Origin of the sequence: Flavobacterium sp. CG_9.1, assembly GCF_015751645.1 — a bacterium.
Classification (GTDB): Bacteria; Bacteroidota; Bacteroidia; order Flavobacteriales; family Flavobacteriaceae; genus Flavobacterium; species Flavobacterium xanthum.
Genome location: NZ_JADOVC010000002.1, coordinates 1 through 57,671 on the forward strand (window position 1 = coordinate 1; position 57,671 = coordinate 57,671).

The 57,671-nt window shown below is 35.2% G+C and carries 55 protein-coding genes and 2 tRNA genes (1 of these 57 running past the window's edge); 27 read left to right on the top strand and 30 right to left on the bottom strand.

Translation table 11 applies throughout. The features are described 5' to 3' along the window. Positions 1-209: 209 nt before the first annotated feature. Positions 210-500, bottom strand: a complete 291-nt coding sequence (locus IWX83_RS01175; protein ID WP_196827082.1) for a GIY-YIG nuclease family protein — start codon at positions 498-500, stop codon at positions 210-212. Positions 501-2,439: 1,939 nt separating this feature from the next. Between IWX83_RS01175 and IWX83_RS01180 the strand changes: the two genes are divergently transcribed. Next, complete coding sequence (locus IWX83_RS01180; protein ID WP_139259426.1) at positions 2,440-2,955, top strand: autotransporter outer membrane beta-barrel domain-containing protein; 516 nt, start codon at positions 2,440-2,442, stop codon at positions 2,953-2,955. Between the two features lie 76 nt (positions 2,956-3,031). Here IWX83_RS01180 and IWX83_RS01185 read toward each other — a convergent pair whose 3' ends face one another. The 7 genes from IWX83_RS01185 to IWX83_RS01215 all read right to left on the bottom strand — a co-directional run bounded on the left by IWX83_RS01185 (position 3,032) and on the right by IWX83_RS01215 (position 11,183). Then, a complete protein-coding gene (locus IWX83_RS01185) occupies positions 3,032-4,555 on the bottom strand; it encodes a DUF4394 domain-containing protein (RefSeq protein ID WP_196827084.1) in 1,524 nt (507 codons plus the stop codon). Between the two features lie 192 nt (positions 4,556-4,747). Next, positions 4,748-5,677, bottom strand: coding sequence for a glycerophosphodiester phosphodiesterase family protein (locus tag IWX83_RS01190; RefSeq protein ID WP_196827086.1), 930 nt, complete (start codon positions 5,675-5,677; stop codon positions 4,748-4,750). Between the two features lie 82 nt (positions 5,678-5,759). Continuing rightward, positions 5,760-6,719 carry a transporter gene (locus IWX83_RS01195; protein WP_196827088.1) on the bottom strand — a complete coding sequence of 320 codons (960 nt, stop codon included), beginning with the start codon at positions 6,717-6,719 and terminating at the stop codon, positions 5,760-5,762. A gap of 159 nt (positions 6,720-6,878) precedes the next feature. Further along, a complete protein-coding gene (locus IWX83_RS01200; RefSeq protein ID WP_196827090.1) occupies positions 6,879-7,919 on the bottom strand; it encodes a cytochrome-c peroxidase in 1,041 nt (346 codons plus the stop codon). Between the two features lie 59 nt (positions 7,920-7,978). Continuing rightward, positions 7,979-8,761 (bottom strand): MbnP family protein, encoded by a 783-nt coding sequence (locus IWX83_RS01205; protein ID WP_196827091.1) that lies wholly within the window; start codon positions 8,759-8,761, stop codon positions 7,979-7,981. Positions 8,762-8,897: 136 nt separating this feature from the next. After that, positions 8,898-9,272, bottom strand: coding sequence for a hypothetical protein (locus IWX83_RS01210; RefSeq protein ID WP_231379751.1), 375 nt, complete (start codon positions 9,270-9,272; stop codon positions 8,898-8,900). 96 nt (positions 9,273-9,368) lie between these two features. Further along, on the bottom strand, positions 9,369-11,183 hold the full coding sequence (locus tag IWX83_RS01215) for a hypothetical protein (RefSeq protein ID WP_073352671.1): 1,815 nt from the start codon (positions 11,181-11,183) through the stop codon (positions 9,369-9,371). Positions 11,184-11,451: 268 nt separating this feature from the next. On the opposite strand from IWX83_RS01215, the gene IWX83_RS01220 reads away from it, so the two are divergent. The 3 genes from IWX83_RS01220 (at position 11,452) to IWX83_RS01230 (ending at position 13,909) form a co-directional block, all read left to right on the top strand. Then, on the top strand, positions 11,452-12,045 hold the full coding sequence (locus tag IWX83_RS01220) for a Crp/Fnr family transcriptional regulator (RefSeq protein WP_196827093.1): 594 nt from the start codon (positions 11,452-11,454) through the stop codon (positions 12,043-12,045). Positions 12,046-12,051: 6 nt separating this feature from the next. After that, positions 12,052-13,284 (top strand): hypothetical protein, encoded by a 1,233-nt coding sequence (locus IWX83_RS01225; RefSeq protein ID WP_196827095.1) that lies wholly within the window; start codon positions 12,052-12,054, stop codon positions 13,282-13,284. 67 nt (positions 13,285-13,351) lie between these two features. After that, complete coding sequence (locus IWX83_RS01230) at positions 13,352-13,909, top strand: fasciclin domain-containing protein (protein WP_196827097.1); 558 nt, start codon at positions 13,352-13,354, stop codon at positions 13,907-13,909. Positions 13,910-13,978: 69 nt separating this feature from the next. On the opposite strand, the gene IWX83_RS01235 is transcribed toward IWX83_RS01230, so the two are convergent. The 8 genes from IWX83_RS01235 to IWX83_RS01270 all read right to left on the bottom strand — a co-directional run bounded on the left by IWX83_RS01235 (position 13,979) and on the right by IWX83_RS01270 (position 21,123). Next, positions 13,979-14,350 (bottom strand): group III truncated hemoglobin, encoded by a 372-nt coding sequence (locus IWX83_RS01235; protein WP_196827098.1) that lies wholly within the window; start codon positions 14,348-14,350, stop codon positions 13,979-13,981. 11 nt (positions 14,351-14,361) lie between these two features. Further along, the gene (locus IWX83_RS01240; protein WP_196827100.1) at positions 14,362-14,655 is read right to left on the bottom strand and encodes a hypothetical protein; all 294 of its coding nucleotides are present in this window, start codon (positions 14,653-14,655) and stop codon (positions 14,362-14,364) included. Continuing rightward, on the bottom strand, positions 14,655-15,422 hold the full coding sequence (locus IWX83_RS01245) for an ABC transporter permease subunit (RefSeq protein WP_196827102.1): 768 nt from the start codon (positions 15,420-15,422) through the stop codon (positions 14,655-14,657). Before IWX83_RS01245 ends, IWX83_RS01240 begins: the two co-directional genes overlap by 1 nt. Next, positions 15,406-16,128, bottom strand: coding sequence for an ABC transporter ATP-binding protein (locus IWX83_RS01250; RefSeq protein WP_196827104.1), 723 nt, complete (start codon positions 16,126-16,128; stop codon positions 15,406-15,408). The genes IWX83_RS01245 and IWX83_RS01250 overlap by 17 nt, the downstream gene beginning before the upstream one ends. Next, positions 16,125-17,354 (bottom strand): nitrous oxide reductase family maturation protein NosD, encoded by a 1,230-nt coding sequence (locus IWX83_RS01255; RefSeq protein ID WP_196827106.1) that lies wholly within the window; start codon positions 17,352-17,354, stop codon positions 16,125-16,127. Before IWX83_RS01255 ends, IWX83_RS01250 begins: the two co-directional genes overlap by 4 nt. Positions 17,355-17,554: 200 nt before the next feature. Further along, positions 17,555-18,571 carry a nitrous oxide reductase accessory protein NosL gene (locus IWX83_RS01260; protein ID WP_231379753.1) on the bottom strand — a complete coding sequence of 339 codons (1,017 nt, stop codon included), beginning with the start codon at positions 18,569-18,571 and terminating at the stop codon, positions 17,555-17,557. Positions 18,572-18,632: 61 nt separating this feature from the next. Continuing rightward, positions 18,633-20,606 (bottom strand): Sec-dependent nitrous-oxide reductase, encoded by a 1,974-nt coding sequence (gene nosZ, locus IWX83_RS01265; RefSeq protein WP_196827108.1) that lies wholly within the window; start codon positions 20,604-20,606, stop codon positions 18,633-18,635. A gap of 28 nt (positions 20,607-20,634) precedes the next feature. Beyond that, a complete protein-coding gene (locus IWX83_RS01270) occupies positions 20,635-21,123 on the bottom strand; it encodes a c-type cytochrome (protein WP_196827110.1) in 489 nt (162 codons plus the stop codon). 195 nt (positions 21,124-21,318) lie between these two features. Here IWX83_RS01270 and IWX83_RS01275 point away from each other — a divergent pair, with 195 nt between their 5' ends. Beyond that, positions 21,319-21,783, top strand: a complete 465-nt coding sequence (locus IWX83_RS01275) for a hypothetical protein (protein WP_196827112.1) — start codon at positions 21,319-21,321, stop codon at positions 21,781-21,783. 64 nt (positions 21,784-21,847) lie between these two features. On the opposite strand, the gene hemL is transcribed toward IWX83_RS01275, so the two are convergent. The 5 genes from hemL to IWX83_RS01300 all read right to left on the bottom strand — a co-directional run bounded on the left by hemL (position 21,848) and on the right by IWX83_RS01300 (position 27,663). Continuing rightward, entirely contained in the window at positions 21,848-23,134 is a 1,287-nt protein-coding gene (gene hemL, locus IWX83_RS01280) for a glutamate-1-semialdehyde 2,1-aminomutase (RefSeq protein WP_196827114.1), read from the bottom strand. Positions 23,135-23,164: 30 nt separating this feature from the next. Continuing rightward, the gene (locus IWX83_RS01285; protein WP_196827116.1) at positions 23,165-24,076 is read right to left on the bottom strand and encodes a glucosaminidase domain-containing protein; all 912 of its coding nucleotides are present in this window, start codon (positions 24,074-24,076) and stop codon (positions 23,165-23,167) included. Next, a complete protein-coding gene (locus IWX83_RS01290; RefSeq protein ID WP_196827118.1) occupies positions 24,069-24,965 on the bottom strand; it encodes a 1-aminocyclopropane-1-carboxylate deaminase/D-cysteine desulfhydrase in 897 nt (298 codons plus the stop codon). The genes IWX83_RS01285 and IWX83_RS01290 overlap by 8 nt, the downstream gene beginning before the upstream one ends. 87 nt (positions 24,966-25,052) lie before the next feature. Then, positions 25,053-26,885: a T9SS type A sorting domain-containing protein gene (locus IWX83_RS01295; RefSeq protein ID WP_196827120.1), complete on the bottom strand. Its 1,833-nt coding sequence runs from the start codon at positions 26,883-26,885 to the stop codon at positions 25,053-25,055. 436 nt (positions 26,886-27,321) lie between these two features. Continuing rightward, positions 27,322-27,663, bottom strand: coding sequence for a hypothetical protein (locus IWX83_RS01300; RefSeq protein WP_196827122.1), 342 nt, complete (start codon positions 27,661-27,663; stop codon positions 27,322-27,324). A 123-nt stretch (positions 27,664-27,786) separates the two neighbouring features. Between IWX83_RS01300 and IWX83_RS01305 the strand changes: the two genes are divergently transcribed. From IWX83_RS01305 to IWX83_RS01325, 5 genes are all read left to right on the top strand, one after another. Beyond that, positions 27,787-27,963 carry a DUF5522 domain-containing protein gene (locus tag IWX83_RS01305; RefSeq protein WP_175455457.1) on the top strand — a complete coding sequence of 59 codons (177 nt, stop codon included), beginning with the start codon at positions 27,787-27,789 and terminating at the stop codon, positions 27,961-27,963. A gap of 174 nt (positions 27,964-28,137) precedes the next feature. Next, the gene (locus tag IWX83_RS01310; RefSeq protein ID WP_196827123.1) at positions 28,138-30,120 is read left to right on the top strand and encodes a urocanate hydratase; all 1,983 of its coding nucleotides are present in this window, start codon (positions 28,138-28,140) and stop codon (positions 30,118-30,120) included. 49 nt (positions 30,121-30,169) lie between these two features. Further along, on the top strand, positions 30,170-30,706 hold the full coding sequence (locus tag IWX83_RS01315) for a DUF4136 domain-containing protein (protein WP_196827125.1): 537 nt from the start codon (positions 30,170-30,172) through the stop codon (positions 30,704-30,706). Between the two features lie 58 nt (positions 30,707-30,764). Then, positions 30,765-31,166 carry a group III truncated hemoglobin gene (locus IWX83_RS01320; RefSeq protein WP_196827127.1) on the top strand — a complete coding sequence of 134 codons (402 nt, stop codon included), beginning with the start codon at positions 30,765-30,767 and terminating at the stop codon, positions 31,164-31,166. 61 nt (positions 31,167-31,227) lie between these two features. Next, positions 31,228-32,361 (top strand): esterase-like activity of phytase family protein, encoded by a 1,134-nt coding sequence (locus IWX83_RS01325; protein WP_196827129.1) that lies wholly within the window; start codon positions 31,228-31,230, stop codon positions 32,359-32,361. A 34-nt stretch (positions 32,362-32,395) separates the two neighbouring features. Here IWX83_RS01325 and IWX83_RS01330 read toward each other — a convergent pair whose 3' ends face one another. Both IWX83_RS01330 and IWX83_RS01335 read right to left on the bottom strand, forming a co-directional pair. Then, the gene (locus IWX83_RS01330; protein WP_073352681.1) at positions 32,396-32,689 is read right to left on the bottom strand and encodes a type II toxin-antitoxin system RelE/ParE family toxin; all 294 of its coding nucleotides are present in this window, start codon (positions 32,687-32,689) and stop codon (positions 32,396-32,398) included. Beyond that, positions 32,686-32,934, bottom strand: coding sequence for a hypothetical protein (locus IWX83_RS01335; RefSeq protein ID WP_196827131.1), 249 nt, complete (start codon positions 32,932-32,934; stop codon positions 32,686-32,688). Before IWX83_RS01335 ends, IWX83_RS01330 begins: the two co-directional genes overlap by 4 nt. A gap of 350 nt (positions 32,935-33,284) precedes the next feature. On the opposite strand from IWX83_RS01335, the gene IWX83_RS01340 reads away from it, so the two are divergent. Further along, positions 33,285-35,042: an aromatic amino acid hydroxylase gene (locus IWX83_RS01340; protein WP_196827133.1), complete on the top strand. Its 1,758-nt coding sequence runs from the start codon at positions 33,285-33,287 to the stop codon at positions 35,040-35,042. A 237-nt stretch (positions 35,043-35,279) separates the two neighbouring features. Here IWX83_RS01340 and IWX83_RS01345 read toward each other — a convergent pair whose 3' ends face one another. The 4 genes from IWX83_RS01345 to alaS all read right to left on the bottom strand — a co-directional run bounded on the left by IWX83_RS01345 (position 35,280) and on the right by alaS (position 40,648). After that, the gene (locus tag IWX83_RS01345; protein WP_073352684.1) at positions 35,280-35,900 is read right to left on the bottom strand and encodes a DUF4230 domain-containing protein; all 621 of its coding nucleotides are present in this window, start codon (positions 35,898-35,900) and stop codon (positions 35,280-35,282) included. Between the two features lie 2 nt (positions 35,901-35,902). Further along, on the bottom strand, positions 35,903-36,853 hold the full coding sequence (locus IWX83_RS01350; RefSeq protein ID WP_196827135.1) for a GSCFA domain-containing protein: 951 nt from the start codon (positions 36,851-36,853) through the stop codon (positions 35,903-35,905). A 148-nt stretch (positions 36,854-37,001) separates the two neighbouring features. After that, entirely contained in the window at positions 37,002-37,781 is a 780-nt protein-coding gene (locus IWX83_RS01355) for a hypothetical protein (protein ID WP_196827137.1), read from the bottom strand. A gap of 233 nt (positions 37,782-38,014) precedes the next feature. After that, the gene (alaS, locus tag IWX83_RS01360) at positions 38,015-40,648 is read right to left on the bottom strand and encodes an alanine--tRNA ligase (protein ID WP_196827139.1); all 2,634 of its coding nucleotides are present in this window, start codon (positions 40,646-40,648) and stop codon (positions 38,015-38,017) included. Between the two features lie 369 nt (positions 40,649-41,017). Here alaS and IWX83_RS01365 point away from each other — a divergent pair, with 369 nt between their 5' ends. The 7 genes from IWX83_RS01365 to IWX83_RS01395 all read left to right on the top strand — a co-directional run bounded on the left by IWX83_RS01365 (position 41,018) and on the right by IWX83_RS01395 (position 45,586). Further along, entirely contained in the window at positions 41,018-41,995 is a 978-nt protein-coding gene (locus tag IWX83_RS01365; RefSeq protein WP_073352688.1) for a M23 family metallopeptidase, read from the top strand. Between the two features lie 99 nt (positions 41,996-42,094). Next, positions 42,095-42,427 (top strand): MerR family transcriptional regulator, encoded by a 333-nt coding sequence (locus tag IWX83_RS01370; RefSeq protein ID WP_196827141.1) that lies wholly within the window; start codon positions 42,095-42,097, stop codon positions 42,425-42,427. Positions 42,428-42,492: 65 nt separating this feature from the next. Beyond that, positions 42,493-43,080, top strand: coding sequence for a LemA family protein (locus tag IWX83_RS01375; RefSeq protein ID WP_073352690.1), 588 nt, complete (start codon positions 42,493-42,495; stop codon positions 43,078-43,080). 88 nt (positions 43,081-43,168) lie between these two features. Then, positions 43,169-43,606, top strand: a complete 438-nt coding sequence (locus tag IWX83_RS01380; protein WP_073352691.1) for a TPM domain-containing protein — start codon at positions 43,169-43,171, stop codon at positions 43,604-43,606. After that, positions 43,606-44,418, top strand: a complete 813-nt coding sequence (locus IWX83_RS01385; protein WP_073352692.1) for a YgcG family protein — start codon at positions 43,606-43,608, stop codon at positions 44,416-44,418. The genes IWX83_RS01380 and IWX83_RS01385 overlap by 1 nt, the downstream gene beginning before the upstream one ends. A 76-nt stretch (positions 44,419-44,494) precedes the next feature. After that, on the top strand, positions 44,495-45,238 hold the full coding sequence (locus IWX83_RS01390; protein ID WP_196827143.1) for a DUF2490 domain-containing protein: 744 nt from the start codon (positions 44,495-44,497) through the stop codon (positions 45,236-45,238). Between the two features lie 105 nt (positions 45,239-45,343). Further along, positions 45,344-45,586 (top strand): hypothetical protein, encoded by a 243-nt coding sequence (locus tag IWX83_RS01395; protein WP_073352694.1) that lies wholly within the window; start codon positions 45,344-45,346, stop codon positions 45,584-45,586. Between the two features lie 97 nt (positions 45,587-45,683). On the opposite strand, the gene IWX83_RS01400 is transcribed toward IWX83_RS01395, so the two are convergent. Together IWX83_RS01400 and der are read right to left on the bottom strand one after the other, a co-directional pair. Further along, positions 45,684-46,475, bottom strand: a complete 792-nt coding sequence (locus IWX83_RS01400) for an SDR family oxidoreductase (RefSeq protein WP_196827145.1) — start codon at positions 46,473-46,475, stop codon at positions 45,684-45,686. 80 nt (positions 46,476-46,555) lie between these two features. Next, positions 46,556-47,866 (bottom strand): ribosome biogenesis GTPase Der, encoded by a 1,311-nt coding sequence (der, locus tag IWX83_RS01405; RefSeq protein ID WP_132066830.1) that lies wholly within the window; start codon positions 47,864-47,866, stop codon positions 46,556-46,558. Positions 47,867-47,907: 41 nt separating this feature from the next. Here der and IWX83_RS01410 point away from each other — a divergent pair, with 41 nt between their 5' ends. Further along, positions 47,908-48,471 (top strand): hypothetical protein, encoded by a 564-nt coding sequence (locus IWX83_RS01410; RefSeq protein WP_196827147.1) that lies wholly within the window; start codon positions 47,908-47,910, stop codon positions 48,469-48,471. Between the two features lie 159 nt (positions 48,472-48,630). On the opposite strand, the gene era is transcribed toward IWX83_RS01410, so the two are convergent. Further along, entirely contained in the window at positions 48,631-49,512 is an 882-nt protein-coding gene (gene era / locus IWX83_RS01415) for a GTPase Era (protein ID WP_066079794.1), read from the bottom strand. A 117-nt stretch (positions 49,513-49,629) separates the two neighbouring features. On the opposite strand from era, the gene IWX83_RS01420 reads away from it, so the two are divergent. The 8 genes from IWX83_RS01420 to IWX83_RS01455 form a co-directional block, all read left to right on the top strand. Further along, positions 49,630-49,702: transfer RNA gene (locus IWX83_RS01420), tRNA-Met, on the top strand. A 35-nt stretch (positions 49,703-49,737) separates the two neighbouring features. Continuing rightward, positions 49,738-49,810, top strand: a tRNA-Met gene (locus IWX83_RS01425). A gap of 58 nt (positions 49,811-49,868) precedes the next feature. After that, on the top strand, positions 49,869-50,123 hold the full coding sequence (locus IWX83_RS01430; RefSeq protein WP_196827150.1) for a GIY-YIG nuclease family protein: 255 nt from the start codon (positions 49,869-49,871) through the stop codon (positions 50,121-50,123). 366 nt (positions 50,124-50,489) lie between these two features. Then, positions 50,490-51,092 (top strand): RNA polymerase sigma-70 factor, encoded by a 603-nt coding sequence (locus IWX83_RS01435; RefSeq protein WP_139259429.1) that lies wholly within the window; start codon positions 50,490-50,492, stop codon positions 51,090-51,092. Between the two features lie 162 nt (positions 51,093-51,254). After that, positions 51,255-52,367, top strand: a complete 1,113-nt coding sequence (locus tag IWX83_RS01440) for a FecR family protein (protein WP_196827152.1) — start codon at positions 51,255-51,257, stop codon at positions 52,365-52,367. Between the two features lie 42 nt (positions 52,368-52,409). Next, positions 52,410-55,760 (top strand): SusC/RagA family TonB-linked outer membrane protein, encoded by a 3,351-nt coding sequence (locus tag IWX83_RS01445; protein ID WP_196827154.1) that lies wholly within the window; start codon positions 52,410-52,412, stop codon positions 55,758-55,760. A 4-nt stretch (positions 55,761-55,764) separates the two neighbouring features. Beyond that, positions 55,765-57,243: a RagB/SusD family nutrient uptake outer membrane protein gene (locus tag IWX83_RS01450; RefSeq protein ID WP_073352700.1), complete on the top strand. Its 1,479-nt coding sequence runs from the start codon at positions 55,765-55,767 to the stop codon at positions 57,241-57,243. Next, positions 57,230-57,671, top strand: partial view of a hypothetical protein gene (locus IWX83_RS01455; protein WP_196827156.1) — the start only. 1,028 nt of this gene lie beyond the right edge of the window; only the first 442 of its 1,470 coding nucleotides appear in the window; the start codon lies at positions 57,230-57,232; its stop codon lies off the right edge, out of view. The genes IWX83_RS01450 and IWX83_RS01455 overlap by 14 nt, the downstream gene beginning before the upstream one ends.

Consider the following 57,671-nt stretch of genomic DNA (forward strand, 5'->3'; position numbering starts at 1 on the left):
AAACACTCGAAGAGACGTGTTTGGTGATGATGACGAAAATATCTTCGAGAACTCTATAACGAAAAAAACTTCTCGATACATTTTTGGCTTGACAGTTTTAGGTTAGTATAAAAAATCCATTACAATCCAAAAACACTTCCCGAAACAAGTTCGAGGTAAACGAGAGAGATGTGCAGAATGCCATGGCTAGCAGGAATTCCAAATATTCACTAATCAAACTTCTTTTTTGCCAAATTAACTAATGCATCATAATCTCCGTTTATTACTGCTTCCTTTTTAGCTCGTGACCACTTTTTTATTTGCTTTTCTTTATCTATTGCTAAATTAATATCTGTAAACTCACAATAAAAAACCAATTCTAATGGCCGTCTTAGAAAAGTATAACAATCGGGATAGAAACCCGAATTATGTTTGAACATTCTACTCTCTAAATTACTGGTCACGCCTGTATAATAAGAATTATCAGAACATTTTAAAATATAAACATAAGACTGCTTCATTGATTTACTTTTTAATTTTTAATCTGATTATTTACTCATTCTACCTCGCTATTTATACACGTCTTTTCGAGTGGTTTTTAAAGCTAAGCTAAACTTTATTTGTTAAATTGAATGAACTGCTTTAAAAATTGTATCGAGAACTTTATAACGTTAAGCGCTTCTCGATACATTTTTGGCTTGACGAGTTTTAGGTTAGTATGGAACATCCATTCCAAGCCAAAAACACTCGAAGAGACGTGTTTGGTGATGATGACGAAAATATCTTCGAGAACTCTATAACGAAAAAAACTTCTCGATAATTTTTTGGCTTTGCGGGTTTTAGGCTAGTATGAAAAACCCATTACAAGCCAAAAACACTTCCCGAAACAAGTTCGGGATAAACGGAAGAGACGTAGAGGAAAGGAAAAGTATACAATACTAAATACTATTTGTTAAACTAAAACGCCTTTTACGCACGTCTGTTCGAGTGGTTTTTAAAGCTAAAGTAGAGCTCGCTTTTTAAACTAAATGAACTGCTTTAAAAATTGTATCGAGAACTGATTACAAAAAGAACTTCTCGATACATTTTTGGCTTGATAGGTCTGAGGTTACTATGAAAAATCCATTACAAGCCAAAAACGCTCGAAGAGACGTTAAGGACAGGAATAGTACCTACTGAGGAGAACTTTATCACGTTAAGCGCTTCTCGATACTTTTTTGGCTTGACAGGTTTGAGATTACTATGAAAAATCCATTACAAGCCAAAAACACTTCCCGAAACAAGTTCGGGATAAACGGAAGAGACGTAGAGGAAAGGAAAAGTATACAATACTAAATACTATTTGTTAAACTAAAACGCCTGTTACGCACGTCTGTTCGAGTGGTTTTTAAAGCTAAAGTAGAGCTCGCTTTTTAAACTAAATGAACTGCTTTAAAAATTGTATCGAGAACTGATTACGAAAAGCGCTTCTCGATACATTTTTGGCTTGACAGGTCTGAGGTTAGTCCGCGAAATTCGATAAAAGCCAAAACACTTCCCGAAACAAGTTCGGGATAAACGGAAGAGACGTAGAGGAAAGGAAAAGTATACAATACTAAATACTATTTGTTAAACTAAAACGCCTGTTACGCACGTCTGTTCGAGTGGTTTTTAAAGCTAAAATCGAGCTTACTTTTTAAACTAAATGAACTGCTTTAAAAATTGTATCGAGAACTGATTACGAAAAGAACTTCTCGATACATTTTTGGCTTGACAGTTTTAGGTTAGTTTGGAAAATCCATTACAAGCCAAAAACACTCGAAGAGACGTCAAGGACAGGAATAGTTAGCACTGAGGAGAACTCTATAACGAAAAGAACTTCTCGATACATTTTTGGCTTGACAGTTTTAGGTTAGTTTGGAAAATCCATTACAAGCCAAAAACACTTCCCGAAACAAGTTCGGGATAAACGGAGGAGATGTATTAGACAAGAATAGCTATCAATACTAAGCTCGATTTGTTAAACTAAAACACCTTTTACGCACGTCTGTTCGAGTGGTTTTTAAAGCTAAAGTCGAGCTCGCTTTTTAAACTAAATGAACTGCTTTAAAAATTGTATCGAGAACTTTATAACATTAAGCGCTTCTCGATACATTTTTGGCTTGACAGTTTTAGGTTAGTTTGGAAAATCCATTACAAGCCAAAAACACTTCCCGAAACAAGTTCGGGATAAACGAGAGAGACGTGTTTGGTGATGATGATGACAAACATATGTTCGAGAACTCTATAATGCAAAGCGCTTCTCGATACATTTTTATTCCCGAACCTTCGAGAGAAAAATACTCGATCTGACTAAAAATTTCCTTTTCAGCTACAGAAAATCGTCTTCTTTTGTACTACTTTACTTCTGTTAAATAAGTCATAAAATTCTTAGGTAATTGGATTTAACTGTTACTTTTGATGAACAAAAAACAATTCAACATGAAAAAAATTACTGTATCGATTCTAGCCTTATTTGCTTTTGGCTTTGCCAATGGTCAAGCCAAAGAAGGTCAAGTATCAAAAGGCAAATGGCTTATTGAAGCCAATACTGGCTTTGGAAGAAACGTAGGGACTACCGCCATGTATTTTAGTTCTTCGGACGGAATCACTTCCTACAACATTGGAGCTGAAGGAGGTTATTTTATCAAAGATAATCTGGCACTTAAATTAGGATTAGGCTATGGAGAAATAGATGGGGTCGGCGAACCGATTGCTTATAAAATTGGAGCCAAATACTATTTAAAAACGATGATTCCTATTGAGCTTTCTTATAATGGAGTCGGTTTTGGTGACGCAGATGCTAATCCTACCTACATAGGTGCGCAAGTTGGTTATGCGGTATTTTTAGGTAAAAATGTAAGTATCGAACCCGGAATTCGTTATAATATGGCAACTCACAAACAATATTATGACAATAGTTTACAGTTTAATCTTGGTTTTGCTTTGCATTTTTAAAATAGTCAGTGTGTAAAAACAAAAAAAGTTGGCTCTTTGATTAGAGCCAACTTTTTATTTCAAGAATGTTTTAGTTTTAAAATCCTAAACCAACCGCCATCGCTGTAGCTTGAATATTTAGTTCAGCAACTTTGGTTGCTGCACCAGTTGTCAAGTTGATACTAAAAACTGAAGCACTATTATTTACCTTTAATAAGGCGAAAGCAGTAGCACTATTTCCACCGATATCAAATCCGCTATCTTCATCAATATTAACTCCTAAATTTCCAATAGCAACTAATGTTCCGTTATTTGGTGGATCTTGACGGTATAGCATATCCGTTTGTGAATCCATCACAAATAAAGTGGTTGTACCTGCACCAGCCACATTATTGGTATATGCGGCACCCGTAACAAATGGGGTTCCAGGATTTAAATTACCATCTACAAATACTACTGTTCCTAAATCTGGGTGTAAACGCAAGTTTTGACCTGTATTACTTACTAACCTGATTCTATCTACTGTTGGATTGAAATCAAAACCAAAAGAAGTACCTGACAATACCGTTAACAATGGAGACCCTACTGCTGTTAACGCACCACTAGCTGTATTCACAGAAAATAATCTGCTTTGATTAGAGATCGCATATAATGCTCCATTAGCTGGTCTAAAATCTAAACCTACAATACTTTCATTTGTAGCCAACCCAGTTAATGAAACAGAAGTATTACTTCCGTTTGTAGGATTAAAACGAACCAACATATTGCCCGAAGTTGTAGCATAAGCAACTGGATTCGTCTTGAACGCAATACTAATTACCGGAGCAGTGAATTTTCCAACAGCAACGGCTTTCCCCGTTGCTAAATCAATGGTATATAATGTAGATCCATTTGTATTATTAGTTACAGCCAAGGCAGTAGAATTATCTGCTGAAATATCCATATCCCCTGCACCTTGAAAGTCAACTCCTAAATCACCTACAAGCTGAAGTCCACCATCATTAGGTGGCGATTGAATATATAACTTATCTTGTTCGAAATCAATATCATACAACATTGTAGTTGTTGCACCAGCCATACTATTCGTATACGCTACTGCACCAATTTTAGGATTTGTACCGCCATTAATAACACCATCCGTTGCTACAACAGTTCCTAATTCTGGGTGTAATCTTAAATTTTGGCCTGATTCTGTTACCAAACGAATTCTATCTACGGTTGGATTAAAATCCAATGAAGCATTAACTCCAGCAACAACAGGAGAAAAAGATCCAGCACCCAATGCAGTTGCAACTCCACTTTTCTCATTAATAAAATAAAGACGACTAGACGAACCTACAGCATATAACTGTCCGGTTGCAGGTCTGTAATCAATACTTACGATGTTTTCTGATGTAGGTAAACCAACAATTGGTGTAGTCGAAGTTGGAGTTCCTAAATTTCGTGCATTAAAAGTTAGAATTGTATTATTACTGGCTAATGCCGTAAAATTTACATCAGGTGCCGATACTGGCATCATCATTTCATTGCTATCCTCATCATTACAAGAAATTGCAATACTAGATAAAAGGGCTAGACCAATAATGGAAGCAAAACCTATTTTTTGTTGTTTGTTTTTCATCGTTTATTTATTTAGTTATCCCTTCATGTACGAAGTGTAGTTCACTATGGTTTTAAAATTTTAAAAAACTTTAAAAAACAACTAAATTGAAACGTTTGCCGAAATAAAAAACTCCTTCAATTGGTTCACTAGAAAGGGTTGCCAACCAATTTTAGAAAATAATAGAGAATTTAAAATAATGCTTTTTTATTATTATCGCTTTATAATTTTAATATGCCTTGATTTCAGCTTTTTGTCGTTAGTGAATTTCGTTGCTTGTTTTCCTGCTTGAACAGGTCGATCAGACGAAAGAATAGTTGCGCCATTTTCAATTAATTTATAATACAAAGCATCCCCATTTGCGGCAGCACTTTTATCGATATTGCCCATGGTACCCAAAATACAAGCTATACCTCGGCCGTTTAAATACTGATACACTTCGGCCTTTGGCTCTGCTGTACCCACAAAAGCGATCATTTTATCCACTTTGACACCCAGATTTTCCATACGCTCTACATCTTCTTTTCCTCTCGCCGAAACCGAAATCATTAAATCTGGAGCCAGTTGAGCTACTTCGGCGGCTTGAGTTGCATTGTAGGTTATAATAACAGAATAAGCTTCGGCTTTGTTCCTGCGTACTGCATCGACAATCATTTTCATAGGAACTCCTTTTTTTACATCAAGGTTATAAATTACTTTGCCTTTCCCCCATTGCAGAACCTGATCTAAAGTTTCTATTTTATAAGGGGTTTGGTTGCCTTCATTATCTTTTAAAAAGAATTGCTGTAATTCTTTATAGGTGTAGTTTTCAATCTTACCCGTACCCGTAGTTGTTCTATCCAGCTTATTATCGTGCATCATAACCAAAACAGAATCTTTACTCAGCGCAATATCCGTTTCTACAATTGTAGGATTGTATCGAATAGCATTTGCAAATGTAGCGGTACTATTTTCTGGAAATCCGGTTGTTGGACCACCTCTATGCGCACTGATCAAGGGGATACTTTTGTTCGAATATTTTAAAAAACGATGCAATTGTGATGGTGTTTTAAATTGCAAAACATATTCATTTACCTGTGCAAAACCGAGAGTGCTAATTATTAAGAAGCAAAACGAAAAACAAAAATTCTTATTTTGAAACATATTCTTTTTTTTAATTGGACTGTAAAAGTAAGGAATTGAAGTGGCATCAAATGACAACTCCAACATAAAAGAGACTCGACAATTACAAACTATAATTAAGGTTTACACTCCATCTGTAATTTGCTTCTACATTGCCGCCGGTAAGATTTTGATTGATGGGTAACATGGCATTCGCTCCAAAAGAAAGTCTGTCTTTACCAACCTCAAAACCAACTTTCCCGAAAAGAATATCGCCACTTGTATTCCGTAATTTTTGATTGTATTGGCAATTACTTTCATAAACTTCACCAGCAAAACCCAGTTGTGGAACAATAGAAAAACTATTTTTCTCATACAAATAGAAAAAAGTCCCTGCATAATTTAACTGATTTCCAAAACGATAACTCTTTTGGTTTTCTGTTTTTATAACATAATTCAGCATCGCGTTTAAGCCAAATTGCTTTCTTTTTACGATATATTCGGTAGCCAAAAGATAATCCCAACTTCCTGTTCCGACTTGAAAACTTGGATTGATACTTCCAGAATTCGCTTCATTAAATTTTCCGGTTGGCGCTTTTATTCCGCCTCCCAATTGCAACGTATGAACCAAAAAAGTGCTGTCTTTATGCGTTTGATACAACCGATACATTGCCAAAACCGTGATATCGCCAATCCCACTGATGCTTTTATCGCCTGTCGCGGTTTCTCTTTCATGAAAATGATACGGTAGTAATGCCGAAACCTGCACTTTTTCGCTTACTGGGATTCGGCCCCAAACCTGAACGGTATTGAAATTTTCTTTGTACCAAGGTGAATTGCTGTACAAACCATCCATGGATTTGTATTGTTGATTGAAATACCGAATCCCGACGAAATTAGAATTCAACATCGAGGCGAATCCCATGCTTCCGCCGCTGGCTGAGCAGCCACAGGCATCACAAAAATCCTCTTCTTCTAGGAATGAATGGTATTTTGTAAATGGATTTATGGTATTTAAACTATCTTTTTCGGTGGCGTTTGCCAATTGAAATAGAAGTACTAAAAGTAATGCGTATTTTTTCATGTTTGTTGTTTTTAGCCCTGATGGAAACGGAAAGCCCGGAGCGAAAAAGCTTGTTTTTCTTGTCCTGAAAAAGCGACCAGCGGAAGCTCTTTTCAGGACATAGAAAAACAGCTTTTGTAGTCAGGACTTGCAGTGTACAGCAGGAAATAGCTTCTTAAATTAATATTCAGAAAAACGTTTGTCTGTTAGGTATTGCGTGTCCGTCAATGTTTTTAGGAAAGCAATAATTTTTGTTTTTTCGGTTGTTGTTAATGGAATTCCGAGTGATCCGTTTTTGTTCAAAATGGGGTCTAAAGTAGCTGAATTGACTACACCAGAATTGTAATGTTCCATAACAGCTTCCAGCGTAAATAAGCGGCCATCGTGCATGTAAGGAGCCGTTTTCTCTATGTTTCTAAGGCTTGGCACTTTGAATTTATACTTATCCTGAGGCAACTCCGTCACGCGAAAACGACCAATATCATTGTATGCGGGATCTACAGGCAAACCATTATTCCTAAAAGAATTGTCCGTAAATAAATCTGTGGCGTGACAACTGGAACATTTTTGATTGAAAATGGCATAACCATCCTGCTCCACTTGCGTGAGTGTTCCACCCGATTCGCTGCGGCGGTACTTGTCAAAACGAGAATTTGAGGACGTGACCATTACCATAAATTGTCCCAAGGCTTTGAGCATGTTTTCGGAATTGATTTGTCCATCGGCAAAAGCAATTTTGAATAGCTTTTGGTACTCAGCAACTCCTTTCATCATAGCAACCGCTTTTGCAAAATCACCATTCATTTCGATAGGACTGGTGAACGGAATTATGGGTTGCAGGTCTAAATGTGTCGTTGCACCATCGTACATAAATGTGGTTTGATAGGCCAAATTTTGGATTGGCGGCGTGTTTCGGGTTCCTATGGCGTCATCAACACCATGACTCAAAGTGTGGCCGTGATGCGTAAATGCATCTTCCTGAATATGACAAAAACCGCAGGAAACAATGCCATCCGAAGCCAATCGCCCGTCGTAGAAAAGTTTTTTCCCGAGTTCAAATCCTTTTTCTGTTGGTGGATTATTCGCTAAATTATAAGCCAAAGGTGGGAAATTAGCGGGAACCTGAAAATCCAAAGGAATATTTTGATACGCCTCGTTGTCATCAGTAGAACAATTCCAAAACAACGGCAAAATGAGCAATATGATATATTTTGCTTTCATTTTATTTTTTTTTTAAAAGCGGTCGGAGATTTAATTCCCAACCGCTATTAGATTTAAATTTAGTCGTTATGTACGTGATCTATTGTAAACATCGAAGAAATATTAGCGGTTACTAATGCTAATTTAGCACCGCCCATGACGGTTGCTGATTCTGAAAAATTGATTTTATTGGTTCCGTCAATTACTTGGGACAAATCAGCCATAATGTGAACTTGAGGCGTAATTGTAGTTCGTACCAATGCTTTTTCAGGAAAACCCAAAGTAACTTCGGCATAGTTATAATCGGTTCCAGTTTGTCCAGTGTGTACTTTAAATTCTTTGGCTACTGACACTGTGGGTGCTGTAAAAGAACCTTCGAAAGCCACAAACTTATAACCGGCGCTCCAAGACCACATCATTCCAGCAGTTTGTGCTGTTGCCAAAAAGTCCCCTTGACCCGTTGCTCCAGCTTCCCATTGGGTTTTATCAACTCCAATTCCATAGGTAACTTTAGTATAATTTCCGGCAGGAATATTAGTAAGATTCAATACTAATGTTGCAGGCGTAGCTTCATCTACAATAAAATAGCTTTGACTTTTTGGATACGTAAATGTAGTTCCGTCTTCTTTTGTCAATACAATATTACTCACAATGTACATGGCTTTAGAAACTGCAACCACCTCAGCATTCAAATTAGTGTAGTTCGTATTAAAAGCAAAATTAGCCGATTTGTATACGTTATCGAATTCTAATTTTAGATTTCCGTTTCCGGTAATCGCTTCATTATCATTGTCATTAGAGCAAGAAAATAAGGTAACTGCGATAGCCATTACAGCTAGTATATTTTTTAATTGAAATTTCATTTCTTAAGATTTTATTTTAAATATTAGGTATTGATTTGCATGCCGTTTTTGGATGATTTATTTCCAAAAAAAGCAAACAGAATCTCATCCGTTGTTAAAAAACGAATTAATAAAAGCACACTACGTGCCTAAAAATTTAAGAAATGAAAGCGGGCGGGTGAAACACAGAAGCACTATTCAAGTGAAAGTATAAATTAGAATAGTAGGCGTTTGTTTTTTCTTTGGTTCCAAAACAAAGCGGTATAATATCAAAAGATTTTATTTCCTCAAAAATGAGTACGTCAAGGATTGAAGTCGTTCCTTTTTTATCTGTAGAAAGAGGCTTTTCAGCATCAGAAGCTTTAGCCAATTCTTTCATCAAATGACACTTTCCGTTACATTGCATTTTAGGTTTGTCCTTATTGATACAAAGCACTTTTGAAATGTATTCATAATTGATAACATACTCTAAAACCGGAAGGACTGGCTTTACAAGTAGGATTAATACAATTATGAATATGATTTTTTTCACGGTGCAAATTTACAACATCATGGAGTATAAAAAAATGTTTTTAAATAGAATAATCCTGTAAAAATCATTCTATTTAAAAACAACTTTCTGGAGGCTTTACGCCAATTTCAATTCGGGGATTTCAATCTCAAATAATTCTAATTTATAGGAATTAAATTGACTAAGAATCTCTTTTTTAGTACTTTCGAAAAAAGGAGTTATTGAAAATAAATCTTCATAATATTCAATTCCTTGTAGCAAATTATTTTTAAACGAATTCCATTTTTTAATTTGTCCCAAAGTGATTTCTTCCGTAACTGCTGATATTTCATTTTTCAGATAATCCAAATACATTTTTAACTCTTTCACAAATAGATTTGGTCGATTGGTAACCGTCAATACTGATGCGTTTCCATAAATATGCTGCACCATTTTAGACAGTGAAACTTCTTGATCAAAATAAGCCATATTGGGTCCTGGACAAATAATGACGCCTTGCGCCTGACCTTTTATTTTAATGTCATTTTCCAAATACGAAGCATTAGCTAACCCCACACAAAGACAGGCTTTCTCCGTAATACTGTTTTTCTTTTTTTCGAAAACTTCAGCAGTTAAAACATCTTTTTGAAGCAGCAATTCTTCCAGTTTCAAGTCTTGGTATTTCTTAGATGACGTACAAATTCCCGTGGCATCGTATTCTTTGCTTAACGCCAAAAAGCGTTTGGGGCAGGAACTTCCCGCTTTATTGTCATTAATTCGTTTTTGTTTTAGCGTTTCATTGGTAGTTCCTCGCAACGTGTTAAAAGGAATTCCCAACGGCGAAATATGACTTAAATACAAATCATCTTCTTTGGCTACAGCCAATAAATCTCTGGTGTGTTTATCTACCGAAGTGGCTTCAGGAACCAATAAAAACGGCGAACCCCAACCCACAGAATCCACATTATAATTTTCCAATAGAAAATCATGCTCTTCAGCAGTTCCTACGCCGCCTTGAACCGTGATTTTTAAATCCAAAGGTTGTTCTGGAACATGTATTTCTTTTTGTGCCAATGCTTTCACCATTAACTCATGCGCAGATTGAATCAGTTGTTCTTTTTTCTGTTTAAATTCTTCCAGAATTGGTCCTAATAAATAGCCTTCGGTGGCAAAAGCGTGTCCGCCACAATTCAGTCCGGATTCGATTCGGTATTCCGAAACCCAAAGTCCTTTTTTAGCTAAAAAATTCCCTTGAATCATCGCCGAGCGAAAGTCACTCACTTTCAGCGTGATTTTCTTCTTCAGTGCATTATTCGCATCCGGAAAGAAAGCCGAAAAACTTTCGAAATAGCTGTATAATCTTGGATTCATCCCTGCCGATAAAACAACCGAAGATGCTAATGTACTGTTTACAAACCCACGCAGCGCAGCATGTGCATCATTAAAAGTAATGGGTAATTGTTCCTCTTTGATGAAATTATCCTTATCCAATTTGGTCATAATATTAACATCAATATCGCCCGGATAAAGATTTTTCTCCAGATAATTTTTGATATTATCTTTGAAAGCAAAACCGTCTTCCATCAAATTTTGCAAGCCTGCTTTAATGGCTGATTTGTTGGGCAACATGGCAATGTAATTTTCCAAAGCTGATTTGCTTTCCGATAATTCCGTTTTGAAATTTTCGAATTTTTCCTTCACGATTTTGTCTACCAAATTCAGATACGAAGTAATGCGTTCTGCGCGGTAATCGTGAATTTTTTGTGTAATTTCCTGATAGGGTAAATCGAATTTCTTGCTGTAAAAAGCATTCATTTTTTCGATAAGCTCATCATCCATAATTGAAATAACGGACGATATTCCATATTTAGCTACACGTATCGGACTATCAATAGTATAGGCAAGTCCCATCACGGGAATATGGAACGTATGAAGGGGATTATTTTCTGTCATGTTAAAAATGATTTAATAAATAAACCTCAAAATTCGGGAAACTAAACCGTATAAAAACTGATAAATATCATACGCTATGCTACTTTAATAAAATACTTTAGCCATTTTCGATATTGTTTTAAGGCACTATGAAAAGCATTACATTTTACACTTCGATAGTATGATTACAATCATAATATTGTTAAATTTAGAGAAATTATATTTGTAGCAATTACAACCATGAGTCCTACAAGTTTACAAACAATACATTCCTAAATTCAATTTAAATATGCAAATAGACATTGATTTACTTTTTTCCTGGGGCGCTGTTGCAAAAAAATACAAAAAAAACGAAGTCGTTTTCAATGAAGATGAAGTGGCTCATTTTTATTACCAAATTATTGATGGAACCGTGAGAATGTTTAACTCCAATGACGAAGGAAAAGAGTACACACAAGGGCTTTTTTGCAAAGGAGAAAGTTTTGGTGAGCCTCCCTTATTTATTGAAAAACTATATCCGGCAAAAGCCGTTTGCATTCAAGATTGCACGATCATGAAATTATCAAAAGATAAATTTTTAAAAATTCTTGATGAATATCCTTTAATTCAAAAATCATTTTTGGTTTTACTTGCCAATAAAATTCATTCAAAATCCAATACCTCAAAAGAGATTATCAACCAGAAACCAGAATTTCGAATTCTTGCTTTTTTGAACACACACAAAAGAAAATCAGAGTGCAATGGCCAAAAAGTATTAATTCCTTATACACGACAGGAAATTGCAAATTTTACCGGTTTGAGAGTCGAAACGGTGATTCGGGTTTTTTCGAAAATGAATGATTGCAACAAAGTTGACATTATCAATCACAAAATATTTTATTAAAAAAAAATGAAATTAAACATACAATTTTGGCTTAAATTTTCCTTGTTAAACCTTTGTATCGTTGCTGCTCTAGGCGTTTTAATGCGTTATAAAATAGGTTTTGAATTCCCCTATTTTAATCAAAAGAACATCTTACATTCCCATTCTCACTTTGCTTTTTCAGGATGGATCACCCATACTTTGATGATATTGATGGTGTATTTTATTCAGAATAAAACTGCCAACTTTCAAGTACATAAATACCGAAAAATAATTATAGCCAATCTCATTTGTTCTTACGGAATGCTTATTTTCTTTATTATTCAGGGATACGGCATGATTTCCATATTTTTCTCAACGGCATCGATTCTGGTTTCCTATGCTTTTTGTTATTATTACATCAAAGATTTAAGAAAACTGGACCCTGATTTTGCTGCAATAAACTGGTTTAAGGCCGCTTTAATTTTTAATATTATTTCTTCTTTCGGAACTTTTTACTTGGCTTACATGATGGCTAGTAAAAATGTCATTCAGGATTTGTATTTATCCTCCATTTATTATTTTCTTCATTTTCAGTATAACGGTTGGTTTTTCTTTGGTTGCATCGGTTTGTTTTTTGGCTTTTTAAACCTAAAAAAATCAGAACATTCCTTTTACGAAACCTCCTTTAAGCTATTTGCTGTCTCTTGTATTCCTGCCTATTTTTTGTCTACACTTTGGTTGAATTTACCCATTTGGCTTTATTCGATTTCTGTCTTTGCAGCACTAATACAAGTTTTTGCCTGGTTTAAACTTCTTATAATTTTAGTACCAAAACAAAAAAAGTATTTGAAAAATTTTGCTCCATTGTTACGCTATATAGTACTCTTTTCCTGTTTGGCATTAAGTATAAAATTCATCTTGCAATTGGGTTCGACAATCCCATCTTTAAGCCAGCTTGCCTTTGGTTTCAGACCAATTGTAATTGCCTATTTACACTTGGTTTTATTGGCGGTAATCACGTTGTTCCTATTGTTTTACATTTATGCCAGTCATTTGATTAGTATCAATAAAAAGATAAAAATTGGACTAATACTATTTTCCGTTGGCGTTTTCATGAACGAGTTGGTTCTCGCCATTCAAGGTGTTGCATCGTTCAGTTATACCATAATTCCGTATGTAAATGAACTTCTATTCGTCATAGCCTTACTCTTGCTTTTAGGAATCGGATTTACCACTTATTTTTCCATCAAAAAAGTTAAAAATAATCTCCCTTTATGATTGAACGCATAGCATAAAAAATTGATAATTAAGTACTTTGTTACACAAAACCAAAGTAACCTTAATTATGAAAAAATCAATTCAATTAGTAGTAGCCGTTTGTGTGTTTACCATTTTTGGTTGCAAACAAAACAGTGCAGTTTCCCCTGAAACCACCACAGAAAACACAGCAACTCAAGGCGCAGGACAGTCTGCTGTTGTCGATGAAGCTTCTAGTCCCAATATTGTTCAGACTGCCTCCGGAAGCAAAGATCACTCCACTCTTGTTGCGGCAGTAAAAGCGGCAGGATTAGTAGATGTATTGAGCAATGCTGGACCGTTTACCGTTTTTGCACCAACAAACGCTGCCTTTGACAAACTCCCAAAAGGAACCGTTGAAGGATTATTAGAACCTGGAAAAAAAGATGATTTAAAAAACATTTTGGAGTACCACACGTACGTTGGAAATCTAAAAACGGAATACATGCAAGATGGGCAGGAATATGAACAAGTGAATGCCGGAAAAATAAAAATCACTAAAGAAGGTGACAAGGTGTTTGTAAATGGTTCAGAAATAGTGGCCTCGATAGCAACATCAAACGGAATTATACACGTAATAAATGACGTTTTACTTCCAAAAAAATAATAATATTAATTCATTTTGCCCAATTGAAAAAAGCGTAAACCAAAATAGTTTACGCTTTTTTTATACTTTTCATCCTATTGTTTTATACATCAATACTCCCGAAATATTCATCGCTCTTTGTTTAATTTCTTCTGCTTTTTCTCCTGTGAATAATTCATCCACCGTTACGTTAAACAAGGCATTCCAATGCTGAAAATGAGCTTGTTTCATTTCACTTTTTTGATGCAACTCTTTGTGCTTAGTCATCGGATTTCCGGTATAATTTCCTTTTGAAAACATGATGTTTTCCCAGAAATCATACATTTTAGGCAAATGCTCTTCCCAATTTACCTTCGCTACATCTGTAAAAAAATAACCGATTTTAGTATCTGTTTTTATTTTACCGTAAAAAGCATTTATCAGCTTCTCAATGTCGTTTCTGTTTTTTATATCTGTTTTCATTTCTAGATTTTTTAACCTTTAAACAATAAACACAAACTGTCTTCCAATGCTTCAACGGAATGTAAAACTGCTACCGGAATTTCCCGTTCTTCATAAAGAAAGAGTTCATTTTGTTGGTTTTCCTCTTTATAAATCACGCTACCTTTTATCACTACTAATTTAGCAGGAACATCCGTTTTATGTTCCTTAAGGATCATTCCTTTTTTGAAAGCAATCACCATTACTTTACTGCAAGAAGTATTTTGAACCACCTGTGCCACTGGATTAGCAGCATTTTCTAATTTTTGAAGTATATCTTTAAACATTATAAATCTTTGTTTTTAAATTTGATTAATGAAATGAAAAATGGGATAATAATCCACAAACACAGCAACGAGAAAGAAAGTAAAAGTCCCAATGAAGTACCGAAAAAATCTTTGAAAATTGCTCCTGTATATCCCATCATCGCCGAAACATCCAAATGCAACAAGATTTGAATTCGGGCTAAATCTATTGGGCTAAAGGCTGTAACAACTATCATTGCTTTCTCAATTGGATAATCCGAAAATTGAAACAACAAATACAAAACTATTCCATCAAAAAGCAGTGCAAAATACAACCATACCATAATGGCAATTCCTATCCCTTTGGCCTTGTCTCTGGACAGTATCGAACTTAAAAATGCCAAAGCCACGAAGACAAACGTAATCAGACAACCTATTACAATCATCATAATGCCTACGCTATCTGGCGCATTGATTAACAGTGGAATACCAGCTCCAATAGAAAAGGCCAAAACCATTGCTAAAGAAAGTCCGACAAATAGACTCAGCCAAATTTTATTGCGCTTAACGGGTTGGCTTAATAAAAGCTCAATAAACTCCGTACTATTGTACAAATAAATCGTGGCAAAAAGAATGGAAACCAACGGAACCGTGAATAAAATTATGTTCAAAATGGTAAGTAATCCTTTGGCAGAATTATCTTCAAGACCAAATGAACTCCAGGAAAGAATAGCTAAAATAAGGGTATACGCCAGTATAATCTTGTTCTTTAAAATATCCAGAAAAATGATTTTAATGATTCGGTTCATTACTTTTGTTTTTTAAGATTTTAGCAATTGCTTTCGATATTTTTTGTTCGTTTGCTGCTTCTAATAAATCAGCGATGGTTTGATGAAAATGTACTATTCCGTCTTGCATATAAATAATTTGGGTAATCAAATCATCTAATTCACTCAAAAGATGAGAAGTAATCAAAATAAGTTTTCCCTTTTCTTTTTCATTTATAATTTTCTCCTTCAATATTTCCGAAGCCAAAGGATCCAACCCCGCTGTAGGCTCGTCTAAAATCAGCACCTCAGGATTAAACAAAAAGGCCAGCGTAGCACTTACTTTTTGCGTGGTTCCACCCGAAAGTGTCCGCATTTGTTTGTCAACTATTTTTTCGAGTTCGAATGCTGTTATAAGATCCTCATCTAAAACCTCATTAGAATTTCGAATTTTTTTTATCATTTCGATGATTTGCCCTACCGTCATATAATCAGGATAACGACCTATTTGCGGCATATATCCTATTTGTTCCCGATATTTAAATTCCTTTAAAATTGATTTATCATTGATTAGAATATCTCCTTTAGAAGGTATGACCATTCCCAAAATACATTTTATCAATGTCGTTTTTCCACAGCCATTTGGACCAATTAAAGCAATGCATTCTCCTTTTTTAAAAGAAAGATTGATATCCTTTAAAACCTCTAATTTTCCAAACTTTTTATCTATATTTTTGATCTCAATCATAATGGTAATGAATGCATTAATGGTGAATTATCAATGAAATTATCTGGGGTGATACTAGGCAACACTTTTTCGGATTTATCCAAAAGTGTAATCATGAAACTACGGAACAACAACATCGCCGCGGGATTGTTTTCAACTAAAACCGCAAATAAACTTAACGGATGATACGGCACATCGCCAACTCCATTTTTATCCAAATCATATCCTTCGTATTTATCCCAATAATTAGTATCGAACGTATTTAAAACTAAACTTCCGTTAGTTCCCATGTCGAAAGTATTCCCAATAAAATTATTATTCACGATTTCATTGTCTACGCAGCTGGCCTGAATTTTCATCGCCCAACCGTTGGCTTCGAATATATTTTTTTCAATTCGAATTCGATTGGTGCCTTCCATGTGAATTCCAGATGTATTTCTAGAAAATTTATTTCCAATGATATGACTATCGGTAATCTCTTTAAGAAATAATCCATAGGCGCTATCTCCCCAATTATCCTCGAAATAGTTATTGAACATCTTGACATTTTTTGTAAACATTACTGCAACTCCGGCACCATTATTCTTGAAAACATTAGTAATATAAGCATCGTTATTTGAGAACATAAAATGCAAACCATACCTAATATTACTCGTCGAAATATTTCTCCAGATTACCGAATTAGTTACAAATTCGAAATAAATTCCATCGCGATGACCGGAAATGCTGTTTCCAATTATTTGGAGATTTTCACTTTTCCAGCAATGAATACCGTTACCTATTTCTTGCTCTTCACTACCATAGGCTACAATTTTATTATTTTTGATCAAGCAGTTTTCTCCATTCTGTATATAAATTCCAAAAAAATTATCATCTAAAATATTATTTTGAATAATGACATTTTTTTTATTGTATACTTTAATAGCACATGGATCTTCGAGTGTTGCATAACCCGATTTTATTACTTTAAAACCTTGTACAACCACACTATCCGCTTTAATAGAAAGTACTTCATACTTTTTTTGTCCATCTAAAACTGGATATCCTTTACCCAGAAAAAAAATTCTTTTATCGATTTCAATATTGCCTTCTCGATAAACACCTTTATGAACTAAAACCGTGTCGCCTATTTTAGCCAGACTAATGGCTTTCTTAATTGATTTTATTGCTTTATTCGGCCCTACTTCTATCACATTAGCAAAAAGGATTGATGAGCACAGTAGGAATATAAATGATACGTTTTTCATTGTTTTTTTTAATTAGAAGATGCGCACGTAAATCAATAAAACAAAAAGGTTTTCTGCAGTAGAATTTGGAATTTAACACCGACTTAGAACTGTCTAGTAATTTCAACACTAAAAATTGTTGAAAAAACACCCTCGTTATCCTAGATCTAAACAATAAAGTCACGCAAAGATTATTTCTTTCTACTATTAAATAGCAGCTTTTATTTTAGGAGTATATTGTTCCATTGAACGCCTTCCGCCTTTAATTTTTTTTGAAACACTTTAGCATCAGCGACAGTAGAAAAAGCTATGATTCCGCCACGCATTGGACTATTGATTTCAGTTCCTTTAATAAAATGAGCGCTTTCAGAAGGAATTAGAACATTATTTTGATTGTAATCACTAACATAATAAGACGCAATTTTAGTTTTGACATTTTCTTTACTATGCTTTACCATGCACATGATATCATCAAATTTATAAACTCTTCCCTTTTCAGTTATCGCTTCGGATGCATATTTACCATCAGCAATGGTCATTTTACAATAATCGCAAGCATCCAGATTCAGTGCAATAGGGACCATCTCACTCTTTATACAAGATGTAAAAATCAATGAAATAAAGAGAAGAACAACTGCTATCGATTGCTGTTTTCTATATCGCTGCAATGCATTAGTTTCTTTAATAACAAGAATAAACAGAAGCAATCCAGAAGCAATTAACATCCAACCACCAATATCTGGAATGGAATAAGCACCAAAATTAAGTAATTGCTTGTACCCCAACATAGGAGGCTGATAAGACATTCCCGGTACCCTAATGGCTGCATTAGGATCTAAATTGTGTCCATATTCATAATTCCATCGATAGAAATCTACAGCGGCTAGAATTCCAAAAATAATCAAGGAGATAAACAGCGCATACAATCCTTTTTTCTTTGCAACAACGGCTACGGCTAATGCGCTAAGTGCAAAGAGGCCAAAAATATAAGGCAACACTGTAAATTCTATAAAATCCTCTTTGTGCAAGGTTTTCATACCAATATAATGGTTAAGACCATTGATGATATCTACATTTCCAGCAATTTTATTTTCGTGTAATTTTAAAACTAACCCTTCTGGATATTGAGGTGCGCTTAGCTCAATTCGCCACATAGGAACAAAAATAGAAGACACTAGTAGCACCATCACGATCAAAAGCACGGCTCTTGAAAGTGTTGAAATTTTTGAGTTATTCATGATTTTTATTATTAAAAAGGGAACAAACTAGTAATTTGTTCCCCTTTAATGTGAAGTTATTTTATTTAGCTGGCATGTTTGTACCCAAACTAAAAGTTAATGGAACTGTACTTCCAGCAGGAGAAACTCTAACATATCCCGACATTTCCTGATGCAGAGCACTACAAAAATCAGTACAATAGAATGGAAACATACCCGCTTTTTTAGGAACCCATTTTAAAGTAGATGTTTCGCCTGGCATGATTAGCAGCTCGGCATTATCAGCACCTTTAATTGCAAATCCGTGAGGAACATCCCAATCTTGCTCTAAATTAGTAACATGGAAATAGACTTCATCACCTACTTTTATTCCTTCAATATTATCAGAGGCAAAGTGCGAACGAATCGAAGTCATGTATACATCAATTCTATTTCCTTTTCTAATCACTTTGGCTTCCTTCTCTCCTTTAGCAACAAATGGATGATTGTTCTCTTCAATTTTATAAAATTTTAGCTGACCATTATTTCGAATTAAATCAGCTGGCGCAGCTTGAGCGTAGTGCGGTTCTCCTATAGTAGGATAATCGAGTAACAATTTCATTTTATCGCCACTAATATCAAATAATTGCGCACTTTGTGCTAATTCAGGACCAGTTGGCAAATATCTATCTTTTGTGATTTTATTGTAAACCACCATGTATTTACCAAACGGTTTTCCACTGTCTCCACCAGGAATCATTAAGTGTCCAGGAGAATAATAAGTGGGTGCACGATCTAAGATTTTTAATGTTTTGATATCCCATTTTACAACTTCTGAAGAAACAAAGAAAGTGGTATATGCATTTCCTCTTCCGTCAAATTCAGTATGTAAAGGCCCTAAACCTGGTTTTTTAACTTCTCCATGTAATGCCGCTTCATATTTTATAACAGGAATACCTTCATAATCACCATCAAATTGCTTTTTGGCGATTGCATTTTTCATTTTATCAAAACTAAATACAGGAATTAAGGCTGCTAACTTTCCACTACCTACAATGAATTCACCTGTAGGATCTACATCGCAACCATGTGGTGATTTTGGACAAGGAATAAGATAGCAAATATCTTTTAAAGCCTTTGAATCTAGCACTAAAACGTCATTTCTCATCTCTGATTTCGCCGTATGGGTTTTTTCATCCCACGTATTGTGCACATATTTTGCAGGAACTCTTTTTCCTTTACCCGCTTTTATATATTCCTCTGCTTTTTTCCAATTCACAGCCATGATAAAATCTTTATCTTTTTGTGAAGCGTTCACTTCTAATAAGGTATTGGCTTGCTCCGTGTTGTAACAAGAAAAGAAAAACCAACCGTGAGATTTACCTTTTCCGGCATGGCTCAAATCCCAATTGACACCGGGTGTTTCAATTTGGAACGCAATATCCATTTCACCTTCCTTACCTACTTTAACAAAACTTAAGTAACCTTTAAAATTTTGTTTATAGGTATTAATAGGTACATCGCCATTGTCGTTATCAGGTGGCACACTGAAACGGGTTCCAGCAACCACATATTCCGTATTTTCAGTTATGAAGGGTGAAGAGTGATTTCCAGCGCTATTGGGTAATTCAAGAATCTCAACTGTTTTAAACGTTTTTAAGTCAACACGAGCTATTCTTGGCGTATTATTTGCATTGGCAAAGATCCAGCGACCATCTACTTCCCCATTAGTTTGGGACATGTTTAAATGATGTTGATCGTCCCATGGTACAAAACCATGAGAAGTGTTTAACATGGGCTTCGTTTCTTCACTGTATCCATAACCACTTTGCGGATCGACAGAAAAAATAGGAACGACTCTTAATAAACGGGCACTTGGCAAACCGTAAACGCTCATTTGTCCACTAAATCCTCCTGAAACAAAATTATAGAACTCATCATACTTTCCTGGAGCAACATAGACTTTTTGCGCTGCGTCACCACTCACCGCATCCGCAGTATCTTTAGGCCTACAAGAGCCAAAAAATACACTTGATAATACGACAGCAAGAGATGTTTTTATAAAAATATTTTTCATAATTTTTTATTTTATTTTTCTTATCAAACTATTTTACGCCATCATTTTGACGCATAAATTCTAATAAATTTCGTGCATCTACATCAGTCAATGCCTGATTAGGCATTCTCACTAAACAAAGTTCAAGTTGCGCTTGAAGTTTAGGATCTTTGTCAATCATAGGATCTGGATTAGTAATAAAGTTCATAATCCATTCTGGTTTTTGACGAGAAGTAACGCCTTTCCATCCTGGACCAACTAATTTTTCATCAGTCAATTTATGGCAAGACGAACATTTTACAGATTGGATTTTTGCTCCTTCGGCAGCCATCACCTCATCCAATTTAGCACCTAAATCTACTGATGTGTGTTTTCCAATTCCTCTGTTTGGATCATACGCAACTGCATCGGTTGGGTTGGTTGCAGATTCCTCAGAAGGCGCAGCTGTATCATTTGAAAAATCATCGTTAGTTTTGGTTTTATCACCACATGAAGTTAACATTACCAATGCTACTACAAAAAAAGTTAATTTGTACATAAAAATTGTTTTTAGAATTGTTTAACAAATTTGCGATTAGATTACTGCAATAATTATGACCACAATCATACTTAATAAAGTATTTTCCCTGATTTCTCTACTTCTAATTAGAAAGCCAAACGATAAACTTTTGTTAACGATTAAACTTTTTAGGTACATTCCTATCTTATAACTATAAAACTTAAAACAATACAAATGAAAAAATTATTTATCGTTGCATTAGTAGTTGTCGGAATGACAAGCTTTGCACAAGAAAGAAAAGCAAGACCAGAAAGAGCCAAAATGGAGCAAATGACTCCAGAGCAAAGAAACCAATTGCACTTGAAAAAGATGACTTTGGAATTAGAATTGAATGCTTCTCAACAAAAAGAAATGAGTAAAGTCATTGCTGAACAAACTAATAAAAGAGAAGCCCGAATGGCACAATGGAAAGCAAATAAAGATTCAGCTAAAAAACAAGGTACAGCTGACGAACGTTTTGCTAAAAAAAGCCAAATGTTAGACGAACAGATTGTGATGAAAGAGAGAATGAAAAAAATTCTTTCAGCAGACCAATATAAAAAATGGGATGACATGAAAGGGAAAAAGCACAACCGAATGAATCAAAGAATGGCGCATCATAACGGCAGAAAAGCAGCAAAAATGGGTGATAAAAAATAATCCATTTACTTAAACTATTTCATCTTAGTTCATAAAAAAGCCCCGAATTGGGGCTTTTTTAGGTTTAAAATGTTTTAGAAATTTTGTCTATTGCCTGAATAGTGAAATCTAAATCCTCATACGTTAATGCATCGGTAATAAACCACGTTTCGTATGCCGAAGGCGCAATGTAGATTCCCTCCTGCAATAAACCGTGAAAGAATTTCTTAAACGTTTCATTATCGCCCTTTGCAGCAGTTTGAAAATCTATCACTGGCGTTGCATCAAAATGAACTGAAATCATGGAGCCAATGGTATTGATCGTAAACGTAACATTATTTGCTTTCAGTACTTTATCAATTCCTGCAGCCAAATAGGCTGTTTTCTCTGCTAATCTTTGAAAAATAGCACGATCATTATCTAAAGCTTGTAACATGGCTAATCCTGCGGCCATAGCCAAAGGATTTCCTGACAATGTTCCTGCCTGATAAACAGGACCTAGCGGAGCCAGATAATTCATGATTTCGGCACGAGCGGCAAAAGCGCCTACTGGCAAACCTCCTCCAATTACTTTTCCGAAACAAACGATATCAGCATTTACATTTAGTAATTCTTGAACTCCACCTGCAGCTAACCTGAATCCGGTCATAACCTCATCAAAGATTAATAGAATATCATTGTCAGTACACATTTGGCGTAAGCCCTCCAAAAAGCCTTTGTTTGGCGGAATGCAACCCATATTCCCTGCAACTGGTTCAACTATTATCGCTGCAATTTCATTTTTATTCGCTTCAATTAAAGCCGCTACATTTTCTAAATCGTTGTATGTTGCCAGCAAAGTATCTTTGGCCGTTCCCGCAGTAACTCCCGGACTGTTTGGCGAACCAAAAGTGATTGCTCCACTTCCCGCTTGGATTAAAAAAGAATCAGAATGACCGTGATAACAACCTGCAAACTTGATTATTTTATCTTTTTTAGCAAATCCACGAGCAAGCCTAACTGCGCTCATACAGGCTTCGGTACCGGAATTTACAAATCTAATTTTATCGATATTTGGAACCATCGAAACGGCTAAAGCTGCAATTTGTGTTTCCAATTCTGTTGGCATTCCAAACGAAGTTCCTAATTTCGCTTTTTCAATTACGGCTTGAACCACTGGTTCGTAAGCATGTCCTAAAATCATAGGTCCCCAAGAATTGATATAGTCTATCAAACGGTTTCCGTCTTCATCGTACAAATAGGCTCCTTTGGCACTTTTGACAAAAATTGGAGTTCCACCCACCGCTTTAAAAGCTCGTACTGGCGAATTGACACCTCCTGGAATTACTTTTTCTGCTTCAGCAAAAAGCTGACTACTTCTTTTGTATACCATTTATGAATTATAAGTTATCATTATTTTAAATTATTTTACGACCAGCTTCTGCCCAATAGAAAGTGTATTGTCAGAGAGATTGTTTTTTTGTTTTAAATCTTCTACGCGTACTTCAAATTTTTTAGAAAGCGAATAGAGCGTATCTCCTTTTTGAACTATGTAGGAAGCCAAACTAGTATTGACAGGTTTTCTGGCTTCGATGGTGAGTTCCTCTACCAGCTGTTTTTCATTGGAAACATAATTAACATCCAAAACCTGATTGTCATATTGATATAAATTGTACCGCTCAATATAAGAGATTAATTTATCTGGATATTTGGGGTCTGTTGCGTATCCCGCGGTTCGAAGTCCTCTGGCCCATGATTTATAATCGCCTTTTGAAAATCCAAAAAGTTTTGCATACCTGCTTCTTCCCGTTAAAAACACAGCATGATCCTTAAACGATTCCGATGGATTATCATATTTCCTAAAACACTCTTGTGCTGTATCATCATCATGTTTGACACTATCTCCGGTCCAACCTACATGACACTTTATACCAAAATGATTATTGGCATTCATCGCTAGATCGCCTCTTCCTGCACCCGATTCTAAAATTCCTTGTGCCAATATAATACTTGCTGGGATTCCGTAATTTCGCATATTTCCCATTGCCACATCTTTATATTGAGAAATATAAACGCGAACAACATCGTTTGTGACTACGGTTCTTGAAGTAGAAACAATTGTTTCCGTATCATTCCTTTTGGATTCCGCCTTGATTGGAATTGACGCGCTGCTTTTTGTTCTATTTGGGGTAATTGTGTTTGTCTTTCTGACCGTCCTGACGACCTCCTTTTTTGATTTTAAAGGTGCTTTTTTTGTGGTTACAATAACTGGCTTGGTGGCGGTACAGCCTATTAAAGTAAGTAGGGTAAAAAGGAGTAGGATTTTTTTAAACATAGGTATCTATTGTTGGTAACTGTTTGTTTTTTAATTTAATATTCATTCCTTGAATTCCCTGAATTCCTCCAGTGTGGATCATTAAAATTTTTGATTCTGCAGGGAAATAATTTTTTTGTATCAAATCTATAACGCCAAAAACCATCTTTCCAGTATAAATAGGATCCAAAGGAATATGGTTTTCAGCATTAAAGTGATTTATAAATAGCACTAGTTCTGCATTTATTTTTCCATATCCACCAAAATGATAGTCCGATATTAGCTCCCAATTCTCATTTTGAGCAAAATTACGAATTTCCTCTTTTAAAAAATCCCCTTTTAATGCAGGAAAACCTAAAACTTTTTGATGAGGCAAAGCACTATTAATTAATCCTGAAATGGTTCCGCCAGTCCCTGTGGAACAACAAATATAATCAAAATCAATATCTTCGTGCGTAATTATTTCCTCGCAGCCTTTGATCGCTAGCGCATTTGTTCCGCCTTCTGGAATTAGATAAAAATTGCCGAATTTTTGTTTCAAATTTTCGATAAAAGACACTTCACTTTTCAATCGGTATTCTTCCCGAGAAATAAATTCCAGTTGCATACCACAATTTTGGGCAAATAACAAAGTGGGATTTTCATTGACTTTCTGCGCTAATTCATCTCCCCTAATGATTCCAATAGTTTTGAATCCTCGTTCTTTACCTGCAAAAGCTACTGCAGCAATATGATTGGAAAAAGCACCTCCAAAAGTAAGCAAGGTTTGTTGATTCTCTGCCTTGGCTTGAAGTAAATTGTATTTGAGCTTTCTAAACTTATTTCCAGAAACAAAGGGATGAATCAAATCTTCTCTTTTGATTTGTACTGAAATAGAGTTCGAAAATGATGTTATCAACTTTTGATTCAAAGGAATTGCTTTTGGTACAAAGGTAAAGTTTAAATATAAAAAAATGCAACCAGTTCAGATTGCATTTTTGAATTATTTTAATCCGTTTTAGTTTTTAATGATCACTTTTTTGCCAACCACTCTTTTATCTTTGGAAGCCAACTTAGCAATGTAAATTCCATCTGCTAATCCAGAAGTAGAAAATTGATACGAGGCATTCACTCCTAAATCTTTTTTGACAAAAATCAATTTACCCGCTACGTCATAAAGACCAAAAGTATCAAGATCCATAAGTAAAGGGTTACCAATCATTACATTTTTAGTTGGATTATTTTGAAAAATTACAAAATTTTCTTTTGCTGCATCATCAATACCCAAAGTACCGTTGTTTTTAAATGATATTTCAAACTGTGAGTTATTTTCGCCCGCTGGCAAATCTAATTCATGAAAATCATTTACAATATCAAAGTAGGTATTTTTCACTTTGTCGTGCAAATAAACCGCATTTGCGCCACTAAAGTTGACCATTTCTTTTACTGTAATTTTGTAATTGGCTGGTTTGTCATTTCTAAAACCAATTGCAATTTTTTTATCCATATCAAAATTTACAGCATTAATAATAAACTCTGAGCCTTCAATGACAAAGTAAACATCTGACTGGATATTATCTCCAGAGGACATCGCATCCATGGCACGGTCGACCCCATCAGTTGCTTCAGGAATTAATGCCAAAGCCAATTGACGCACACCTTGATTATTCATCAAAGTATTGAATCTTATTTGTGGTGTTGGAGCCATACTTACCGTCGCATAATCAAATCCGGACACTGCTTGTATTGCAGTCATAAAACCCGTAGCACTTTTTGTTTTTACAGTACTCATCATTTTACTTGGAGACTCAACAGGTGGCGTTTCTCTTACAAACGCTCTGTAAACATTTTTCATCTGTACCACTCCATTTGCAGCACCATCAATTAAAAACCCTTGCCCTATTGGCGAAAAACGTCTTTCATAATTAGCCCCATTTACACCTGCCGTTCCTTCATTTCCAGAACCATCATAAGAATAAAATGTCGCTGGAACATAAATTCCAGTAGTTCCTAAATCTCCCGGAGCGAACGTCCCATAACCCCCTTTATAGTCTGCAATAAAGTGCGAATTCACAGTAGGATCTTGCTCCCAAAAATAAGCAATACCAGTACAATTTGTTTCAGCCGATAGAAAAGCAGATAAATCAATTGCAGAAGGATACGGATTACCAGTCAAAGTAAATTGCGCAATTGCAACAGGTATGGAAATAGTACCATCGTTTGGCTTCCCCCTAAAATCGTAACGCTGTTGGCTTCCCGGGTTATTTTGAACTCCATTGACCGTAAACCCATTAGTTCCTGACGTTCCTTTCATTGTGAATCCTTCTCCGGCATTCAGACTAGAGCTAGATCCCACCTGAATCCAATTAGAATAGTCCGATGAAGCTGTTAATTTATTGATCCAAAAAGGAGCTATGGCTAACGGACTTGCAGTCCCATCATAGTTGTTCATAGGCAACATAGAAGGCTCTTTGAAAGTGATCAAACCGTCAATGTCCTTTAGTTGCGTCACTCCAAATGGCGAATTTCCGGCAGTTGCAATACTCCCTCCTACAGGCGAACACCAATAGTTATATTGAAAATTATTTGTTGATCCTTTTTGAAAAACAGACAAACTACCGACTCCTTTATTTGCTCCAACACTTGTTGAACCTTGTAAAAGCTGTGCGTTTTCCCTCAAATAAAAAGAACTAGTAGCGGCATTTAACGCTAAATCTTGCCCAATATAAACCACCTCGTTGCTGGCAAAAACGGAACTATTAGCGCTAACATACATTTGGGCTTCAATGGAGTTTTGAATTAAAAGTACTGTTGCTAATACCATTATTTTTTTAAGTAGTTCTCTTTCCATAATCGTGTAAATTAATTGCGTTAATGCTAATTTTTTTGTTTTAAATACGATATTCCTTATAAGAACAAGACTGCTTTAAAGTCTAAAAATGAATCCGTTAGACCTAAAAAACAGATCTGCTAATCCAAGTAACCGTTTTGCTTTTGATATTACAAATACAAAACCTCGTATTTTTATCTAAAATTACAATAAAAAGACAATAGCAAACGTCATTAATACCGATAAAAAGTATAAATAATCGTTAAAGTACATGTTTTTATATTTTAAATAATTATTTTCTTATAAAATTAATTTGAATAAAAATCGGAAATTGTCCAAATACAGACTCGAAAAAAAATGATCAAAAACCACTAAAAATGAGAATTTAAATAGGGGGAACTTTAAATAGAGTGCACTTTAGAAAAGAGGTGCCAAAAGTATAAAAATAGTACTACAGCTATTTTTTATGTAGCACTACATACTCTATAAACCGGAAGAAAGATCTTCTAGCCAGATATTGATTATTCTTTTCGTTAGCATACGCTTCTCTTTCAAAACTAATGTTTCTGTAGGCGAGATTGGCGCTTTTATATTGGAACAAACGAAAAATATATTCTAATAGGTACCAAATAAAGAACGGCACGATTAAAAGTTCTACTTGCTGACGAAGATGGATTTTTTCGTGATTAATCAGAATAGTATCTTTTAAATCTTCCCGATATTTAAACAATACAAACGGAAATAGTGTGACACCGCGATATCCTTTCGGAATTAAATATTTAGCAACAATTAGAAACATTCGCTATAAAATTTATAAATTTGTATTGATAAAGGCGTATCCTTTAATCAAAAACGCAATCGTTTGAGAGATGCGGTTAATTGAAAAAGTAGGTACTACGCACACCACAGAACAATCCCAATTATGATTGAACAAAGTAAGGAAAATAAAATGACAGAAGGGGAAGACTTCTATTACACTCCGGAAGGATACAAATGTTTTACTGAAAAGCACCATTTAAAAAGGGGTTATTGCTGTAAAAGCGGTTGTAGACATTGTCCGTATGGTTTTGATAAAAAAACAGGAACCAATAAAAAGTAAGCATCCTTATTAAACAAATCAACAAAAATGGATATTTGTTCCCAGAAATATCGAATCAAAATTCACAAATCCTACCACAGGTCGGATATTCGTTATCCTTAGTTGTTACATTTTTAAGAAGTAAAAGCTTCTTTAACAAATCAACATAAAAAAATAACGAATCAACAGCTAAACATGACTTTTCAAGAACAAATACAACAAGGAATTCCATCGGTTTTACCCAAACCAAAACCATACGAAATAGACATCAACCACGCCCCAAAGCGCAAAGAAATCCTTTCGACAGCAGAAAAAAAACTGGCGTTCCGCAATGCCTTACGTTATTTTGAACCGCAACATCACGCTGAATTAATCATAGAATTCTCAGCAGAACTGGAAACCTACGGCCGTATTTATATGTACCGTTTTCGACCAGATTATGAAATGCGTGCGCGTCCAATTAATGAATATCCAGGAAAATGTGAACAGGCCAAAGCCATTATGCTGATGATTCAAAACAATTTGGATTATGCTGTGGCACAACATCCGCATGAATTGATTACGTATGGAGGTAACGGAGCTGTTTTTCAAAATTGGGCACAGTATTTATTGACGATGCAATACTTATCAGAAATGACCGAGGAACAAACATTGACCATGTATTCCGGACATCCTATGGGTTTGTTTCCTTCCCACAAAGAAGCACCCAGAGTTGTCGTGACCAATGGAATGGTAATTCCTAATTATTCTAAACCAGACGATTGGGAAAAAATGAATGCTTTAGGCGTTTCACAATACGGACAAATGACCGCAGGAAGTTACATGTATATTGGTCCGCAAGGAATTGTACACGGAACTACCATTACGGTTTTAAATGGTTTTCGGAAAATAAAACGCAGCCCAAAAGGCGGTTTATTCGTAACATCAGGTTTGGGCGGAATGAGTGGCGCACAACCAAAGGCTGGAAATATTGCAGGTTGCATCACCGTTTGTGCCGAAGTAAACCCAAAAATCACACACATTCGCCACAGTCAAGGATGGATCAATGAAGTCATTGAGAACGCAGATGAATTAGTGCAACGAGTAGCTTTGGCGCAAGCCAATAATGAAATTGTTTCTATCGGTTATCTAGGAAACGTGGTTGATGTTTGGGAAAAATTTGACCAAGAAAATATTCATATCGATTTAGGTTCCGATCAGACTTCGCTACATAATCCGTGGGCGGGCGGCTATTATCCAGCTGATATTTCCTTTGAAGAAGCCAATGTAATGATGGCTCAAAAACCTGATTTATTTAAAACAAAAGTACAGGAAACATTACGCCGCCATACCACAGCTATCAATAAACACACTGCCAAAGGAACCTATTTCTTTGATTATGGAAATGCTTTCTTACTGGAAGCTTCCCGCGCCGGAGCTGATGTTATGGCAGAAAACCATATCGATTTCAAGTACCCAAGTTACGTACAAGATATTATGGGACCTATGTGTTTTGATTATGGGTTTGGCCCATTCCGTTGGGTTTGTGCTTCGGGAAAACCGGAAGATTTAGCCAAAACAGATTTAATTGCATATCAAGTTCTGGAAGAAATGGCAAAAACTGCACCCGAAGAAATTCAGCAACAAATGCAGGATAACATTCACTGGATAAAAGGCGCTCAGGAAAACAAATTGATTGTAGGTTCCCAAGCCCGCATCCTTTATGCTGATGCTGAAGGTCGCGTAAAAATTGCCGAAGCTTTTAATCAGGCTATAGCCAAAGGCGAAATAGGAACAATCGTTTTAGGTCGGGATCACCACGATGTTTCTGGCACCGATTCGCCTTACAGAGAAACCTCTAATATTTATGATGGCTCTCGTTTTACGGCTGATATGGCGATACAAAATGTCATTGGAGACAGCTTTCGAGGCGCCACTTGGGTATCCATTCACAATGGTGGTGGCGTGGGCTGGGGCGAGGTAATTAACGGTGGTTTTGGTATGGTTCTTGATGGATCTAAAGAAGCTTCAAAACGTTTAGCATCAATGCTTTTCTGGGATGTCAACAATGGGATTTCTAGAAGAAGTTGGGCGAGAAATGAAGGAGCAGTATTTGCTATAAAAAGAGCGATGGAGACGCAACCTTTATTGAAAGTAACCATCCCTAATATAGTAGCCGACAATTTGTTGGATTTTTAAAATTTTGAACGTATCTTTAGGAAACTCATAGTAATCAAATAATTAAGTCATGAAAGCAATTAAACTCCTTCCTGTCCTCCTACTCCTCGTAGTTGCCTCTTGCAGTTCCGTAAGAGTCTATTCTGATTTTGATAATAAAGTAGATTTTAGCCAATATAAAACCTACGCTTTTCACAAAAAAGGAATTGATAAAGTTGAAATTTCAGAATTAGATAAGAAAAGAATACTCAATGCCATTGATCGGGAATTAAGCAAAAAAGGAATGACCAAAAGTGAAAATCCTGATTTACTAATCAACATTCTCACTAAAGAAAGAGAGAAAATAGATGTCAATCAATTCAACATGGGTTGGGGATACGGTTGGGGTTGGGGATGGAATCCTTTCATGTGGGGAGGACAAAACACTATGGCTTCGTCCTCAACGGAAGGAACATTATTTATAGATTTAATTGACGGTAAGAAAAAAGAATTGGTATGGCAGGGCGAAGGCATTGGATATCTGACAGAAAATAGAAAAGATAAAGAAAATAGAATCAATGAATTTGTCGCTAAAATTTTGGAGCAGTTTCCACCAAAAGCAAAATAGATTTCGACTAAAATCAAACTTAAAGCCTACCTTTGCGTAGGCTTTTTTATTCCCAATCATGACACCACAAACCGACATTACTACACTTGAAGATATTAAATTACTAGTAGATACTTTTTATTCTAAAGTTCAAAAAGACGAATTCATTGGACCTATATTTAACGAAAAAATAGGCGATCGCTGGCCGGAACATCTCCAAAGAATGTACCGCTTTTGGCAAACTATCTTGCTAGAAGTACATTCCTATTCCGGAAGTCCCTTTCCGCCGCACAAACAATTGCCAGTTGCCAAAGAACATTTTGACCGCTGGATGGAAATTTTCACACAAACTACGGATACTTTATTTACAGGGCCATTAGCCGATGAAGCGAAATACCGAGCTAAAAACATGGCAGAAATGTTCAACTACAAAATTGACTATTTCCGCAATCTTGAAAAAAACCAAACGAACAATTCATAGTTTTAAAAGTAGTTTTTTAATCTAAAACCTGTCTTTTTCGCAAACACCAACACAATTTTTTATGCGTAAATTATTATTTCTTGTCGTTTTACCAGCTTTTCTGTTTTCTTGTTCCAATTTAAAACAAACCGTTGAAAACACACCAGCTCCCAATTTAAAACTAATCAGCACCATTGAAATTCCATTTGAGGAAACGTTTCAGAATACAAAAGTAGGCGGATTGTCCGGCATAGATTATGATGCAAAAAACGATTTGTATTACCTGATTTGTGATGACAGATCGATGTTTAACGAGGCTCGTTTTTATACTGCAAAAATTCCGTTAGTCGAAAACAAAATACAAAGCATGGTTTTCCAAAGTGTTAGCTATTTAAAAAACGAAAGTGGAGAAGTTTATGGTAATTGGAATACCACACCAACCACTTCATCAGATCCTGAAGATATTCGATACAACCCAAAAACAAACACTTTAGTTTGGAGTAGCGAAGGCGCACGAGTGATTACTGGAAACAAACAAGTGTTGCAAGATCCTTCCTTAAATTTCACGGATTTAAAAGGTAATTTTCTAAGCAATGTCACATTACCAGAAAATTTAAAAATGCAGCAACAAGAAAAAGAACCGAGAAATAACGGCACTTTAGAAGGTATCACTTTTGACAAAAAATATAAAAACATTTACACCAACATTGAAGAACCACTTTTTGAAGATGGCAACCAAGCCAATACCAGCAACGGCGGATACATCCGAATCTATAAATTTGATGCGAAAACTAAAAAGAATACCGCTCAATTCGGCTATAAATTAGAACCCATTGCTCTTGAGCCCGATCCAAAAGGAAGTTTTGCTGTCAATGGCGTTTCAGCGATTCAGCATTATGGTAAAAATCAGTTATTAGTAGTGGAGCGTTCCTACTCAACTGGAACACGAGCCTGCACGGTAAAAGTATTTTTATGTGACTTGAAAAAGGCTACTGATGTAAAAAACTACAACTCGTTACAAAACCAAAAATTGGAATTGGCTTCTAAAAAAATGATTCTGAACATGGATGATTTGGGAATTTTTATTGATAATATCGAAGGACTTACTTTTGGACCAAAATTAGCCAATGGTAATTCCTCCTTGATTTTTGTATCTGATAATAATTTTTCGGAAAAACAAAAAACGCAGGTATTGGTGTTTGAGGTGGTGGAGTAGATTTTAAAACAATACTTAACAGTTGTTGTGATTATTAAAACTTTTTCAATTTATCAGGGTTTTGCTTTCCATTAAAAATGTCTAGAATCAGGACTTTCTCATTCGTCCGCTCATATATAATTTTGTAAGACCAAATACTTATATGTCGAAATTTTTCTTTATTAATAATAGGATCAATTGAATATTCATAGCGTTCATCCTGTAACGACTCTACCAAATCAATTATCTTATTCAAAACTTTGTCTGCGTTTTGTGGACTATCCTCAAAAATATAATTATAAATTTCAGAAAGCGATTTGCTAGCTTCCTGAGACCAAATTACAATCATTTCTTTTGAGATAAAACATGGCTTCTAACTTGTTCTGAAGTATAGGTTTCTGCTCCATCTGCAACAGATTGACTAATAAATTCTATGTGCTCTATGTACTGGGTTTTAGTCAAAAATTTACCTCCAAAAGTATTTGCAACAACATAATTCCCGTTTAAAATAGACTCTATTTGCTCTAATAGCTTTTCATCTTGAACTGCTATTAGTTTTTTGATAATCTGATTCTTATATGACTCGATATTCATAACACTTTCATTTAATAGAGTAAAGATACCATTTTTTAACGCACAGTTGTACAGAGATTCCTTTTTCATTAGAACTAAATATCATAAGGGATAACAAAACTAAATAGTTAAAAAAACCATATAAAATTTAAACGATACTGTTTCATAAATCCCCCAAATGCCCTAGCCCCGAGTGAAATGAAAAGCTTTTTGCAAAAGCCGTTTTGGTTTTTCTTGTTGCCGCAGAGCGACCAAAGGAAGCTCGTGCTGGAACTTTAGAAAAACAAACGGGTTTGCAAAAACTTGCAATGAAAAGCGGGAAATCGCTCCTGAAATTCGTACTTTTGCAGTAGAACTACAACGTTTTCGATATGAACTCAACTATAGAAAGCAATCCGTTATTAGACCGATTGCCAAAGCACTTACGACAATTTATTAAACCTCAGGACTATAGCGATTACACGCCTATAAACCAAGCGGTTTGGCGTTATGTGATGCGCAAAAATGTAGCGTATTTATCAAAAGTGGCGCATAGTTCCTACTTGGAAGGTTTAAAAAAAACAGGAATCGAGATTGACAAAATCCCGAGTATGTACGGGATGAATCGAATTTTAACCGAAATAGGTTGGGCTGCAGTTGCCGTGGATGGATTTATTCCACCCAATGCATTTATGGAATTCCAAGCCTATAATGTTCTTGTAATTGCATCAGACATTCGCCAACTCGAACATATAGAATACACGCCTGCACCGGATATTATTCACGAGGGTGCCGGTCATGCGCCCATTATTGCGAATCCAGAATATGCTGAATACTTACGCCGTTTTGGAGAGATAGGTTGCAAAGCGATTTCTTCGCACAAAGACTACGAAATGTACGAAGCAATCCGACTGCTTTCGATTGTAAAAGAAGCCGAAGATACGCCACAAGCTACGATTGATGCTGCTGAAAAAGCGGTGGAAGATTTACAGAACAACATGGGCGAATTATCAGAAATGGCCCAAATACGAAACCTACACTGGTGGACTGTGGAATACGGTTTGATCGGAACAGTAGAGAATCCAAAAATTTACGGCGCTGGTTTACTGTCTTCTATTGGTGAAAGTGCGCATTGCATGACACCGGAAGTGAGGAAAATAACGTATGATATTTCGGCCGCTACGCAAAATTTTGACATTACAAAACTGCAACCACAATTGTATGTTACGCCAACATTTGCGTATTTGAATTTGGTTTTAGAAGAATTTGCCAATAAAATGGCTCTGCGCACAGGCGGTTTATCGGGAATTAATAAACTTATTGACTCGAATGCTTTAGGAACTATTGAATTGAGTACTGGTTTACAAATTTCAGGTGTTTTCAGTTCCGTTATTGAGCAGGATGGCAAACCTATTTACATACAAACTACTGGTAAAACAGCTTTGGCTTATAGAGAAAAAGAGTTAGTAGGACATGGCACTTTGACACACCCAGAAGGCTTTGGAAGTCCAATAGGAAAGCTAGAAGGCATCAACTTAGCCATTGAAGACATGAGTCCAAAAGACTTGAATGCCTACGACATTTTAGAATCTAAAACCGTTAAACTGGAATTTGAAGGCGGAATCATTGTTGAGGGTGAAATTGTTACCGGTTCCAGAAATTTACAAGGAGAAATTACGCTGATTCGCTTTAAAAACTGTACGGTTACGCATGGCGAAACTGTTTTATTTCAGCCGGAATGGGGCATTTACGATATGGCCGTGGGCAAGAAAGTAATTTCGGCTTTTTCAAGTCCTGCTGACGTGAATAGTTTTGACTTGATTTCGCACCTTCCGTCCAGCACCACTATAAAAGCCAAACATTCGACTGAACGCGATGATCTAGAAATTTTATACCAAACGGTTCGAAACATAAGAGAAACCAAGGATACGGAAACTTCTTTGGCACCACTATTTGAAAAACTACAAAACAATCACCCAAACGATTGGTTGCTAGCAGTTGAAATCGTAGAACTTTTAAACGTTAGAACCGAGCCACAATTGTTGCAAGAAATAATGGTTTATCTGGATCAATTAAAAAACAAAAGACCTGAAGTAGCGCATTTGATTGCTGGAGGTTTGGACTTGATTTTTGACAAAGAGAAAGCTTAACTAAACCTCGGAATGAAAGTCTGCAGGGTCAAAATTTCACCACAAATTCCACAAATTTTCACATATTAATTTGTGAAAATTTGCGGAAATTGTGGTAAAAAATATTTGTAGAAGCTAAAGCGAAATACACTAAAATGCATGTTTTCTATTATTTGTTTAACCAATAAAAATCAACCGCAGATTCACAGATTTTTAAAATTATTTAAAATCGGTGCATCTGTGGCTAAGTTTTTTAAATTACATTTTGATTTGCTTCCCAAAATCCTTCTCGGTTTCAATCACTTTTCCATCGTATTTTAAGGTCCAACCCAACTGACTGGTCGTTATTAAAAGTTTGGATAACTCACTAATTAATCTATTTTGCGCATTGGTTTTCAAAGATGATTTCTCAATTTTCTTAGCCAAATTCGCCTTTACAGATTTGTTTATTTTATTGTAATCTTCTCCCGTGAACGGATTTAATTTACTCTGCTCCACATCATAAAACTGAATATCAGGACTAATTTTAATTTCCTCTTTTGGAATACTCACAATCGTGATTGTTTTATTGATCGAATCAATATCGTATTTCATGAGATGCAAATCATAAGCCACCGTAACGTCAGCATTCACAACAACCAACGCTTTTTTCTCGAAAGAAAGCATATCCATTAAGTATTTTTGTTGGTTTTTATAGGTGATAACTTCCGAAAAATGTCCTTCGGTTACGACCAATTTCCCTACGTTTAGGATTTGTTGCTGAATGAGATTAGTATTGTACGTGATATCTTGGTCGTCATTTTTCTTAAAATCACAGTATTTAAACAATAAAAATATTCCACCAACAACTGCTATTCCAATAAGTATTCTTCTAAGCATAATTAAAATTTCATAAATGAATATTGACTTTCCAATTTAGTGATTTTTTCTCTGACTTTAGACTCAAATTTCAAATGACTTTCTGAATTCGGGTCAAAAGGTTTGTGAGAAAGGCTTTTTTGTATGCGTTCTACCTCTTCCATCGTAGGAAAAGCAGTTTCAGAAATAGTAGTTTCCATGAAACGTTTCCAAATATAATCGATTGCGACTTGATTGGGATGCAGCATGTCTTCGGTATAAAAACGGTAGTCCCGAAGTTCATCCATCATGATTTCGTAAGAAGGAAAGTAATTTATAGTCGAAAGTTGACAGTCAAAAGTCTTATGAAGTGCACTAATTATATTGGATTTGCTCCATTGATTTTCGACAAAACCGTCTTTGATGTGACGCACCGGCGAAACAGTGAAAATAATAGTGCAATTAGGATTTACAACATGAATTAATTTGATTGTGTTTGCAACACTTTTTTCTATTCCTTCAACAGAAAGCAATTCTTTCTTGAACTGCTTTTGTGGCACTTTATGGCAATTGGCCACAATAGAATCACTTTCTATATTTCGATAAACCCACGAGGTTCCATACGTTATGATGATATGCGTTGATTTGGATATTTGTTGATTTGTTGATTTGATTAGTGCGTTTAAAGACGCTAATAAATCTTCTTTATTTGGATTACTCAAATCAGAATGCACATCAAAGCAATGCCAGCGTTCATTGTGAAAAAAAATGTCTTTTTCGGTGAATAATACTGTATTTATGGCTTTTTGGATAATTTTCTCAATAGAAACCGGATTGAAAATTATCCCGAACGGATTGATGGTATTTTGAAATTTAAAATACTGGAATTTATCTCCCATATTTTCAGCAAAACAAGAACCTAAAGAGACAATCTTTGAATTGTAATCTAAAGGATGATTACTTTTAGAAATGGGGATTTGGGTTCTGAATTGCATGGCTATTTTATTTACTACAAATTTGAATAATTTTAGCGAATTAAATGGTGTTTCGCTCTTTTTTCATTGGCTATAAAAAAGCTAAAATTAAAAAACCCTTTCAGAGTTTAAAACTTTGAAAGGCTTATTATAAAAATAAATATTTTTATTAATAGTAGTATTCTGTTTTTAAATATCCTCCATTTCCATTAGTAGCAACACTATTTTCTGAAACCTGTTCTATTGGGTAATTATCTAAATCGTATTTAAAAGAATTAGTATAAAAATTAGCCGATGATGTTATTTGGTCGTCTTTAGAAACACTTGTAATTACAGTACTTATCAAACTATTATTCGAAGAGATTTCTTCATTATAATCTAACAGTTTTTTGTAACCCACAATATTATATAACGGATTATACTTTGCATCATAATCAAAACTTACAGTATATTCTATCAAAGTCCCTGATGCAGTATTATCTAAAATTCTTTCGTCTTTGATGAAATTTTCATTTTCAAAATACAATTTTCCGTGAAATTCTTTTACTTGCTGATTCCCAGAAGCAATCGAAAATTTTTCGTAAGAAACCGTTTTATCTGCATCGTGAACGTATTTAATTCTATACTTACCCAAAGATATAACTTCAACTAATTTCCCTTCAAAGTAACTGTAATTAATAGTCTCCAGAAGCTGATTTGTTTTGTTTTGTGTTACCCTTTTTGTAATCAAATCCTCCGTATAGGTGAAATCGGTACGCTTATTGGCACCGTCCATGCTAACTATTTGATTACCTTTATAAGTATAAAGGGTTGTTTCTGCAGTACCGCCTTCTGAAGTCTCAACGACCTTCTTTAGCAATTTCATACTGTCGTCATTATCATTTGAACACGAATAAATTGTCAACACCAAAAACGACAAGAATAAATGTAGCAGTATTTTATTTTTCATAATAAATCAATCGCTTTTTCCCTTTAATTTTGGCACAAAAGTTCGCAAACGTAACCAAATAAAAATTCTACTTCAAAATTCATCGTTACAATCCACATATTTCGGTTGAACTACTACTTCTGAATCGAATTCCAATACCCAATAAAGATTCTAAAATTCGTTCATTTAAACAAAAAAACCTTTTAGAACTTATGTTCTAAAAGGTTTTCCTTTATAAAAAAACAAACAGGGTTCTACTTTACAAAGTCTATCGCTTTCTCTAAAGCTTGTTGAATTCCAGCTACATTCTTACCACCTGCTGTTGCAAAAAATGGTTGTCCACCACCGCCACCTTGTATAAATTTACCCAATTCACGTACTACTTGACCAGCATTCAGATTTTTCTCCGCCACTAATTCTTTAGAAACATAACAGGTTAACATTGGTTTTTCTTCGTCGGCTGTAGCCAAAACTAAAAACACATTATTCCCTAAATTCCCTATTTCATACGCCAAATCTTTTGCTCCTTCCGCGTTCAAATCGACTTGTTTTGCCAAAAATTGAATGCCATTTATTTCCTGAATTTCAGTAATTAAACTCGCTTTCAAATTTTTGACTTTGTCTTTTACCAAAGCCTCTATTTGCTTGGCTAATTTTGCATTTTCTTCTTGCATTGAATGAACGGCTTTCAAAATATCCTGAGGATTTTTTAAGGCTGATTTTACTTCATTTAATGTGTTTTCATACGAAGCAAAATGTGCTTTTACGGCATCACTTGTAATGGCTTCAATACGACGAATTCCTGCAGCAACTGCGCCTTCAGAAACGATTTTGAAATGCCAAATTTCAGCTGTATTTTTAACGTGGATTCCTCCACATAATTCCATGCTTTCGCCAAATTTAATCGCACGAACTTCATCACCATATTTCTCTCCAAACAACGCCATTGCTCCTTCTTGAACTGCTTGCGCAAAAGGAATATTTCTTCTTTCAATAAGTGGCAATTGCTCTTGAATTCTTGCGTTTACAAAATCTTCGACTTGTTGCAATTCGGTTTCCGTCATTTTAGCAAAATGCGAAAAGTCAAAACGCAAATAGTTTGGATTTACTAAAGACCCTTTTTGTTCTACGTGAGTTCCCAAAATACTTCTCAAGGCTTGGTGCATCAAATGCGTAGCAGAGTGATTTCTGGAAGACAAATTCCTCAAATCGGAATTCACTGTAGCCACAAAACCAGCGTTAACATTCTCTGGTAATTGTTTTGCAAAATGCAAAATCAGGTTGTTTTCTTTTTTCGTGTCGATGATTTCAATCGTTTCATTTGCTGAAACCAACATTCCTTTATCACCTACTTGACCACCACCTTCAGGATAAAATGGTGTGTTATCTAAAACGATCTGGTATAAAACACCGTCTTTTTTACTATCGACTTTACGGATACGCGTGATTTTTACGTCACTTTCTGATTGATCGTAGCCTACAAATGTTTCTACATTTCCAGGAATCAACACAGACCAGTCTTCGGTAGAAACTTCTGATGCGGCGCGGGAACGTTTTTTTTGTTCTTGCATTGCAGCGTTAAAACCAGCTTCGTCTAGTTCGAATCCTTTTTCTCTCAGAATTAATGCTGTTAAGTCAATTGGAAATCCAAAAGTATCGTATAATTCGAATGCTTTTGCACCTGCTATTATTGTTCCTTTCTCCTCTTCAATAACTTTATCTAACAATTGCAATCCTTGGTCTAATGTTCTCAAGAAAGAAGCTTCTTCTTCCCGAATAACATTCGTAACCAATTGTTGTTGCAATTTGATTTCTGGAAAAAATTCCCCCATTTGATTCGCTAAAACGCTAACCAATTGATTTATGAAAGGTTCCTTGGTATTCAAGAACGTAAATCCGTAACGAATCGCACGACGCAAAATTCTACGAATTACATAACCAGCACCTGTGTTTGACGGCAATTGTCCGTCGGCAATAGCGAAAGCAACAGCACGAACGTGATCAACCACAACACGGATAGCAATATTCGTTTTCTCCTCGACTGCGCTCGGAGTGACAGCATTGTCTACATATTTGAATCCTGTAATTTGCTCTACTTTTTCAATAAGTGGCGTAAAAACATCCGTGTCATAATTGGAAGTTTTTCCTTGCAACGCCATACACAAACGCTCAAATCCCATTCCGGTATCAACGTGTTTCGCAGGTAATTTTTCCAAAGAACCATCTGCTTTACGGTTGAATTCCATGAATACATTGTTCCAGATTTCCACTACTTGCGGATGGTCATTGTTTACCAAACTCTTTCCTGAAACTAACGCTTTCTCTTCTGCAGAACGAATATCAACGTGAATTTCGGAACATGGACCACACGGACCTTGATCTCCCATTTCCCAGAAATTGTCTTTCTTGTTTCCAAGAATGATTCGGTCTTCGTCAATTAATGCTGCCCAAATATCCCAAGCTTCTTGATCGAAAGGTACATTTTCAGCGGGATTTCCTTCAAATACAGAAACGTATAAGTTTTCTTTTGGGATTTTATAGACTTCCGTCAAAAGTTCCCACGCCCAATTGATGGCTTCTTTCTTGAAATAATCACCAAATGACCAGTTCCCCAACATTTCAAACATCGTGTGGTGGTAGGTATCAAAACCTACATCTTCTAGATCGTTATGTTTTCCTGAAACACGAAGACATTTTTGCGTATCGGCTATTCTGTTGCTTTTTGGCGTTCCGTTCCCTAGAAAATATTCTTTGAACTGAGCCATTCCTGAATTGTTGAACATCAAGGTTGGATCATCCTTAAGAACAATGGGAGCCGATGGAACGATTAAGTGTCCTTTTGATGCGAAAAATTCCAGAAATTGCTTGCGTACGTCTTGTGATGTCATTTTTAATTTTAGTTTAAAGTTTAAGGTTTAAAGTTAATTAATCCCGAAACTATATCTTTTTACTATTCTTTTTTTGCCTCAGATTATCTCACATGCTCTTATTTTCAACGGAGTTCACTGAACACTTAGTGTTTGCAGTGGAAAGCTTTGAAGTTTTGAAATTTATTTTTTCTTGGGTTGTCAGAGCGACCGGAGGAAGCTCCTGCTGACTCAATAGAAAAAAAAATTTCAAGACGAGAACTTGCAACGAATAGCTGGAATAGGCACATTATTTTATTTATTCCTGAAAAAAGGATGTAACAAATGAAACATTTCTTAAATTTGTTCGTCTAACCTTTTACAGTGTGCAAAAATAGGGTATTTTAAAATATGTCGAAAGTAAAATATTATTACGATTCCGAAAATCTAGCCTATAGAAAAATAAAAACACAAAAAAGAACAAAATTTGGTGTTGTTATCTTGTTTTTATTGGCAGCGGCGTTGTTTGGTTTTTTAAGTTTTATTATTTTATTGAACACTCCTTATTTTGAAACACCAAAAGACCGTTTGCAAGCCCGTGAAATTGAAAACTTGAGACTGAATTACGCGCTACTGAACAAAAAAATGGATCAGATAAATGGTGTTCTTGAAGCTATTGAAGATCGAGACAACAATTTGTATCGGGTCTATTTTAATAAAGCGGCCATTCCAGATTCAGTTCGCGAGGCAGGATTTCAGGGGAAAAATAGGTATAAAGTGCTGGAAGGGTATAACAATTCGCAGTTGGTTATGAATACCACAAAAAGAATGGATGTTTTGACTAAAGAATTAGCGATTCAGTCCAAATCATTAGACGTTATTTTGAAATTGGCAGAAGCTAAAAGTGATTTTTTGTCAGCCATCCCTGCCATTCAGCCAGTACAAAATGAAAATTTAAAACAAATGGCTTCTGGTTTTGGATACCGCACGGATCCTTTTACTAAAGCAAGAAAAATGCATGAAGGCATGGATTTTACGGCAAAAAGTGGAACGCCTATTTATGCCACTGGTGACGGAGTAGTTGCACAAGCAGACAATACGGCTTCAGGATACGGAAATCATATTGTTATTCGGCATGGATTTGGATACGAAACGTTGTACGCCCATTTGAGTAAATACAATACCAGAGCAGGACAACGCGTAAAACGAGGTGATGTTATTGGTTATGTGGGAAGCACAGGAAGATCAGAAGCTCCGCATTTGCATTATGAAGTTCACAAGGATAAAAAAGTAGTGAATCCTCTTAATTTTTATTACGGAAATATTTCGGCAGTGGAATATGTTGTCATCGCGCAACTGGCAAACCAGGAGAATCAATCATTAGACTAATGCAAAATAGTATTCAGTGTTCGGTTTGCAGTGTTCAAATAAAAGATAAAAAATAGTGTTCAGTGACAATTCAGCTGGACAAAAAAATAAAAAACAGATATGCATATTGAATTATCTAAAGACAAAAGATATTACAGCATTGGCGAAGTAGCCAAAGCATTTGATGTTAATGCCTCGCTGATTCGTTTTTGGGACAATGAATTTGATATTCTGAAACCAAAAAAGAATGCTAAAGGCAATCGAATGTTTACCCCAGAAGATATTACTAATTTACAATTGATCTATCACTTAGTCAAAGAAAGAGGTTTTACACTGGAAGGTGCCAAAACCCATTTGAAAGAAGGACAAAAGAAAACCTTAGATAAGTTTGATATTATTCGAAAATTAGAAACAATACGCACACAATTAACAACTATTAAAAACGAATTGTAGTCAGCACGACTACATCCCTATTAAAATTTTAAATAATTAAATACTAAACACTAAAATAAATAAACATGAGAAGATTTTTGCCTTGGATTATCGGAGCGGTTGTAATTTTTGTAATTTACAGCTGGGTTAAAGGAATTAACAATACTGCTGTGACGTTAAACCAAAATGTAGAACAATCTTGGGGTGATGTTCAAACGGCGTATCAAAGAAGAAATGACCTTATTGGGAATTTAGTAAATACCGTAAAAGGTGCCGCTGATTTTGAAAAAAGCACCTTGACAGCAGTTATCGAAGCGCGTTCTAAAGCTACTTCTGTAAAAATTGATCCTGCAAATATTACTCCTGAACAATTAGCTGAATTCAACAAAGCACAAAGTGGCGTGAGCAGTTCATTGTCTCGATTATTAGTAACTGTTGAAGCGTATCCAGAATTGAAAGCCAACCAAAACTTCTTGAAATTACAAGACGAATTGGCCAGTACAGAAAATCAAATTCTAACGGCTAGAACGCGTTTCAACGAAGCGGTAAAACCATATAACTCACATATCAAAACGTTCCCAAACAGCTTATTTGCTGGATTATTCGGATTCAAAGAGAAAGCATACTTTAATGCAGTTGAAGGTGCAGATAAACCAGTTGAAGTAAAATTCTAAAAACGATTTCAGATTTTCGATTAATGATTTTTGATTGTAGGACATTCTACAGTCAAAAATCGCTAATCATCATTCAAAAATTTATCCCATGTCAAAAGTAGAAGATTTTTTAACCAAAGAAGATGAACAAGAAATTGTTGAAGCTATTCGTATGGCTGAAAAGAACACTTCTGGCGAGATTAGAGTTCATATAGAGAAAACAACTTCCATGGATGCGTATGATCGCGCTTTGGAAGTTTTTCATGAATTGAAAATGGATGAAACCGAGTTGCAAAATGGTGTCTTGATTTACCTAGCAGTTGAAGATCATCATTTTGTAATTTGCGGAGATAAAGGAATTAATGATGTTGTACCAAATGATTTTTGGAATTGCACCCGAGATATTATGGTAGCGGAGTTCAAAAAAGGTGATTTCAAGCAAGGTCTTATTGATGGAATTGCCAGAGCAGGGGAACAATTACAACACTATTTTCCTTGGCTAGAAGGCGACACAAACGAATTATCAAACGAAATATCTAAAGGATAATGCTATTACAAAAAAAGAGTACTCTAATTGCACTAAAGCTTTTTGTCTGTTTATTATTCACACAAATTGGCTTTGCGCAATTTACCATTCCTGAAAAACCAACTCTTCAAACTTCAGTTTATGATTATGCGAATGTGCTCAGCGCAACAGAAAAAGCACAATTAGAAGAAAAACTGATTAAATATTCTGATTCTACCACAACTCAGATTGTCGTCATTACGATTGAAAGCCTTCAAAACGAAGATGTCAGTCAACTGGCAACCAAATGGGGACAAACGTGGGGAATTGGCGGTACGGAGAAAGACGATAATGGTGTTATTGTTTTATTGGCTAAAGCCGAAAAAAAAATAGCAATCAATCCCGGTTATGGATTAGAAGATCGACTAACTGCTGGAATAGGTGGAGAAATAATTCGGAATATTATTATTCCTGAATTTAAAGCCGGAAGTTTTTACAACGGATTAGACAAAGGAACAGACGCACTTATTGATGTTTTCAAGGGAAAATACAAAGGAGAACGAGTTAAAAAAACCAAAGATACAGGATTCCCCATTTTACCCTTAATTGTTATTGTCATCATTATACTGGTACTTATTTCAAGAAACAAAGGCGGCGGCGGTAATTCTGGAAACAGAGGCGGTGGCATTGGACCTAGTTTATTGGATGTTATTATACTCAGCAGCCTTGGAAGAAACAGCGGTGGCGGTGGATTTGGTGGCGGTTCCTCTGGTGGTGGATTTGGTGGAGGCGGTTTCGGCGGTGGATTTGGTGGCGGAGGTTTCTCTGGTGGCGGATCTAGCGGAGGCTGGTAACAATTTGATTTTAAAAATATTAATACCCTATCAAAACGATAGGGTATTTTTTTTATATTTGGTGAAAATTAAAAAAATGAAGTTATATTATTTGCTCCCATTGATTCTTTTGACAAATGGAATAGCAATTGCTCAATCAGAGAAAAAGATAGATCATCAAAGCATTCTTTGGACGCGTTATTACAATCAATTATTGCTAAGCGAAAAATGGTCTTTGCATTCTGAATTTGACAACCGACTTTTTCTAAAACCAACACAAGAAAATTTATTTGTCATCCGAGTTCAAGGTCGCTATAAAATCAATGCGCATTTAGAGACAGGCGCTGGCTTTGCCTACTTCTCAGTCGATACACAAATCCCTGAAATTAATCCTGATTACACTACACCGGAATATCGAGGACAACAGGATCTTACGTGGAAAGAAACTTTTGGGAAATTTGGGATTAACCAGCGTTTTCAGTTAGAGGAGCGATTCATTCACAAGGCAAACAAGGAAATGCTACTGCCAGGAACCCTATTTTCATGGCGCTTCAGGTACCGCTTTCAAACAGAATACACTTTTTGGAAAAAAGAAAAGCAGCTGTTAAAAGCTGTACTATCCGATGAAATAATGTTCAATTTTGGAAAAAATATAATTAAAAATACATTTGATCAAAATAGAATTTATGCTGCCATACATTATGGACTCAATAGCAATGTCGCATTTGAACTCGGCTACCTAAACAGTTTTCAACGACGAGCTAATGGAACCGATTATTTCAACAGAGATATTATCCGAATCAGTATTTTTCATAAAATTAAAAGCTCAAAAAAAGTATAAAGAGCATTTGTAATTAGTAACTAATAAACATTTTAAACATTGATTACCAATACGTTAACTTAATATTTACAATTCATGGTGTAACTTTAATAAAAAGATATAGCCATGAAAAATTTTGCAATTAAACTCGTGTGGTTTACCACCATTTATGTTTTTGTATTTGCCGGTATGTGTCAAACTAACGTTGCTTTACCAGTAATAATGACCCTTTATTGCGTAGGTATACCGTTAATATTATTAATGGTTTATACCGTCCTTACTGATGATTATACAACTACAAAAACTTTTAAAGATTGGTATGGAGATCATCCAATGGAGACTTTGGAAGAAGAAAAAGAAGAAAGCTAATCATTCGAATCCATTTTAACTCAAAAAATCCCGAGCAATCGGGATTTTCTATTCTTATGAATTTCTGATTTAAATTTTGATTAGTTACTACTGAAATTTATCTTACTTTGCTTTTTAAAACAAAATGATGCCGCCATTTTGGAAAAAATCGTTTCAAATAAACGCCCCTAGTTTCTTTGCCACCAATGTAAACTTCAAAAGCATTCGATTCAACTGCTTTCACAAATTTTTTGGCAAACATACTTGTTGGCATTCCATTTTGAGTAGCTTCATCATCTATATTTTGTTTCGATCCATCAGCAGTAAGTGCATTTTTGTCCACATCCGTTTGAATAAATCCCGGACAAATTAAGGTGACATTTATATTGTCCCGTTGATGTTCCATTCTCAAAACATCAAAAAAACCATGTAAAGCATGTTTTGCGCCACAATAGCCAGAACGATATGGCGAACCAAATTTCCCCATCAAACTCGTTACAGTAACAAAATGTCCTTTCTTATTTTTGATAAAATGAGGCAACAAAGCTTTTGTTAGCGCAACCGTGCCAAGATAATCTACTTCAATGAGTTTTTTATCCACCTCAAAATCAGTTTCTACAATCAGTGAGCGTTGGCTTACTCCACCGTTATTCACTAGAATATCAATTTTTCCAAAGGCAGCAATAGCTTTTTCTACATGATTTTTGGCGTTGTCAAAATCAACCAGATCAAAAGGCAAAATCATAACTTCTGTGTTTGAACACTTCGATTTCACAGTTTCTAAAGCATCTCTATTTCGAGCCGAAAGAATTAGTTTGCAATTTTTAGTTGCTAATTCATAGGCAAGAGCCTCTCCTATTCCGCTTGAAGCGCCTGTAATCCAAACTATTTTGCCATTTATTGCATTCATATTTTTTCCTAAAAATAAAAAAAGTTTACCGAGCTTTTACAAACTCAATAAACTTTCTAGTATAATTATGGAAATAAAGACTATTTCTCTCTAATATAAATATCGATTGGCACTCCTGAAAAGTCCCAGTTTTCTCTAATTTTATTTTCCAGATAACGTTTGTACGGTTCTTTTACATATTGCGGCATATTGGCAAAAAACACAAATTGTGGTGTTGGTGTTGGCAACTGCATGCAATATTTAATTTTTACATATTTCCCTTTTGTTGCTGGCGGCGGATACGCTTCAATCACTTTCAACATAAACTCATTGAATTTTGAAGTTGCAATGCGTTGTTGTCTGTTTTCAAAAACTTTTACCGTTGCTTCTAATGCTTTCAACAAACGTTGTTTGGTTAAAGCAGAAACAAAAAGAATAGGCACATCCGTAAACGGCATTAATTCTTCTCTAATTTTTTCTTCATAATCACGGGTTGACATCGTTTCTTTTTCGACTAAATCCCATTTGTTTACTAAGATTACAACTCCTTTACGGTTTTTCTCAGCCAACCAAAAAATACTTTGATCCTGGCCTTCAAATCCACGTGTGGCATCAATAATCAAAATACAAATATCAGCATGCTCAATTGCACGAACGGAACGCATTACTGAGTAAAACTCTAAATCTTCTTTCACTTTTGCTTTACGACGGATTCCCGCAGTGTCCACTAAGTTGAATTCGAAACCAAAACGGTCAAATTTTGTATCAATTGAATCACGGGTTGTTCCCGCAATATCAGTAACAATGTAACGCTCTTTACCAATTAAAGCGTTGATAAAACTTGATTTTCCAGCATTAGGACGACCAACCACTGCAAAACGAGGCAATACCACTTCTTCTTGAGTTGGTTCTGGTTTTATAGGAAAAGCATCAATCAATGCATCCAATAAATCGCCTGTTCCACTTCCAGAAATACTGGCAAACGTGTAATATTCTCCTAAACCAAGGTTGTAAAACTCAATTGCATCTTTCTCACGCATCGCATTATCCACCTTATTTACAGCAAGTAAAACTGGTTTCGTCACTTTTCGCAACAATCTCGCAACGGCATCATCCATTGGAGTAATCCCCTCTTCTACATCAACTACAAAAATGATAACGTCAGCTTCATCAATAGCCAATTCTACTTGTTTACGGATTTCTGCTTCAAAAACATCATCAGAACCACGTACGTATCCGCCGGTATCAATTACAGAAAACTCTTTTCCGTTCCACTCGCTTTTACCATAGTTTCTATCACGGGTCACCCCCGATACTGAATCTACAATAGCTTCTCTTCTTTGTATCAGCCTATTAAAAAGGGTTGATTTCCCTACATTAGGTCTTCCTACTATCGCAACAATGTTATTCATAATATAAATTCAAATATTTTGCAAAGGTAGTGTTTAAAACCATGAATATCAATATTTTTAATATATTAGTAAGACCTTATCCTTTTAACACTTACAAGTTTACTGCTATGGACACTAATAATGAACTCAGACTTCGCTTACGATTTTACAAAGATGTTCCGCAAAACATAGACGCTTTGCGCGTTAAATTTGCAAATTACACCCAAATCAAGTCCAAAGATTACTTCGTTAAAATTCGTGGTTATCACATTTGGTTAAACATAAAAGGACCTAAAAAAGCGTATTGGTCGCCTCATTTACATATAGAAATGGAATCAAAAGACCAAAACGAAACGCATATCAGAGCACTATTTGGACCTGACCCAACCTTATGGACACTTTTTATGTTCTTCCATTTTGTTATAGCGGGAATATTTTTGATTTTTTCGGGGATTGCTTATTCTGATTATATCCTGAAAAATCCCGTAACATTCGATCTGATCGTTATGGGATTAATGGTTTTCGCCTGGTTTTTGCTCTATTTCGTAGCCAAACAAATCCGAAGTAACGGTCACTACCAAATGAATGATTTGGAAAATTTATTTTTGGAGATTATAGCATCTTAGTTTTTATTTGGAGCAATTCCAGCTCTCCGCTATATCTTTTATGCAGTCCCGAAGTTTCGGGACTGCATAAAAGGATGCCGCTGCTATCTGGGCTAAAAAAAAATCAATATCGAAAATTGAATTCCAATATTGATTTTTAAAAAAAAGGACCAGAAAAAATTACTGGTTATAACCAAAACGTTTCAACATATTAACGTTACTTCGCCAATTTTTATTTACTTTCACTACCAATTCGATATGAATTTGTTTTCCAAAAAACTTCTCTAAATCGACACGGGCTTCCATTCCTACTTTTTTCAAAGCAGCACCTTTATGCCCTATTATAATTCCTTTTTGAGTTTCACGTTCCACCATAATCAAAGAACGGATTCTAATGATATTTTCATCTTCAAAAAACTCTTCAGTAACAATTTCGACTGCGTATGGAATTTCTTTGCTGTAATTCAACAATATTTTTTCACGAATCGTTTCATTCACAAAGAAACGTTCTGGTTTGTCCGTAAGCTGATCTTTTGGATAATACGCTGGAGATTCCGGTAACAATTCAATGATTCGTCCAAATACTTCTGGCACATTAAAATTCTGCAAAGCTGATATTGGAAAAATTTCTGCATTGGGAACTTTCGCAGTCCAGAAAGCCACTTGCTCTTCGAGTTGTTCTTGGTTAGAATTATCTATTTTATTCAATAAAAGAAGAACTGGAATTGTAGCATAAATGATTTTGTTAAAAAACGCTTCGTCTTTCAAATCTTGTTCACCAATTTCTACCATATAAATTAAGATGTCAGCATCTTCAAAAGCCGACTTTACAAAATTCATCATCGATGCCTGCATTTCGTAGGCTGGTTTGATAATTCCCGGTGTATCAGATAAGATCAATTGAAAATCTTCCCCATTTACAATTCCTAGAATTCTATGACGTGTTGTTTGTGCTTTTGATGTGATTATGGATAATCTTTCTCCAACAAAGGCATTCATTAGTGTTGATTTCCCAACATTTGGATTCCCGATGATGTTTACAAAACCTGCTTTATGTGACATTTCTATTATAATTTATTTTGCAAAGGTAGACATATCAAGTCAATAGATGAAATAAAACATTTTTAAAAATTTTTATTGGAAATACGGAAATTCGTTGTACATTTGCACCCGAAACAACGCGGGATAGAGCAGTAGGCAGCTCGTCGGGCTCATAACCCGAAGGTCACAGGTTCGAGTCCTGTTCCCGCTACTAGAGTAGCCTTATTGAGATTACAAAACGCACATCGCGGGATAGAGCAGTAGGCAGCTCGTCGGGCTCATAACCCGAAGGTCACAGGTTCGAGTCCTGTTCCCGCTACTAGAAAGCTTCAGAGAAATCTGGAGCTTTTTTTATTTACATTTATCAAAAATAACTGATGGATAAATTTGTAGTTTACATTCTATATTCCTCTAAGTATAAGCAAAACTATACCGGATATACTTCCAACTTAATTGAGCGATTCAAATCCCATAACTTTCTAGGGACAAAAGGGCATACATTAAAATATAGACCTTGGATTGTCATTCATGTTGAATTTTATCATTCTAAATCACATGCTATGCAAAGAGAAAAACAGCTTAAAACTGGAGTTGGAAGAGCGTTTATTTATAAAATAATCGCTGACATATAGCTTTAAGATAGCGCATATCCGCCGCGGCGGACACTGGTACGACTCTCCGATGTGGCGGACTACTAGAAAGCTTCAGAGAAATCTGGAACTTTTTTTTGTTAAAGAACAATCACAATACATGGTATAAAATTAACTAAAAGATTATTAATTCTTTTAACGACTACAATCAAAATAAATAATGGGTCTACTAATCCACTTATTTTAAATCAGCTTCCTTGTTAAAACATCCTCTGTTGATGTAATTATATAATACTCCTTTTACCAGAGTGATTCAAATTAATAAACGTATTAGGTACTGAACAGTTACAATTAGTTCAATTATTTTTCTAATTTAGCTTTTTACAGCAACCGATCATTTTTTATTTAATGAAAGAAATAAATCATAATGAATTAAACTACTTCAAAGCATTTAAGGAAGGGGACAATGACGCTTTCAACTTTTATTTCAACAAGTACTATAATCGTGTTTTAGGTTTTAGTATTCAATTTTTATACGATAAGGACGAAGCTAAAAATGTAACCCAAGAAGCTTTTTTGAAATTATGGATCAACAAGGACAAAATTGAAACTGCAAATGGGATTCTACCCTTTCTCTACACGTATGCCAAATCGATTTGCTTAAATCTTTTAAGGCATAATGAAGTAAAAAATAAATTTAAAAATGAGTTACTGAATCAAAAAGAGAAAGAATTAGATACTCAAATTTTGAATTCGATGCATTTTGATTCCTTAGAATTAACAGAATTAGAAGTTTTAATAAATAAAGTGATTGCTGAACTTCCTGAAAAAACAAAACAAGTTTACCTAAAAAAACGTTTTGAGAATAAAAAAAACGAAGAAATTGCTACTGAAATGGGAGTAAGCCAAAAAGCGGTTGAAGCCCATATGACAAAAGCTTTAAAAATTTTGAAAGAGCAATTATCAGACTATTTGCCTTCCTTTATTATTATCACTTTATTAAATAGTTAAAAAATAATTAAATTTTAACATAGGGTATTTCAATTGTTAAGTGTACTTACTTAGACGATTGGAGTACGACTTGCGCTATTTTTTAATTTTTTTATAAATAATAATGATTGTCGCACTTTCTAAAAGGTACTTACAAGAGTATTTGATTAAATAAAAAACAATATGATTTTGGAATTGATTTATAAATATTTAGACAATGAAGCTTCTGAAGAAGAAGTTCTTACTGTTTTTAAATGGATTGAAACTTCTGAAGAGAACGAAAAGCAGTTTATGGCTTTGAAAAAAGCGTGGGCTTTCACAGCAATATCAAATGAAATACCAGCAAAAGCGCTTCAGGAATTTTACAAGAAAAAACAAAAGAAAAGTAGCCGTAAATGGTACAGGTTTTTACGATATGCAGCTATCGTTCTTGTATTTATTGGTTTGGGAAAAACAGCCACACAGTTGTTTGTTCCAAAATCAAATCCTTCCAAAGAAATTGTTTTGGAATTAAGCAACGGCACTTTAGAATATATTTCGAAAGATAAAACGAAAAACGTTATTGATGAGAAAGGCAAAGCAATAGCGAAACAAAGTCAGGATTCCATTGTTTATTACGGTCATGCCATGAATGACAAAATGGTTTACAATACACTTAAAGTTCCATATGGCCAGACATTCAAAGTAATCCTTTCAGATGGCACGACGGTTCATTTGAATGCGGGAAGTACACTGAAATATCCACAACAATTTGGAATAAACACCAATAGAAAAGTGTATTTAACCGGAGAAGCTTTTTTTGATGTTACCAAAGACCAACTCCATCCATTTATAGTAGAGGCTAATCAGGTAAGTATCGAAGTCCTTGGTACAAAGTTTAATCTGACAGCTTATCCGGATGATAAACAAATACAAACTGTTTTAGTAGCAGGAAGTGTGCGATTATCAGAGAATGCTAATCGTAAAAATAATTCAATCTTATCACCAAATCATTTAGCAACGTGGGATGGTTCCTCTAAAAAATTTACAACTCAAACAGTAGAAGTCGATTTATTTACAGCTTGGGTTCAAGGCGAACTTGTTTTGAAAGACGCTACTTTTGGATCCATTTGCAAAAGATTAGAACGAGCATTTGATGTCACGATTGTTAACTCAAACAGCAATTTAGTGGCACAGAAATTCTCAGGAACAATTAAAATTAAAGAATCTAAAGTGGAAGATATTCTAGATTTGTTAAAGCTGGATACTCCATTTAAATATACTAAAAAAGAAGGCATTATAAAAATAACCCATTAACAATAACTAAATAACAACTAACTAACCAAAACTTACAATTAAATGATGTTTACAGCGTACCCCTATTGGCAAAAACTCTTACTGACTTTTGGGATAGTCTTAATGAGTATCACTACTTTTTCCCAAACAAAAGAGAAGACCATTACTTTAAATTTTAAAGAAGAACCTTTAAGCCAGGTTATCAAATTTATTGAACAACAAACGAATTACCGAATCATTTACAACGTTAATAAAATTGACATCAATCAAAAAGTAACTGTATCGGTTAAAAATAGTACACTAGAAAATGCTTTAACTAAACTCTTAAAAGACAGGAAAATATCATTTTTTATACAAAAAGAACAAATATTATTACTGGAAATTTCAGATAAAGCAGCTTCACAGGAAAAAGAACGTTTCATCAAAGGTATTGTCCTAGACAGCAAAGACAAACTCCCTGTTCCAGGTGCAACTATTTTGATAAAAGGAACCTCAACTGGAGCTATTAGTGACAGCAAAGGAAAATTTGTCTATTTATTAAGAGGAGATGCTATTCCAAATACGGTTTTAGAAGTGTCTTATTTAGGAATGAAAACGCAATCCGTTCGTGTGGGAAACGCATTTGATTTTGTTTTCAATATGGAACAAGCCACAGATGAATTAGACCAAGTTGTAATTACGTCATCCTACGGAACTAAAAAATTAAAAGAGGAAATCGTAGGAAGTATTTCTACCCTTAACGCAAAGGATATTGCAGTAGAGCAAGCTTCAGAAAGTATTGATAAAATGGTGGTAGGACAAATTGCAGGTGTCTTAATAGAAAATACTTCGGGAATAGGAGGCCCTGTTAAAATAAATATTAGAGGCCAAGGAAGTTTGAGTTCGTTGACAAATTCTAATTTAGGAACGTCGACACAGCCTTTGATTATTGTTGATGGTGTAATAATGAGTGAAGAAGTGGGTATTGATAGTCAGTTTTTTGATGCAAATGGAACTTTCTCTGAAAATCTATCCAATCCTCTTGCCCAAATTTCACCGGAGAATATTGAAAGTTTTACAGTATTGAAAGATGCTGCTGCAGTAAGTATTTATGGCGCTGACGGTGCCAATGGTGTCATTCTTATCACAACTAAAAAAGGAAAAAAAGGAAAAGCAAAATTTGGATTTTCTAACCAACTTGGAGTTTCCTCAGCCATTAATCCAATCAAATATCTAAGTGGTTTCCAGTACAATGATTTGAGAAATGAATATCTTAAAAATAGTCAGACAAATTATGTACCCGTTCCCTATAATGGAATAAACACGGACTGGTTTGATTTACTAAATGTAGCGGGAATTTATAATAAATATAATTTTAATGTTTCAGGAGCAAATTCTAAATTGTCGTATCGCAGCAGTTTAAGTTATCTTACTATTGATGAGCCACAAAAAGGGAATAAAACCAAACAATTTAACGCCGGTATAAATCTAGGTTACCGCTTGGATAAATTTGATTTCAGTTTGTCTATGAACCCTAGTTACATTCAAAAGGATGCCCCAAATATTTATTATAGTTATGCCTTTGTCCCTACTATTTCGCCTTATAATGCGGACGGAACGTATGCAACTGTTGGTGTTTTAGGCTTAGGAAATCCATTAGCAGCTATTGAGCAAAACAAAAACATAACCGATAGTTATGGTATTTTAGCAAGCTTGAATGCCTCGTATGAATTCAATAAATTTTTAAGTTTCTCAACGCTTTTTGGAATAGATTACAAAGACAAAACGCAGGACAGATATTTTTCCGGTGCCAATGAAAGCGGACAGTACAACGGCTCATTTACTTTAGAAGGACTGCAATATCCAAATTGGGGAAGACGCCTTTTGAATGAAAGAAACTCAACTAAATGGAACTGGCAGGGACAAGCGTTATTCAATAAAACAGTGAATATAGACCATAACATTGATGGGATTTTTGGTTTTGAATTGTCTAGCGACAAAGCAAATTTTAATTATTCATCCGGTAGAGGTTTTGTAAATCCCAATGGTCTAAATAATGTTCAAGACGCAATTCGAGATGATGATCCGTTGACAACCGTTGATGAATCATTATTAAATCAAACGTATGGGGATGACATCAGTTATAGTTCAAGAGTCTCGTTTTTTTCTCAGTTTAACTACAATTATAAAAAGAGGTATTACTTTTTAGGTAATTTTAGGAGAGATGAAAGCTCGGTTTTTGGGGATGATACTAATGTAGCTTTAAATGGTGGAGCCGGATTGAGTTGGATTGTCAGTAATGAAGATTTTTTAAAATCGAACAGCGGTATTGATTTGCTAAAATTTAAAATCAGTTATGGAACAACTGGGAATTCAAGAATAGGATCGTATCGTTCAAAAGGACTTTATATCTTAAATCAAAACGGGTACAATGGCGCAGAAGGTTCCTCTCCTAGCGAAGCTCCAAACGGGCAACTGAGTTGGGAAAAAAACACAAAATTTAACGCAGGTATCGATTTTAATTTCTTGGGAAGAGTAGAATTGTCCTTGGAATATTTTTATGACGATTTAAAAGATTTGATAACCAGCAGAGATATACCAACCGAAACCGGTTACAATTCCATTCAATTAAACGCAGCTAGCATGTATAATAAAGGACTGGAATTTTCAACTCGTATTAAATGGTTGCAAAGCGATCAATTTAAATGGACAACATCCTTTAATATTTCTACTGTTGAAAATAAAGTAACGCAACTTGTAGGTTTAGGAAGTGAATTTTCTACTTCAGAAGTTGCTCTTGCTCAAAAAGTAGGATACAGCACCTCCACAATTTGGGGAGTAAAATGGGCGGGCGTTGATCCCGCAACCGGAAGAGATCTGGTAGAGAAAGACGGACAAATATATGATGCAGCTACTTATACAAACTTATTTACTGCGGCTGATTGGGTTCCTATTGGCGACAACCAACCCAAAGCTTACGGTGGTTTTAATAATAATTTCACTATCAATAATGCGATTGTTTTATCAATAAGAGGAGCCTTTCAATTGGGGGGAGATTATTTAGTGGATAACAGCCTGATCTCAAAATATAACATTACCTCTAATAGAAACCTTTCTGTTAATGCTTATGATTATTGGAGAAATCAAGGTGATGTAGTTTCACAACCTTTGGTTATCAGTAATACAACCTTGATTCCAAATTTGAGTAAATTTCTATATGACGCTACTTATTTAAAGATCAGCAACATTAATCTAAGCTATAATGTTCCTTTCAAAAAAACCTTTTTGGATGCATTATCTGTTTTTGTCGATGTTTCGAATGTAGTCTATTGGTATAAAGATAAAAGTCCGTCTGGAAGGAACGGCATACGTGAATTTAATTTTACCTATCCGCAAGCACGAACAATTTCTTTAGGTTTTAACACTAAATTTTAATGCGATGAAATACTTTAAAACAACATATTTTTATAGATTATTAACCGTTTTATTTGTTCTTTTTTCATTGCAGAGTTGCAGTGATTTTTTAGAACAAGAACCCGGCTCTCAAACATCGATTACGGAACAATTAGCAACAAAAAAAGGAATGTTGAGCGCTTTGAATGGCACTTATGGATCGCTTGAAGCAAATGTAAGAGGTGAGCGATTTGCAGTTTATGCTGATTTACAAGGCGGAAATCTTAAATTTACACCCACAATAACTGGTAATAATAGGGGTCAGATTACTGTTCCTATCAACTTAGAAAATGTATACTCGTTCCAAGATCTGGCACAAGAAAGTGACTTCACGACCTTCTATGATGCAAGTTATGATGTCATCAATCAAACCAATTTAATTTTAGAATATGTAGATGCTTTGCCCGATGCCACCGATGTTGAAAAAAAGCAGATTAAAGCCGAGGCTTTAGCAATAAGAGCCTATTCCCATTATTTACTAACTTTAATTTACAGTCAGGCTATAGGAAATACGGGCCTAGAGATGCAATTAGGAATTATCTATAACAAAACAAGTTTATCGGGAGGCATTACGTATCCAAAACGAGAAACTTTGACAAGCACTTATTCTTTAATTATTGAGGATATCAAAGTGGCTTTGGATCATTTTTCGGATAATTCTTTGTTAACCGGACCATCGTACTCCTATTTCAACCGTGTAAATGCGAAAGCCTTATTGGCGCGCGTTTATTTGTCTAAAAACGATTGGCAGAATGCTTTTGAAACGGCAAACGATGTTATTTTAAATGCTGGAGTTTCATTAACCCCAAGTGAAAATTATGTTTCGCAATGGGAGCAAACAAATGTTCCACTTGCTGAAAACCTGCTAGAATTCTCAGTTCCCAGAGACAGCGGTGGCGACGTTGGAGGTTCTTTGTCCAGTTATTTTGGGTATTTTTCAAATACAAATTACAATAAATATGTGGCTTCTCAAGATTTATTAGGACTTTACGAATCTACTGACATAAGAAAGCAATTATTTCTAGAAAAAGCACTTCCTACATTGATAAATGGGGTTTTTGTAAATGTAAATTATTCTTTTACCAAAAAGTTTCAGGATAATCCGGGATATTCAGCCTTCAGGTTAAGTGAACTCTATCTTATTCGTGCCGAAGCAGCCTTGGAACTTGGAGATCTAGAAACTGCCAAAAACGATATCAATACTATAAGAGCTAGAGCAAAAGCGATTTTATTGACCACAACTGATAATTTAGAACAAGCCTTGTTACTGGAACGTAGAAAAGAACTTTGTTTTGAAGGGCATTTGTTTTTTGATTTGGCCAGAAGAAATAAGTCTGTAGCAAGAATCGACGGATGCTTGTCGCAAAACTGTAGTTTGGATTTTCCGTCTCCAAAATTTGTGTTGCCAATTCCAAGCAAAAATATTAATCTTAATTCAAACTTACAGCAAAATGAATCCTATTAAAATTATATCGATAGCCGTTTTGATCCTAAGCCTGTTTACCGCTTGCTCAAAGGATGATTATCAATTAAGTACTAATGCTGTTGATCCCTTTGTACGTTTCAATGTATTAGTAAGCAGCAATAATGTCCCCTTGGCGTATCCCGCATTGAACAGCGCATTAGTTCCAGTGAGCAGTTACACGAACAGATCAGTGAAACCATTGAAAATTCCGGTAACGCTAACCTCTTCTACCTTGAAAAAACCTGTTTTTGTAACCTACAGCATAACAGGAACTGGAGAGAGCAACAATTATAGCGTAAAACCGTTGAACCAAATCTCTTTTGCGGGAAATCAACTTACGGATACTATATTTTTGTCTTTCGACAAAAGATGGAATACAAAACAAAAGATTACTTTAAAACTAGAAGAAAGTTCAGATCCAGCCATCA

What these genes read in the sequence shown, in the direction of transcription:
- IWX83_RS01175 (WP_196827082.1), bottom strand. Translation starts at nt 500, where the DNA reads ATGAAGCAGTCTTATGTTTATATTTTAAAATGTTCTGATAATTCTTAT.
- IWX83_RS01180 (WP_139259426.1), top strand. Translation starts at nt 2,440, where the DNA reads ATGAAAAAAATTACTGTATCGATTCTAGCCTTATTTGCTTTTGGCTTT.
- IWX83_RS01185 (WP_196827084.1), bottom strand. Translation starts at nt 4,555, where the DNA reads ATGAAAAACAAACAACAAAAAATAGGTTTTGCTTCCATTATTGGTCTA.
- IWX83_RS01190 (WP_196827086.1), bottom strand. Translation starts at nt 5,677, where the DNA reads ATGTTTCAAAATAAGAATTTTTGTTTTTCGTTTTGCTTCTTAATAATT.
- IWX83_RS01195 (WP_196827088.1), bottom strand. Translation starts at nt 6,719, where the DNA reads ATGAAAAAATACGCATTACTTTTAGTACTTCTATTTCAATTGGCAAAC.
- IWX83_RS01200 (WP_196827090.1), bottom strand. Translation starts at nt 7,919, where the DNA reads ATGAAAGCAAAATATATCATATTGCTCATTTTGCCGTTGTTTTGGAAT.
- IWX83_RS01205 (WP_196827091.1), bottom strand. Translation starts at nt 8,761, where the DNA reads ATGAAATTTCAATTAAAAAATATACTAGCTGTAATGGCTATCGCAGTT.
- IWX83_RS01215 (WP_073352671.1), bottom strand. Translation starts at nt 11,183, where the DNA reads ATGACAGAAAATAATCCCCTTCATACGTTCCATATTCCCGTGATGGGA.
- IWX83_RS01220 (WP_196827093.1), top strand. Translation starts at nt 11,452, where the DNA reads ATGCAAATAGACATTGATTTACTTTTTTCCTGGGGCGCTGTTGCAAAA.
- IWX83_RS01225 (WP_196827095.1), top strand. Translation starts at nt 12,052, where the DNA reads ATGAAATTAAACATACAATTTTGGCTTAAATTTTCCTTGTTAAACCTT.
- IWX83_RS01230 (WP_196827097.1), top strand. Translation starts at nt 13,352, where the DNA reads ATGAAAAAATCAATTCAATTAGTAGTAGCCGTTTGTGTGTTTACCATT.
- IWX83_RS01235 (WP_196827098.1), bottom strand. Translation starts at nt 14,350, where the DNA reads ATGAAAACAGATATAAAAAACAGAAACGACATTGAGAAGCTGATAAAT.
- IWX83_RS01240 (WP_196827100.1), bottom strand. Translation starts at nt 14,655, where the DNA reads ATGTTTAAAGATATACTTCAAAAATTAGAAAATGCTGCTAATCCAGTG.
- IWX83_RS01245 (WP_196827102.1), bottom strand. Translation starts at nt 15,422, where the DNA reads ATGAACCGAATCATTAAAATCATTTTTCTGGATATTTTAAAGAACAAG.
- IWX83_RS01250 (WP_196827104.1), bottom strand. Translation starts at nt 16,128, where the DNA reads ATGATTGAGATCAAAAATATAGATAAAAAGTTTGGAAAATTAGAGGTT.
- IWX83_RS01255 (WP_196827106.1), bottom strand. Translation starts at nt 17,354, where the DNA reads ATGAAAAACGTATCATTTATATTCCTACTGTGCTCATCAATCCTTTTT.
- IWX83_RS01260 (WP_231379753.1), bottom strand. Translation starts at nt 18,571, where the DNA reads ATGAATAACTCAAAAATTTCAACACTTTCAAGAGCCGTGCTTTTGATC.
- nosZ (WP_196827108.1), bottom strand. Translation starts at nt 20,606, where the DNA reads ATGAAAAATATTTTTATAAAAACATCTCTTGCTGTCGTATTATCAAGT.
- IWX83_RS01270 (WP_196827110.1), bottom strand. Translation starts at nt 21,123, where the DNA reads ATGTACAAATTAACTTTTTTTGTAGTAGCATTGGTAATGTTAACTTCA.
- IWX83_RS01275 (WP_196827112.1), top strand. Translation starts at nt 21,319, where the DNA reads ATGAAAAAATTATTTATCGTTGCATTAGTAGTTGTCGGAATGACAAGC.
- hemL (WP_196827114.1), bottom strand. Translation starts at nt 23,134, where the DNA reads ATGGTATACAAAAGAAGTAGTCAGCTTTTTGCTGAAGCAGAAAAAGTA.
- IWX83_RS01285 (WP_196827116.1), bottom strand. Translation starts at nt 24,076, where the DNA reads ATGTTTAAAAAAATCCTACTCCTTTTTACCCTACTTACTTTAATAGGC.
- IWX83_RS01295 (WP_196827120.1), bottom strand. Translation starts at nt 26,885, where the DNA reads ATGGAAAGAGAACTACTTAAAAAAATAATGGTATTAGCAACAGTACTT.
- IWX83_RS01300 (WP_196827122.1), bottom strand. Translation starts at nt 27,663, where the DNA reads ATGTTTCTAATTGTTGCTAAATATTTAATTCCGAAAGGATATCGCGGT.
- IWX83_RS01305 (WP_175455457.1), top strand. Translation starts at nt 27,787, where the DNA reads ATGATTGAACAAAGTAAGGAAAATAAAATGACAGAAGGGGAAGACTTC.
- IWX83_RS01310 (WP_196827123.1), top strand. Translation starts at nt 28,138, where the DNA reads ATGACTTTTCAAGAACAAATACAACAAGGAATTCCATCGGTTTTACCC.
- IWX83_RS01315 (WP_196827125.1), top strand. Translation starts at nt 30,170, where the DNA reads ATGAAAGCAATTAAACTCCTTCCTGTCCTCCTACTCCTCGTAGTTGCC.
- IWX83_RS01320 (WP_196827127.1), top strand. Translation starts at nt 30,765, where the DNA reads ATGACACCACAAACCGACATTACTACACTTGAAGATATTAAATTACTA.
- IWX83_RS01325 (WP_196827129.1), top strand. Translation starts at nt 31,228, where the DNA reads ATGCGTAAATTATTATTTCTTGTCGTTTTACCAGCTTTTCTGTTTTCT.
- IWX83_RS01330 (WP_073352681.1), bottom strand. Translation starts at nt 32,689, where the DNA reads ATGATTGTAATTTGGTCTCAGGAAGCTAGCAAATCGCTTTCTGAAATT.
- IWX83_RS01335 (WP_196827131.1), bottom strand. Translation starts at nt 32,934, where the DNA reads ATGAATATCGAGTCATATAAGAATCAGATTATCAAAAAACTAATAGCA.
- IWX83_RS01340 (WP_196827133.1), top strand. Translation starts at nt 33,285, where the DNA reads ATGAACTCAACTATAGAAAGCAATCCGTTATTAGACCGATTGCCAAAG.
- IWX83_RS01345 (WP_073352684.1), bottom strand. Translation starts at nt 35,900, where the DNA reads ATGCTTAGAAGAATACTTATTGGAATAGCAGTTGTTGGTGGAATATTT.
- IWX83_RS01350 (WP_196827135.1), bottom strand. Translation starts at nt 36,853, where the DNA reads ATGCAATTCAGAACCCAAATCCCCATTTCTAAAAGTAATCATCCTTTA.
- IWX83_RS01355 (WP_196827137.1), bottom strand. Translation starts at nt 37,781, where the DNA reads ATGAAAAATAAAATACTGCTACATTTATTCTTGTCGTTTTTGGTGTTG.
- alaS (WP_196827139.1), bottom strand. Translation starts at nt 40,648, where the DNA reads ATGACATCACAAGACGTACGCAAGCAATTTCTGGAATTTTTCGCATCA.
- IWX83_RS01365 (WP_073352688.1), top strand. Translation starts at nt 41,018, where the DNA reads ATGTCGAAAGTAAAATATTATTACGATTCCGAAAATCTAGCCTATAGA.
- IWX83_RS01370 (WP_196827141.1), top strand. Translation starts at nt 42,095, where the DNA reads ATGCATATTGAATTATCTAAAGACAAAAGATATTACAGCATTGGCGAA.
- IWX83_RS01375 (WP_073352690.1), top strand. Translation starts at nt 42,493, where the DNA reads ATGAGAAGATTTTTGCCTTGGATTATCGGAGCGGTTGTAATTTTTGTA.
- IWX83_RS01380 (WP_073352691.1), top strand. Translation starts at nt 43,169, where the DNA reads ATGTCAAAAGTAGAAGATTTTTTAACCAAAGAAGATGAACAAGAAATT.
- IWX83_RS01385 (WP_073352692.1), top strand. Translation starts at nt 43,606, where the DNA reads ATGCTATTACAAAAAAAGAGTACTCTAATTGCACTAAAGCTTTTTGTC.
- IWX83_RS01390 (WP_196827143.1), top strand. Translation starts at nt 44,495, where the DNA reads ATGAAGTTATATTATTTGCTCCCATTGATTCTTTTGACAAATGGAATA.
- IWX83_RS01395 (WP_073352694.1), top strand. Translation starts at nt 45,344, where the DNA reads ATGAAAAATTTTGCAATTAAACTCGTGTGGTTTACCACCATTTATGTT.
- IWX83_RS01400 (WP_196827145.1), bottom strand. Translation starts at nt 46,475, where the DNA reads ATGAATGCAATAAATGGCAAAATAGTTTGGATTACAGGCGCTTCAAGC.
- der (WP_132066830.1), bottom strand. Translation starts at nt 47,866, where the DNA reads ATGAATAACATTGTTGCGATAGTAGGAAGACCTAATGTAGGGAAATCA.
- IWX83_RS01410 (WP_196827147.1), top strand. Translation starts at nt 47,908, where the DNA reads ATGAATATCAATATTTTTAATATATTAGTAAGACCTTATCCTTTTAAC.
- era (WP_066079794.1), bottom strand. Translation starts at nt 49,512, where the DNA reads ATGTCACATAAAGCAGGTTTTGTAAACATCATCGGGAATCCAAATGTT.
- IWX83_RS01430 (WP_196827150.1), top strand. Translation starts at nt 49,869, where the DNA reads ATGGATAAATTTGTAGTTTACATTCTATATTCCTCTAAGTATAAGCAA.
- IWX83_RS01435 (WP_139259429.1), top strand. Translation starts at nt 50,490, where the DNA reads ATGAAAGAAATAAATCATAATGAATTAAACTACTTCAAAGCATTTAAG.
- IWX83_RS01440 (WP_196827152.1), top strand. Translation starts at nt 51,255, where the DNA reads ATGATTTTGGAATTGATTTATAAATATTTAGACAATGAAGCTTCTGAA.
- IWX83_RS01445 (WP_196827154.1), top strand. Translation starts at nt 52,410, where the DNA reads ATGATGTTTACAGCGTACCCCTATTGGCAAAAACTCTTACTGACTTTT.
- IWX83_RS01450 (WP_073352700.1), top strand. Translation starts at nt 55,765, where the DNA reads ATGAAATACTTTAAAACAACATATTTTTATAGATTATTAACCGTTTTA.